Below are 57671 nucleotides of genomic sequence, written 5' to 3'. Positions count from 1 at the left end.
TCAATAGAATGCGCTTGTGCTTGGACCACATTGGAGTGTAGAAAGGCGCCATGTATGATACGCACCTCGCTAATGCATGTAATTTTGTATAACGAAGCTAAAATTATGGATGTAGATTGAAGAAAGCAATTTTTATCTTTTAAATTAATAAATCAATAAATCAATTGAAGTAGGGGATTGTGAAAATACCCAGAGAAATAGATATTCCACCAGGCATCTAATTTCAACTTGGCTAAATAGTCTGAAAATAAAAAAAGCCCCAATCTTTCGATCAGGGCTTTTAAAATCTGGAGCGGGAAACGAGACTCGAACTCGCGACCCCAACCTTGGCAAGGTTGTGCTCTACCAACTGAGCTATTCCCGCAGGGTCGAATAATTTTTTACTATTAAAAAACTAAACAAAAAAGAATATGGAGCGGGAAACGAGACTCGAACTCGCGACCCCAACCTTGGCAAGGTTGTGCTCTACCAACTGAGCTATTCCCGCATGCCGTGTATAATACAGCATGCAAAAACAGGGTCAATAACTTTATGAAAAATCTTGCACCGTTTGCATAAAATAAAATCAATTCAGCCAATTCAGCGCTATAAATCGACAAAAATTATGCAAAATTTTGTTAAAACAGAGCCTTGGCAACCTTTAACTCTCCTTGAGCACAGTAAAACTCATGACAGAACAGAGTATACTGAATAGAATTTGGATCATTTGTAATTGCGGAGAAAGGCCATGAGTATTGAACAAGTCTTAAGAGAGCGTCTGGCTACCCTGTCTCCATCTCATCTTGAGGTGGTAAATGAGTCTTCTGGTCACGGTGGCTATTACCCGGGTAAGGAATCACACTTTAAAGCGGTGATTGTGAGTGAAGCTTTTGCAGGCCTGCGTCAGGTACAGCGTCATCAGAAAGTCTATGCCGCAGTAGGCGATTTACTGAGCCCGGAAAAAATCCATGCATTAGCAATCCATGCTTTTGTTCCAGAAGAGTGGAGCGGTCAGGATACGACCAGTCCTGAATGTGCACATGCCCCAAAAAACTAAGAGGAACATATGGAAACCCAATTATTAGTCAAAATTATCCATATGTCAGCGGCCAGTCTGGCAATTATCGCGATTCTGGCACGTGCATTTACCTTGTTTGTTGGTACACAGGGTAATTTACCTAATCCGGTCGCACGCAAGCTATTTGTTGCCTTGCAGCATCTGGCACTTGCCGTAATTGCTTTGACGGGTGTCATTTCGCTAGTGATAAAAAACTTTGAAGTACAACCCTGGTTCTATGCCAAGGTCATTTTATTTCTGGTACTGGTTTCATCTTTGATGAAAGCCTATAAAAAAGATGACTCTGTCCTGTTGGTTCAACGTCGTGCTGGCCTGGTTATTGCAATTATTTCATTAGCTGCAATTATGGCACTGGTGATTATCAAGCCAACTTTTGGCTAGAAAATAACATCATTTTGTTTGGCTAAATTTAAAATAGATTGATAAAAATAATAGGGGGTTTTAATGCGTACACGTGTGGTGTTTAACCAAAAAGGGGGCGTGGGGAAGTCGAGTATTGCTGTAAATCTGGCAGCAATCAGTGCACATCAGGGGCATAAAACCCTGCTCATTGACCTCGATCCACAGGCCAATTCCAGCCAGTATCTGCTTGGTGATGATGCAACCTATTCGGGAGACAAGCCTGCATTAGAACCCAATATTGAAAACTATTTTGATGAAGTGCTGGGCAGCCAGCAGAACAAGGGTCTGATTGGCAATGCCATCGGCTCAATTCTAAAAACCCGCACTAAAGGCCTGGAAAGCTATGTGCACCAGTCACCGTTTAAACATCTGGATGTGATTCCAGCCAGCCCAAGTCTCGGCACACTGGCACATGCACTGGAATCCAAACATAAGATCTATAAACTACGTGATGCCTTACAACAGTTAACGGGTCAGTATGAGCGGGTGTTTATTGATACGCCGCCGGCTTTTAATTTCTTTACCTTATCAGCTTTAATTGCGGCAGATCGGGTACTGATTCCCTTTGACTGTGATGTATTTTCCAAACGTGCCCTGCATACCCTGATTGAAAATGTCATCGAAACCCAGGACGACCATAATAACCGTCTGGAAATTGAAGGGATTGTGGTTAATCAATTTCAGGCTCAGGCCAAACTGCCACGTGAGGTGGTGCAACAGCTGAAAGATGAGGGCTTGCCAGTATTGGAAAATATGTTGCCGCCATCGGTGATCATGAAAGAATCTCATCAGAAAAATCAACCCTTAATTCATCTGGCTACTGATCATAAATTGACTCAGGCCTATCAATCGTTGTTCAATGAGATTGAGCAAAAATAAGATTGATGATTCCAGCATGAAACTCATGAAATTCAGTCTTGGCATCGTGGGCCTGGCCTTGTTAAGTGCCTGTGCTACGATCGTCAAGCCGACCTATGTGTCGCCCACCCAATATCAGTCCTATGACTGCGGTCAGCTGCAAGGTGAATATAACCGTATCCAGCAGTATATCGACAATGGTGTACAAGCGCCGAAACGAACGGGTGTTGGCGTAGGCGTCGGTATGGGTGGCGGCTGGGGTAGCCATAGTGGTTGGGGCATTGGGCCGAGCATTTCAGTGAATATGGGGCAGTCCTCTAATACCAAGAAGACCGAACTGGCACGTGTTTTAGGTGAGCAGGAAGCGATTGTTCAGGCAGCGCGCTATAAGAGCTGCCCATTGATCATTCGCCAGGCTGCACCAAAAATATAATGATGAAGATAAAAAATAAAAATGCTGACTGAGGTCGGCATTTTTTAGCATCGCATTCCGGAAAGGGACATTATTTTGCATATAAAACTAGCTGGAATGACTGCTCGGAACAAATTTATGAGAATTTTCATCTTGTTATATATTGAGCAGATTCGTTAATGTTGCGCCATTCTTTGCGGTAAGTTTGCGTATGATCGAAAACTGGCTATTTATTCTGGCTGTAATTACAGTATTGATGATTCCGGGCCCAGGCAATGCACTGGTTGCCAGTGCGGCACATCAACATGGTCAGGCCAGAACCAGTTTATATATACCTGCTATTCTGCTGGGTTACTTCTATGCCATTAATGTCTGGGCCTTGCTGATACATCTTGCTGTCCCGATCTGGCCGAATTTTCAGGGCATGCTGCATATACTGAGCACAATTACTGTAGGCTGGATGACCTTCAGACTGTTTAAAGCCAAACAGCTAGAGCAGCATAATCATAAGCACCCGATGATCCGGCCTTGGCAGATGTTTACTGCGACTTTAAAAAATCCTAAAGCGGCTTTGTTTGCTTCCGGTATTTTTCCCATGGCGACCTGGGAAAATCCAACTAATTTCGTACTGGTGTTCGCGATATTTAGTCTGGTGACATTACCAGTGTTTGTCTTCTGGATGGCGTTCGGTCAGGCAATTCTGGCAGGGGAGTCGGAGAAAATAAAAACCGACCTCGTATATAAAGGGTCGGTCCTGTTTTTGCTGCTTTGCCTGATTCCGCTGATCATCAGTATATTTAACTGAGTTCAGCGATCAGGATTTAAGCCATTTTGTTCTTTTTCAGTTTTTGTTGAATAAAACCGAAGATGCCTGGCAATACACTAATAATAATGATGCCGAAGATCAGATAGGTAAAGTTATCTTTAACGATTGGCATATTTCCAAACAGATAACCCAAAATCACAAAAGAGCTGATCCACAAAAAACCACCAATCACGTTATAGCTCAGGAAATATTTATAATTCATGCTGCCAGCACCGGCCACAAAAGGAGCAAAGGTACGGGCGAAAGGCACGAAACGGGCAAAGATAATAGTCTTGCCACCATGTCTGGCAAAAAATTGCTGGGTTGCTAGTAGGTGTTTTTTATTGATAAAGCGCGATTCAACTTCAAACACACGCGGCCCGATGAACTTGCCAATATGATAGTTCAGCGTATCACCCAGTACTGCTGCCACAAATAGGAGCGGAATCAGTACCCACGGATCCATGGCCCCAGTAGATGCTGCAAGTGCCCCCGCAGCAAACAGCAAGCTGTCACCCGGCAGGAAAGGCATGACTACCAGTCCCGTTTCTACAAAGATAATCAGGAAAAGAATGGCATAAATCCACACCCCATAATTGGTGATGAATTCAAGCAGATGGTCATCTACATGTAGGATAAAATCAAGCAGTTCCATGGCGCCAGTACAAGCAAAAGTGTGCCCAAATCCTAACAGTGATTAGGCTTAAAGTCAGCATCAAAAGTGGTCTATTTCCAGTCTCATCATTCTAAAAATAAAATGATGAATCTTATTTTGGTTATTAATAATTAAAAATGAAACTTATAAGATGTGCTCATGTTTTAGCAATCATCTTCGAGTTTTTATCATGTTGAATCCAAATCGTATTATCGCCAATCTTGTTGCTCATCCTGTACTTGAATCCGCAACATTCGTGTCTGCACGTGTCTTAATGGCTTATATTTTTATTGTGGCAGGTTGGGGCAAAATCGCTGGCTATGAAGCAACAGTTGGTTATATGCAAGCTATGGGTGTTCCTGCTGAATTATTACCTGTGACAATTTTGCTGGAGTTGGGTGGTGGTTTAGCGATTTTATTTGGCTTGCAGACTCGTGTTGTGGCAGCACTTTTGGCTGGCTTTAGCTTAGTGACTGCATTTTTATTTCATGGTACGCCTGAGGATGCAGTGAACTTTATGAAAAACTTCGCGATGGCAGGCGGCTTATTGCTATTGGTATTACAGGGTGCAGGTCGCTTCAGTCTTGATCATCTGATTGAGCGCCAATAGTAAAACAACGATCCAATCGAGTGGTCTAAGACCGCTTTTTTTGTGGATACATAACATTAAACTAGCTTTACAGAATTAAGCTTCGTGCAGTGCATTCACTCTGATTAGATAGAATCAGGAATTTAAACCTGTTGTTTAAGGAGTATATTGAATGCAAAAGCAAATTTTAGCTGTATTGATGACGGGACTCGTTGTTAGTGGCGGTGCATGGGCAAAGTCAGATCAGGCCCTCCTTGCTGAAGCTCAAAAAAATAAAGTCAGCATTGCTCAAGCACAAAAAATGCCGGATGAAACTGGTGTGACCTTAACAGGTAAAATTGTGCGTCAAGTTGCACCGCAGAGTGATGATTTTGAACTTCGAGACAGCAGTGGCACGATTATTATTGATGTTGATGATGACCTGTGGAAACCCTTAAAGTTAAAAGCGGGTGATAACGTTCGTGTGCTTGGTGAGGTAGATACTCATCGTCAGAAACCTACCGATATTGATGTGATTAGTATCGAAAAAGTGAAATAACCACATTTAAGGTTCTGCTTCAATCTCATTCAATCTTGAATCCAGGATTGAAGCAGATCTGACAAAAAATTCAGTCTGATCAAGATACAGTGCTAAATATGTATATATTTCAAGCGCCTTGAAACAGTGTGCTTAATGCAGCGAAAAATGATAGAATACGGCGCTTATCTTTCGTTTGCCTTTCTATAGTTGTTTGTCATGACTACCAATACTCAAATCACTGAAGATCGTATCCTGATTTTGGATTTCGGTTCTCAATATAGCCAATTGATTGCACGTCGCGTACGTGAGTCTGGCGTATATTCTGAAATGTTTGCCTATGACATGTCTGAAGAAGACATTCGTGCATTTAATCCAAACGGTATCATCTTGTCAGGTGGTCCTGAGAGCGTTCACGAAGAAGGCAGCCCGCGTGCGCCAGAAGTTGTGTTCAACTTGGGCATTCCTGTATTGGGTATTTGCTACGGTCTGCAAACCATGTCTGCACAACTTGGCGGTAAGGTTGAGCCAGGTACAGTACATGAATTTGGCTATGCAGAAGTAGACATTCAAATCCGTGATGGTCTTATTGGCGATCTTGAAGATTCAGCAGACAAATTGAAAGTCTGGATGAGCCACGGTGACAAAGTGACTCAAATTCCAGAAGGCTTCCAGATTACTGCCAGTACACCAAGCTGTCCGGTCGCAATGGTGTCTGATGAAAAACGCCGTTTCTATGGTATTCAGTTCCACCCGGAAGTCACTCATACTGCCAAAGGTAAAGAGTTACTGTCTAACTTCGTTCACAATATCTGTGGTTGCCGTAGCCTGTGGAACTCTGAAAACATTATCGACCTTCGTGTTGAACAGCTTCGTGAACAGATTGGCGACCAAAAAGTACTGCTCGGTCTTTCAGGCGGTGTGGATTCATCAGTTGTTGCGGCGCTGTTACACCGTGCAATTGGCGACCAATTGACTTGCGTATTCGTGGACAATGGTTTACTTCGTCTAAATGAAGGCGACCAGGTTATGGACATGTTTGCGAAAAACATGGGTATCCGTGTCATTCGTGCTGATGCTGAAGAGCGTTTCTTGACTGCACTTGCGGGTGAAGTTGATCCAGAGAAAAAACGTAAAATCATCGGCCGTGAATTCATCGAAGTATTTGCTGAAGAAGCACGTAAGCTTGATGGTGTAAACTTCCTGGCTCAAGGTACGATTTACCCTGACGTGATCGAATCTGCTGCAAGCAAACAGGGTAAAGCACACGTGATTAAATCACACCACAACGTGGGTGGTTTACCAGAAGATTTAGCATTTGAACTGGTTGAACCAATTCGTGACCTGTTTAAAGATGAAGTACGTAAATTGGGTACCACTTTAGGTCTTCCATTTGAAATGCTTTATCGTCACCCATTCCCAGGTCCGGGTCTAGGTGTCCGTATTCTTGGTGAAGTGAAAAAAGAATATGCTGACATTCTCCGTTTGGCAGATGACATTTTCATGCAAGAACTGCGTGCTAGCGGTTGGTATGACAAAACTGCGCAAGCATTTGCTGTATTCCAGCCAGTTAAATCTGTTGGTGTTGTAGGTGATGGTCGTCGTTATGCGTGGGTCATTGCACTTCGTGCAGTTGAAACTGTTGACTTCATGACAGCTCGTTTTGCTCACCTTCCATACGAGCTTGTAGATAAAATCTCAACTCGTATCATGAACGAAATTGCTGAAGTTTCTCGTGTGGTTTATGACGTATCGTCTAAACCACCAGCAACGATTGAATGGGAGTAATTTCCTTACGGAAATTATTTAATAAAGGGCGCTTAGGCGTCCTTTATTATTGAAATGCAGCAATTAAAATAGCAACAATAATAGCGATAAATGCAGTTATTCCTGAAAATTTTGCCCAGAATGCATTTGTTTGGGCTAACTTAGCGGTTTCAATTTCGCGTTGCTTTGCCTCAGCTGCTTCGAGCTCAGCTTTTTCTAAGGCTTCGACCTCTTTTGTTATTTATTTCGCTTGAACAACTAAACAGTTAGCAATAGCTCTAAATTGTTTTTTGATTTTTACTAAATCTTCAATTTTATCAACTATTTTTTGATAATGAGCTTCTCTATCATTTTTGCTGATAGCAAATTGATTAACTGACTCAGTATTATGTGAAATATCAAATTGACCGATTTCAGTTACGGCATCCATCCAATCAAAAAAGTCTGGAAAATGGTCTGTAACAACTAAATTAAGATCTTGGAAACTGGCTTCGTAAGTTTTTAGTTCTGCTTCAAGTTGTTGAGTTAGTTGATCCAAAGAATCAAAATAGGCACGTAATAAATGTTTATATGCTGAGCGAAGATCATCAATATTTACTAAACATTGATGAGGTGCTTCAGCGGGAAAGAAATTCGATTTGCTCAACACTTTACTGATATGGTAACCAGCATAACGCATTTGATTAATTGCAGCGATAGGAACATCATCAATAATATTTTCGACACGTTTCGCCCATGTTTCGGCATTTTGAAATGCAGCATGGAGTTCATCAAACATGTTTTTTATATCATTGTGTGAATATGGTATGACTGATGATGTCGAAGTTAGAGTATTTGGAGTGACATCCACAATCTGATTCATATTCTTCCTTAAAAAATTGAATAAAAAAGGCATCTTAGATGCCTTTTTTGAAAATGTAAAATTTTTATGCTATAGCTTGCTTTAATATTAATTTGTTTGAGAAACGTCCAGTTTGTAAGCGAACATTTCCTTCAGCTAAGCGTTGAGTAACCTTATGGGCAGCTTCATTACGTACTTGAATATATAACTCTTCTTCAGTCATACGAGCCAATTGGGCTGCTAATTCTTTACGGCGTTGAGCAAGGAGTTTCACTTTATAACCCTTTTTAAAGGTGACAAAAAAAGACTATAACTAGTTCCTAGTTAAGTCTTACATTTGCTTATATTCAATTATAAGCAATTATTTTTAAAAGATTAAATTTAAATATAGATTAATCTATATGTTGCAATTATATACAGCTAGTATTTAAAAGCAATAAATCTATATAAAAAAGTACAATCTTTAAGATGATTGGCAAAACAATCTTTTAGTCATTCTCCAGCCACTTTGATATTTCGGTCATTACTCCAGGAACCTTGCGTTTGCAGCTCTACATTTGGACTAATGAAAGAATCATATTGCTCTACTCGATTCCGTCCGTTGGCCTTGGCCTGATACAGCGCAATATCCGCCTGTTTAATTACGGTATACAGGTCCGTTTCACAGGTTTCCAAGATCGCCGCACCCACTGAAATGGTGAATTTTAAGGATTGAACTTGATCAAGAAATACTTCGGTCTGTTCAATGCGCTGCCTTAAACAATCGGCAATTTTTAGAGCATCATCCAGATGCGTATCAGGAAGCAGGGCAATAAACTCTTCCCCGCCGTAGCGCGCCAGAATATCAGTATTTCGCATTTCACTTTGAGCTGTTTTTGCAATGATTTGCAGTACCTGGTCGCCAATATCATGACCATAGTTATCATTAATCTTTTTAAAATGATCGACGTCAAAGACGATTAATGAACTAGGACTCGGTGTTCCTTCTTCAAGCCTATGTGTTAGATGTTGCTGAGCCAAATATTCAAAAAAGCGGCGATTATTTAATCCTGTTAGGGAATCGGTATGCGCCATATGCTCAAAAGCCTGACGGTTATATTCGTTCAAGGTATGTTGTAAAAATACAATCCGAGATTTAAGCGTTGAATTCCAGCTGATATAAATACTAAAACTTAGCACCGGCAAATAAATCAGAGAAAACAGAACCAGCTGTTGCAGATCGCCTTTAACATTGAAATACACACCAATATAGATCATGAAGGTAATCAGGGCCGAGATGATCAGGGAAGGCCTGAAACGGATATGTACACTTAAATTTGCCAGAACAATAAAGACCAGAGAGGAATATTGATAGATCAGGTTATAAGGACTTTCTGACTGATTTAAATTAAAAAACCAGACCGCACTGGCACCAATAATCGAAGTGGGTAGCAATAGATCAAAGAGTGGTAAATTCCGGCTATGCTGGTACATCCAGACCGTGATCAGGGTCATGACTGAGGTAAAACCCAGTTTGGTTACAAGCAACAGGGTGTGGATGTCACGCAGTACATAAATATCCGCAAGGGTATAGGAAGCATAAGCAAACTGTGCAAACAGATTCACCTGAAGCAGATATCTCAGATGCAGCTTTTTCTGATGAGAATAATAGGCAGATTTTAATGCCTGAGGAATACACACCAGAGGATCTTTAAGCGCCTGCTGAATCAGAAGGCGTGACTCCTTATGATATTCCTGTGGCATTCAGCCTTCCCCATAAAAAATAAAATTTTTTATATATTAAGTTTTGTATAAATTTTATTCTATTCCTTAAAAATTCACTTTAAAAGTAGTCATCTAGAATAAATATTTTCGGTTACAAAAAAGGGAGAGTGAGTACAAAGCAACAAAGGAGATAGGCTGGATTTACTGTCTATACGTTTAAGTCACCTCTATGACTGTTCATAAGTTAATATATTTTTCAGTATAAAAATTCTGTAAATCAGATTGAAACGGTGAACTCATATCTGGACGATACACTTCAATCCGGTTACGTCCACTCTTCTTGGCAGCATAAAGCGCCACATCCGCTTTTTTAATCAGATCATCCAGGTCCTGAGTATGGGACTCTAACTCAGCAATACCAATCGAAACTGTAAATTTCAATACCAGCTCAGGCCGGGCATAGAGATACTGCTGCTGAATCGAATTACGAATGCGCTCGGCAATTACCAAAGCATCCTGCAACTGTGTATCGGACAGCAAAATAATAAACTCCTCACCACCAAAACGTGCCAGTACATCACTATGGCGCATTTCCTTACGCGCTGTATCTGCAATTAACTGTAATACCCGATCCCCGACATCATGCCCATAACTATCATTGATCTGCTTGAAATGGTCCACATCAAACATCAGCAGACAGGTGCTTGAATATCTTGGCCAGTCATGAATACAGTTTTCTGCCAGATTAACAAAATGCCGGCGGTTATAGAGCTGAGTCAGTTCATCAGTATGGGCGAGATTACGCACCATATGGTAGTTCCATTCATCTAATAAAGTACGGATAAATGCACGACGGGTATGCAAGATATTATTCCAGTTAAAATACAGGCTAAACAGCAACACTGGGCTGAACACGACCATAAAGATAAAAGCTTCCGATAACGTCATTAGCTGCGTCATTGCTATCAGGACCAGCAGGCTGATCAGGATTGAACAATATAGTGCAGCCCTAAATTGAACCTTGATGCAGAGATTGGTAATCAGAATAAAAATGGATGCAGCATACAAGTAATTTTCTACATGTAGGCTGGTAGAAGAGAGCAGGAGCAGGATCCATACTCCAGCACAAAGCGTAGTCCCTATCGGCAGGATCAGATCGAGCAAGCGAATGTTCTGGCTGTATTGAAATAACAGTTCACAGACGATCCAGAAAGCTAAGACCAAAATCACCCGAGTAAACCCAGAAACCATCATCAGGTCGGGGATGATAAAGATATCGGCAAAGAAATATAGCAGGAACACCAACTGTGCCAGTAAGTGGATCTGGCGCAGACTATGGTAGTTATGCCGGTACAGATAGTCGTAAAAATGAGGTAGAAATTGCACAGGAATACGGGCGTGCCGATCCACAAGTGCATCTTCTAGCACTTGACGGTTCTTCAGGTCATTCTCGGAAGGTTGCAGTTGTTCCGAAGAATGCCGATTAAGACTCTGCAAGGAAGCCTGCATATTTGCATCCATCCTGCCATCGGCAATCGTCATTTTTCAATCCATTAAAAATTCGCACATATTATGAGCAAACTTTAGGGTCAGGAATCTATGGTCAAACGGATAGATTGCGACGCATGGAGAAGGAAAAAGTAACAAAACATTTTTTCTGCGAAAGGAGAAAGCCAAAACTTAGGTATTATTGAATTAATTATTTGATTTAATTTACAAAAAATTAAATATAAGTCTGTTTCACGTGAAACAATCCGAGATAATTGTTTGTTGCAGTATGTGTAAACCTCACCTTATTAAAATGAAAAATGCTAAAAAAGGTTTGAGTGATCTTTACCTAGTTGCGACCTCGAATTTTAAGGATAGATTCAAGATTTGGAGTACCCATGAAAACAAGAAATCAGATCAAGTACAGATCAGACCGTTGAAGTTAAAGATTGTTGCAAATATGACAAGCACAATCCTGAAAGTAGCACTCTTTTTACCGATCTGAATTGCTATGATCTTTTGACCCAGCCGAGTGAGCCAGAACATGTCGAATAATAATGATATCGAACTTTTCAATTCAGATGATTGTACAAAATACGTCAATCAGTTTATTGCAGAATTTCCATTACGCCGTGCTGAAATTGGTCAGGGAACAGTGATCAAGCGTGCGTTACCAAGCCGGCATAAACGGATGATCGGGGCATGGTGTTTTCTGGATCATGCCGGACCTGCTCATTTCCCGCAAGGGGATGGCCTGGATGTAGGACCACATCCACATATTGGTCTGCAGACTTTTACCTGGATGATTGAAGGTACTATGATGCATCGTGACAGTCTGGGCAGTGCGCAGTTACTACGTCCGCGTCAGGTCAATCTGATGACGGCTGGTTATGGCATTTCCCATTCTGAAGTTGCACCTGAAACAGAAACTAAAATGCATGCCGCACAGCTCTGGATCGCTTTGCCAGATGATATGGTCAATATGGCACCCGCGTTTGATCATTATCCGGAATTGCCTGTGGTTGAGGATCAAGGCATTGAGTTCACGGTACTGGTCGGGGAATATCTTAAGGCAATATCACCAGTGAAGGTACATAGTGAACTGCTCGGGGTGGATCTGTATGCAGCAGACAGTACCCAGGCAGTATTACCGCTTCATCCGAAATTTGAATATGGTTTTCTGGCACTGGAAGGGACGGCCAGTATCAACGCACATGAACTGACTGAAGATAATATGGTGATTCTGGAACCGGGGCTGGATCGGGTAAATATCGAGATTCATGCCGGAAGCCGTGTACTGTTGCTGGGGGGCGAACCTTTTGAAAGCCCGATTTTACTATGGTGGAACTTTGTTGGCCGCACGACTGAAGAATTGAAAATGGCACGTGAGCAATGGATTGCAGAGCATGAACGATTTGGCTCGATTCCTGCCTACGAGGGACCACGACTTGAAGCCCCTGCTTTCCCGGGCCATATGCGTCCTTCAAAATAAATGGATCATCAATAAAATAAGGAAGAAGAAATGGCCATGCTTGCAAGTGCTCGTGTACATAGTCTGGAAACACCATGGCAGGGACAGATCAGTCATGGCAATCACCAATATCTGACAGATAAGCCGGAAGCTTTTGGTGGTCAGGATCGTGGTCCCGCACCTTATGATTTTCTGCTGGCAGGCTTGATTTCCTGCACCATGATTAGCTTGCGTATGTATGCCAGCCATAAAGATCTGGAGCTGGGGGAGTTTCAGGTTGAAGCCGATTTCTTTGCCAATCGGGAAGGGCAGGAATGGATTGAACGACGTTTAAGTTTTCAAAATCCGTTAGATGAAACATTGCGGCTAAAAATTCTGGAAATTTGTCAAAAAACGCCAGTGACCAAAACTTTGCTACGGAGTCTGGAAATTCGAACTACATTACTTTGATCTCGCTATATGTAAAGAAGGCTGATTGAAATGTAATATAATTCGTAAAGCATTTCACCGAAACCAGACACTTTTTGTTATGCTAAAGCGGCAATAACACGACAATAACAAAAGAGTCTAACATGCGTATCCTACACCATCTTGAGCAGTCCCGATCGTTCCGTATTTTATGGGCATTGGAAGAATTGGGGCTAGATTATGAAATCAAGTTCCATAAACGGCTGCCTAACTTTTCTGCCCCTTCAGAGTTGAAGATGATCCATCCATTGGGGAAGGCGCCGATCCTGATTGATGGTGATCAGGTGCTGGTAGAATCTGCGGTAATCTTACAATATTTGCAGGAAACTTATGATGTGGGTATGGAGTTTCAGCCGCTCAATTCTACTACCAAACAGCAGTACCGGTACTGGATGCATTATGCCGAAGGCTCACTGATGCCGTTACTGGTTATGCATCTGGTCATTAATTCCGTTGAGAAGCACACACCATTTTTGCTGCGTCCTATGGCGCGACAGATTACCAGTGGAATTAAAAGTAAATTTGTACAGCCGCGTCTTAAAGATCATATTCAATATCTGGAAGACTACCTGAGCGAGCATGAATATTTTGCCGGTCGATTTAGTTTTGCTGATATTCAGATGAGTTTCCCATTAGATGCCATTCAGACCCGTACGGGTAAACGTTATCCGGCGATTGAAGCCTATCTGGAACGCTTATCTCATCGTCCTGCCTATTTCCGGGCCATGTCCAAAGAAGAAGTATTGAGTTAACAAGCCATTAAAAATAAAGGTGCCAAAAGGCACCTTTTTATGGGGATAAGGTTTCAATCAGTCCGGAAAGCTCAAGCGTTCTTTCGGGAAAATCACTTTAAAAGTAGAGCCCTGATTTTCACGAGAATCAATTTTTAGCTGTGCCTGATGCTGCATCAGTACATGTTTTACAATCGCGAGTCCAAGACCTGTACCGCCAGTACGTCGGCTACGGTCAGAATCGACGCGATAGAACCGTTCAGTCAGACGCGGTACGTGTTTCGGGTCAATCCCGATCCCGGTATCTTCTACCACAAAGTAAGCCGATTCACCATCATCATGCCAGCCCATGGTGACCGTACCGCCTTTTGGCGTGTATTTAATCGCATTGGTGATCAGGTTGCTGAAAGCACTAGCAATTTCCATATCGGAACCAATCAGATCACAATGACTGTCAATATCCAGGTTCAGCGTATGACCATAATCCACGTTATAGGCCTGAGCATCATCAAATAGCTGGTTCATCAGATTGGGCATGTCGATAATCTGATTCTTGGCAATATTTTCGTCATTTTCCAGACGAGACAATAGTAACAAGTCATTGACCAAGGCATTCATACGCCGGGTCTGGGATTGCATCTGGTCAAAGGCGCGTTTCCAGCGTGGACTGATATCTTCCTGATCGGTAAAGGTTTCGATATAGCCGCTGAGCACCGTTAAAGGCGTACGTAACTCATGCGAGATGTTATCGACAAAGTCTTTGCGCATCTGCTCCAGATTATGCATCCGGGTCACATCATAAGCGACCAAGAGACGGCTTTCACCCCCAAAGCGGGTCATCTTGATCTGTACATAATGGTCTTCAAAGATCGAAGATTGCATCTTGAGACCGTCAGGTGCATCATCAATATGATGATAATAATCAACGAAATTTGGCTGAGAGAGTAAACTCAGAATATTACGGCTTTTATCTTCAGCACTGATGCCGAGCAGACGTTCAGCTGCGGGATTCCACCATTCAATCTGCTGATTTTCATCGATCAGTACCACGGCTTCCTGTAGCGCGCCTAGAGAAGACTGGGCACGATCAATCAGCTCGACCATTTCTGCCTGTACAATGCGTTCCTGACGCTGGGCCTGATAGACATTAAAGAGCAGGGCACCCCAGATGCCATTGATCTTGGGTGGTACGTCATAAGGACGATTGGAAATCCAGTCATTGACCAAATATAGGGAACGGATTTGTGTGACAAAGAATGCTACAAAAGCCAGTACGATACAGACCCAGAAATACCCGATCCCGAAACCAATCAGGCTGCCGATCAACAGGAAGAAGGCCAGAAGGCGTAAATCCTGCTTGGCAAAGTCCCATAAGCTATTGGAGCTTGGCAGTTTATGCCCACGGGCCATTTCAGGAACAGGGTAGGGTTTATACATAAAGCAGGATTTACCTAAGTCAAATTAGCCGAGTGCGACATCAATACGGGTCGAAAAGCGATAGCCGGTTCCGCGTACAGTCTGTACAAAACGGTCGGCGCCATATGGCTCTAGTACTTTGCGCAGGCGTCGGATATGCACGTCAATGGTTCGGTCTTCAATATACACATTGCCACCCCATACCTGATCCAGGAGCTGGGCACGGGTATAGGCACGTTCTGGATGGGTCATGAAGAAGGCCAGCAGGCGGTATTCAGTCGGCCCCATATCCAGAATAGTATCATTAAAGCTGACACGCTGGCTTGCAGGATCGAGTAACAGGCCATTGGCTTCAATACTTTTTTCACCATTCAGGCTATTGGTACGGCGCAGTACGGCTTTGATACGGGATACCAGTTCACGGGTAGAAAATGGCTTGGTCATGTAGTCATCTGCACCGGCATCCAGACCTTGAACCTTATGATCTTCTTCGCCTCGTGCAGTGAGCATAATGACTGGAATTTCTAACAGGGTTTCATCGCGTTTCAGGCGACGGCATAAGTCTACACCGCTCACTCCACCGGGCATCATCCAGTCCAGCAGGATCAAGGCTGGACGCTGATCCACAATCATTTGATGAGCCTGTTTGGCATCTTCTGCTTCTAAACAATTGAAGCCAGCCATATCCAGTGCCGTATGGATCATTTCCCGAATTGGAAGCTCATCATCGACGATTAAAATGTAGTCATCTTTCACAGCGCATTTCCTATAAGTCAACGGTGGACCGTTTTATATTTATGACGAGCCTATTACAAAGATTAATTATGACAGTATCATTGCAGAAAGGGATATTTGCCCTGCTTTCGCAAAGATTTGTGACAATTTAAGTGACTTGATAGAGGAAAAATATCTGTAATAACAATTGATTGAAAAATAGAAAATAAATTAAGAAATAATTGCGCTAAATATTATTTCTTATCTGAAAAAGATTCAAAAAGTGCCAAAAATACAATACTGCATGAGGACAGAACCTCCTCCATGGACTGTTTAAAACCGCTCATGACCCAGCGAATGGAAATCTGGGTGACATAACCATTTAAGCCCGTGGATACCAGAGAAATTTCCTGTTCAGAACGGCTCAGGTTCGGCATCATCAGCATGACAAAGGCCTGAATCATGCGGTCAAAACGGCCCATGGTTTCGTGAATGGTAGCCTGATTATGCAGTTCCTGGACCAGCATGGCATCGATATAAATAATCCGGGCCATACGTGGATTATCACGCAATGTAGTGAGCAGGGCAGTCAGACCAGCTTCGATCATCTTTTTAGGATCAGAGGAAGCCTGCATCATGGCTTGCATGACATTTTGCTGCAATTCATCGATCAGTTTTAGAAAAATAGTTTGAAACAGATGCTCACTTTTCTTAAATGATTCATAGAAATAGCGTTCGGTCAGTTTGGCTTCAGTACAGATATCTTTGACGGTTACAGAAAAAAAGCCATGCGTGCCATACGCTTGAATACCCGCTTCAATCAGCTTTTCCCGGCGTGCCTGCTGGCGTTCAGCCATAGACAGTCCCTTAAACTGACGTTCCTTTGTCATCGTTTTTTGTTGTTTTTCCACAGGAATTGCCGAATTGGTCATAGAATGATTAAGCTCATAAGCACCGAAATTTTGAATATCTTACCAATAAATTGCATTTAGACCTATGTTCTTGATCACCAACCTAGATTGTCCTGAACAGATAAGTCATCATGATTGACAATGAGTATTGTCAAAACTATATTGAAGAGAATTGCTGCATGAAGCACGACAGAACAAGAAATACTGTCTGAGCAGGCAGTTTCATCAATAAGGGAAACTTATGAAAAATTTTAATAATAAAGTTGCAGCGATTACCGGTGCAGGTTCGGGTATTGGTCAGCAGTTGGCTGTACTTTTGGCGAAACAAGGCTGTCATCTGGCATTAAGTGATGTGAATGAACAAGGTTTACTTAAAACACTTGAGCTGATTAAAGACACGGGCGTGCGTGCCACCCTCGACAAGGTCAACGTTGCCAATTTGGAAGAAGTCCGTGCGTGGGCTGAAAAAGTCGAGCAGGATCATGGCAGTATCAACATGATCTTCAATAATGCTGGGGTCGCTTTGGGGTCAACAGTGGAAGGCGCATCTTATGACGAACTCGAGTGGATTGTCGGGATCAACTTCTGGGGTGTGGTGTACGGAACCAAAGAATTCTTGCCACGCATTAAAAAGACCGGCGATGGTCATGTGGTGAATATTTCGAGTTTATTTGGACTGACTGCGCAGCCAACCCAGTCTGCCTACAATGCCACCAAGTTTGCGGTGCGTGGTTTTACTGAGTCTTTACGTCAAGAACTGGATATTGAAAATTGTGGTGTAAGCGCGCTCTGCGTGCATCCGGGGGGAATTCGTACCAATATTGCCAATGCCGCAAAAATGAATGACAGCCTCAGGGCTTTAGGGATGAGCCCTGAAAAGTCTGCGCGTAGCTTCAATAAATTATTGCGTTGTCCGCCTGAAGAAGCAGCGCGTCAGATTTTAGAGGCTGTTCAAAAAGACAAACGCCGTTTATTGATTGGTAACGATGCCAAAGCGATCGATTTAATCCAACGTATTTTACCAACGGGGTATCAGAAGGTCACAGCTTTTGCCACTAAGTTAGGTAAATCTAAGAAATCAGCTTAAATTATTAAAAGTTATGAAATTAAAGTCCGCTTCTGCGGACTTTTTATATTTAAATTTAAGAAATGAAAGACTAGCAATAATTTTTCTTTCTCTCCTCCACAGAAAATAAAATAGTAATTCAAACTAATCTTTTTTATAAAGGCTAATCTAAAAGGCTATAGCCGTATTGGGTTGAGTCACTAGATACTGGTTTACTGGACGTTTCAGACCCAGATTTTCACGCAGAGTGCTGCCTTCATATTCAGTCCGGAACAGGCCACGGCGTTGCAGCTCCGGTACAATGAAATTGACGAAGTCATCCAGGCCGGCAGGCGTTGTTGGTGGTAACACATTGAAGCCGCCTGCAGCTTCATTTTCGAACCATTCCTGTAACTGATCGACCACCTGTTCAGGTGTACCAATCAATGTCCAGTGACCATGGGCAAAAGCAATATATTCGTATAACTGACGAATACTAAAGTGATGCTTCGCTGTAATCTCAAGCATCATTTGCTGACGACTGGACTTGATCTCCATATTTTCTCTAGGGAAAGGTGCATCCAGATCATAGTGTGAAAGATCAATATCGCCGGCTAAACCTGAAAGTAAGCCCAGGCCGACATCCGGGTGGATCAGGCTATTGAGCAATGCATATTTTTCTTTAGCTTCCTGTTCGGTCTTGGCGACAAATACCGATACGCCTGGCCTCACTTTTAAGTCACCGCATGACGACCATATTTAGCTAAGCGGCCTTTAACATCACGGTAGAAAGCCTGTGCATCCGTGAAACTTTGTTGGGCTGTGAAAATCACTTCGGTATATTTCGCTGCCAGTTCACGCCCATCTTCAGACTGACCTGCCTGCACATTCACCGAATAGCCTTGTGGTGGACGAGAGACATTCAGTGCGCCTTGGACATTAAAATATTTTCCTTGAGGAAGCGGTTCATGCTGTTTAGCGGCCTCAAAAAAATGACCACTTTCTTTATCGTAGAGGAAGGCATCATCTTCTCAGGAATCTCAGAGTTTCTGCACGACTTCAATAAATTTATCCGCACGTTCATAACGGACTTTGGCATCTGGATGTGGACTAAAACCAAAGTTACGCGCAGTTTCAGCAGAGATAGTCGTCACCACATTCCATGCAGCACGACCCCTACTATATGGTCTAAAGAGGCATATTTACGTGCTAATAGATAGGGTTCTTCATAGGTGGTCGATGCAGTGGCAATAAAGCCAATATTTTTGGTGACTGCTGAAATAGCCGCAAATAAGGTCAAGGGTTCAAACCCAACAACTTTGTCACTATAACCTACATTTTTATTATGCTTAGAAGCGCCATGACTCCAATTAACAGCCAAACCATCGGCAAGAAAATAAGCATCAAACAGGCCACGTTCAGCAGTCTTTGCTAGTTCAATTGCATAATCAAGGCTTAAATGATCTTGGGGCCGGGACGCTGGATGCCGCCAACCAGCTGCATGTTGCGATGTCGTTGGAATGAAGGCACCCAGTTTAATTTGTCGTTGGGCCATGCTGAAATCCTGTATTTCAACAGGTATATAATAAGGAATAATCGAGTTTAAAAATACGATAAAATTAAATCCTTATAATGAATATGGAATAGGCATAAGGACGAGATGTATTTACTTTAAAAATAGATAAGTTTTAAATTTATACATACTTAAGCTACTGTTAAATTAGCGCTTCAATGGTTTTCTTTTTCCAGACAAACTGGTAATACAAGCCTTGCATGATGCACAGGCAGACAAAAGCCAAGGCATACCCATACCAGATGCCTTGCAGCCCCCACCAATGGCTGAATAGATAAGCTGCCGGAACTTCAATTGCGATGATGGCGATAATATTGATAATCATCGGTACGGTCACTGTACCGCTGGCTCGCATAATCGAAGCAAAAATCGCACTGGCGCCAAAGAACAGAATTGACCAAAGCACGATAAATAGCAGCTGTTGACCCAACACCACCACTTGCGGATCAGTAATAAACAGAGCCATCAGATATTTCGAGAACAGATAGGCTAACACCACCAGACTACCGGTAAACAGGATATTCATACTCAGGGCGGTGCGCGTCACTTTATTGAGTAAGTCATTTTCACCAGCACCAATCGCTTGGGCACCAAAAACTGAAGCAGCAATCGCGATGGAAAGTGCTGGGAACTGGATATAATTCAGCACCTGATTTACTGCACCATAAGCTGCTGTAGCTTCCGCACCATAACGGTTGACCAGACCGACAATCACCAAACCTGCAGCTGAAGTAGTAATCATCTGAACACCGGTAGGAATACCCAAGCGCAGAATAATTTTGCTTAAGCCGGGATGATGACGGATATGCTTCAGCAAAGCCCAATCTAGTTTAAGTGGATGTTGTTTATAATTTAAATATAGGGCTAAAAATAACAGGACTGCTATATTACCAAGAATAGTTGCAATAGCAGGCGAGATAATTCCCATTTTCGGGAAACCGAAATAACCGGCAATCAGAACAGGTGTCACTACCAGACCGACTCCAATCGTCAGGGCTGAGGCAAATAAGGCCGTCGTGCTGTCACCCACACCACGCAAAATTGAAGTATAAATAATATAGATAAAAATCAGCGGGCTACCCGCAAGCATCCATTGCACATAAGGCAGAGACAGATGCATCACATCAGGATCGGTTCCAAGCAGTAGCAGGATCTTCTCTGCAAAAATCACCCCAAAAAATGCAATCAGGCTACCGCCAATTAGGGTCATAAACAGGGTAGAACCAATAACACAGCGGACTTTTTCCAGATTTTTTGCTCCCCAAGCCTGTCCTACTAAAACGGTTGAACCTGCGGACAAGCCAATTACAAAAGCCATCAAGCAGAACAGAATTGGGAAAAAAACCGCAACTGCAGCAATGGCATGTACGCCCAGCATTTGCCCCACAAAAATCGTATTAATCGTGCCGGACAAACTTTGCAGGATATTGGTCACAACCAGCGGCAACAGGAAAATAAAAAATGTTTTCCATAGATTTTGCTGCTGAACCAATGCTTGCTGTGCCATAAGACATCCTGTTCTTGATTATTAGAAAGGGAGAAAAAAATAATTATCGGAAATTTGCAGAAAAATAGCCTTAGCTTTTAGGTAACTAAGGCTGAAGCTATGTAAGTCTTTAAATGCTAATCTAAGATATTTGAATCAAACTTTGGAAAGAATTTCGCCCGCTTGCAGCAAGGTTTGTTCTTTTTTGGCAAAACAGAAACGCAGCAAACGTAAATCTTTTGGTGGCTGTTTATAAAATACTGATACTGGAATCGCCACGATCCCATGTTGATGGGCTAGATACTGACACATAGCAACATCCTCTAAATCTGGTCGAATTTCGCTGTAATCCAGATTCTGGAAGTAAGTCCCCTGTGATGATGTCCACTGAAAACGTGAATTCTGAATGGATGAATTAAACAAATCCCGTTTGGCCTGATAGAAGGTCGACAGCTGGGGAATATGCTCAGGATGCTGTTGTAAATATTCGGCCAGTGCCACTTGTACAGGTGTTACACCACAAAAGCTGGCAAATTGGTATACCTGACGGAACAATTTCATTAAGGCCGGGGTAGCTACACAGAAGCCGGTTTTCCAGCCGGTGACATGGAAGGTTTTGCCAAAGGAACCAATCACAAAACTGCGTTCACGTAATTCCGGGAAGGAAAGTGCTGAATAATGTTGTACATCATCAAAGACCAGATGTTCATAAACTTCATCAGAGAGCACCACAATATTGCGTTCACGGATCAGTTCAATCAGCTGTTGCCAATCCGCTTTAGACCAGACACTTCCAGTAGGATTATGCGGGGTATTTACAATAATCATGCGGGTGCGATCATTAATCGCATCCTTGACCTGGTTCCAGTTCACTGAAAAATCCGGATGCTGGAGTGCGAGATGAATCGGTTTAGCACCTAAAACCTGTACCGTCGGCGCATAACTGTCATAACTCGGGTCAAAAATAATGACTTCCTCACCTGCACGTACCACAGCCTGAATTGCGCAGAAGATTGCAATCGTTGCGCCCGGTGTAATGGTAATTTCCTGAGCAGGATCTAGTGATAATTGATCACGCTGTAAATATAAATCAGCGACCAAAGCGCGTAATAACGGTAAGCCATCTCCAGGTGCATACTGGTTAAAACCGGACGTACTTGCCCGTCCTAAAGCTTCAATCAAATCGGGTGGTGCAGGGAAATCGGGAAATCCCTGTGAAAGATTCAATGCCCCGAGTTGCTGAGCAAGGGCAGACATGGTACTGAAAATCGTCACGCCCAAGTCAGGCAGTTTGGACTGGAGATCAAGCATGTCACAACGCTCTTTTGATTGATATAAGCATAAAGTGTAGCAGTAACGATTCTGCTCTGTGAGCACAAATAACAGAAATCATTAGTCATTTTGTCAATAAAACATTAAAAGATTAAAACCTCAATAAAAGAGCTGATGAGCAATAAATTAATGGTTAAATCATGTGAAATAACAAGCATGATGGACGTATAGGGGGCAATTTTCATAAAATCAGCTGCATAATACTTCTTAAAAATAACTATAAGATGCTAAACAATATTCATACCATCCTTGAGACTCTTGGGCTTAATCTGCAAAAACGAGCCCTACATATCCAGTTTTCTAATGAGGTTTTAAATACACAGGTTTTTATTCAGCGCATTGAAGGTCATCATCAGATTAATGAGGGTTTACAGGCAGAACTGATCTGCCTTTCAACCAATGCAAATCTCGCTTTAAAACAATTTATTGGCTGTCAGGTTGCAGTTGATCAAGTGACTGACCGTGGAGAATTATTTCGAACGACAGGTTTGATTACAGCAGCAAGCCAGGGACAAAGCGACGGAGCTTTGACGCTGTATAAACTGACCCTGCAGGATGCAACTTCCTTATGGCATAAACGCCGTAATAGTCGTGTGTTTATGAATAAAAGCGTTCGGGATATTAGTGAAATTTTATTTAAAGAATGGCAGGCTCGCAGCTCCTTATTTGCAGCACGATTGAGCCTGGATGTTTCTGCCTTGTCACGGGACTACGATGTTCGACCTTTTGTGATGCAGTCCAATGAAACGGATTATGAGTTTCTGACCCGCTTATGGCGTAGTGAAGGCGTTAACTGGCTGATCGATGAAAAGGAAATCATGGTCCCCGTTTCAGCTCAGACCATTCAGCCACAAATTCTACGTTTAATTGATGACCAGCCGCATTTTCAGGCTTTAAAGCGCCGTAGTATCCGTTTTCATCGTAGCCATGCCACCGAACCTTTTGATACGATTACTGGTCTATTGGCAGAGCGTTCTTTAAATCCAACCCTAGTACAAACCCAGCGCTGGCAGGCGGATCAGCTGGCTCAGAGTGAAAGTCAGCTATTACTCAGTAGCCATCAGCATAGCGAAATACAGGATAATCAAAGCCTGAATCTTGAAGATGTCTGGACCATTAGCCCGGCCTGGATCAGCGACCTGAATGGAGAAGATCAAACGACTTCAGCCAGTTCTGCTCAACTGGATCAACTCAGCCAGCAGCTACACCAGTCCCATGCCTTGCAGTCCAAATATTTTAAGGCCAGTAGTAGTGTGCGTGATGCACAAGTCGGTTACTGGTTTAAATTACATGATCATCCTGAAATAGATCAACATCCAGCTAATGAGCGTGAATTTTTAATTTTGGGGAAATATTTCTATAACCAGAATAACTTACCGAAAGATATTCTGCTGCAGCTGGATCATTTAATACAGTCCAGCCGCTGGAAAGTATTAGATGATGAGAGACAGAGTAATGAATTGTATTTGGTTCGTCGTCATATTCCAGTCGTACCTGAATATCATCCATTACAGCATCGGCCAATGGCCCATCCACAGCGGGCGAAAGTAGTCGGACCTGAGGGTGAAAGTATTTACGTGGATGAATGGGGGCGGGTCAAAGTTCGTTTCCTGTTTACCCGCAGTGATGACCATCAACATGATGGTGGCGCTGGTGCCAATGATAATGATAGTGACTCGGCTTGGGTAGATGTGTTGACACCGTGGGCAGGTGAAGGCTATGGGGCAAGATTCCATCCACGTATCGGGGAAATCGTCGTCATTGATTTCTTTGAGGGAGATGTCGACCGGCCATTTGTGGTGGGTCGTATTCATGAAGCTGAACGGCATCAGACGATGTTTGATGTCAAAGGCAAACTGCCATTAACCAAAAAACTGAGCGGTATCCGCTCTCAGGAAGTAAATGGGGAAGGTTTTAACCAGCTTCGGTTTGATGATACGACCGGACAGATTAGTGTACAGCTACAAAGTAGTCATGGGGCTAGCCAACTAAATTTAGGAAATCTAAGTCACCCTAAAGAAGATGAAGTGAGTGATGGGCGTGGTGAAGGGTTTGAGCTTAGGACGGATCAGTGGGGAGCAGTGAGGGCGGGGGCTGGCCTGCTTCTTTCAACACATAAACAGGGAAATGCTAATGCCAACCACTTAAATAGTAGCCCGGCTAAAAGCCAGCTTGAATCAAGTTTAAATAATAGTAAGGCCTTAAGTGACGTTGCTAAAAACCAGCAAACTGATCCTTTAGAGGCACTTGATCATCTGACAAATTTTCTGAACCAAATTGAACAGCAGGATCAAAGTAAGGCTGAAACCTTTAAACAGGCGCTAATGGTACTTTGTGCACCAAATTCAATTGCACTTTCAACGAATGAAGATTTGCACTTATTGGCTGATAAACAGATTAACCACAGTGCCGCGGATAGCATCAATTTTTCAACCCAGAAATCTTTAATTGCCCATGCTCAGGACAGGATTAGCCTGTTTGCAGCGCAAAAAGGATTCAGAGCCATTGCGGCAAAAGGCAAAATTGAGCTTCAAGCACAAGATGATGCAATTGAAGCTATTGCTCGCAAACAAATCAAAATTATTTCGACTGAAGATCAGATTGAAATTATAAGTCCTAAAGAAATTGTACTGACTGCGGGTGGATCTCAGTTAAAGATTAATGGACAGGGGGTATTTAGTACTACAAGTGGGAAGTTTGAGTGTAAAGCTGGGAAGCATAGTTTTATGAGGGGAGCAAACGTAACGTATGAAGTACCTCAGCTTCCCAACAAGCCTTTATATAGCAACAGACTGGATGTATATGATTTATTTTGGCAATCTGACTTCAGTGCATTAACTTATAAAGCTTTTATTCCAGAGACAAATTCATATATATCAGGTCAGCTTGATGAGCATGGTCGTACTAAAAAAATGACTACAGCAGATCCTTCTAAGATTGAAGTTTTAGTAGGCCTTAATGATGATTGGGGATTAAATGTTCAGGGCTATGATGTAGAAGATTTAATAGAACATAATAATAACTAGGATATAAAAACAAAAATGGTGAATAAGTCTTTAGCAACCATACAAATTTTAGATTTATTGGGTAACCCAATTTCTAAAGTTCGATATGAAGTTAAAAATAGTAAAACAGGCCAACACGTAGTGCGTGGCTTTACCAACTCTAAAGGATGCCTATACGAGATTCAAAGAGATAAAGGAACAGTTTTAGATATTTACGTCAAAAGCCTTTTTGGCATAGGTATGAAAAAAGTTCAGACATTTACAATGTCGAAAGATCGTATGCTTGTCACGGTAACTAGCCCTAAAATTCTATTGGATTTAAAAACAGTTGATAATAATGGAAGTCAGGGGAGTTATAAGCGTAAAACACATACTGTTAAAAAGGGTGAAACTTTATCATCTATTGCGCATAAATATCAGACCACAGTTCGAGCACTTGAAAGGCTGAATAGAATAAAAGATGCTAATAGAATTAGTATAGGCCAAGTAATTAAGCTACCAGTTAATACACCTGCAACAGGGAATAATATTAGTACGAATAAAAAAACGAGTGCTCAATCACTAGAAAAAAGTAAAACAGAAGATAAAAAAGTTGATAAGGGCGTTGCTACTACGGCAGATATGGGCATTGCTGCTACATTTGAAGAATACCAAAGGAAAGCGGTAGAAAAACTTAATGAATGGTATGAAGAAGGGAAAAAAGCACTTTCAGAATCGGTAAAAATTGATATTACAGAAGACCGTAGCCAAGAGAGTGGAACACCTAAAACCAATACCACAAATTTTTGTGAAAATAATCCTGAGTGTATATCAAAAGGTCAAAGTGAATTAATTAGAGAAGTTAATATCAGATTAGCTGGATTTGGAGGTGCATTACCTACAGATGAGTTTACTCCTTTAACTGCGCAATGTATTAAACAGTTTCAAAGAGATTATATGGGGGTGCCAGAAACTGGAAAAATATGCGGCAGTGTTTTAGTTGCTTTAGATAAGTTTTATTATGAATATCCAATTGCTAATGTTATGGCTAAAGCCAGTTGCCCTTGTGGAGAATGTTCAGGCTATGGTAGGAATAGAAGAAATACAAAGTCAGGCTTTAATACTGCCAATGAATATCCAGGATTACATAGGTCATTAATATGGATATTAAAAGTTTTAAATTTCTATTTAAAAAATGAATTTAAATCTAAAGGCCTTGAAGTGGCTTATATTGAATCTGGTTATAGATGTATAGATGATAATAAGAAAAAAGGCAGAACCACAGTAAATCATATGGGTTTAGCGCTAGATATACACATCAAGAAAAATGGGAAAAGAACTAAGGCTATAGAAGATGTAGAGTTTGTTAGAAAAGAAATTATGGCTGTAAAAATGGGAGCAAGTGAAGAAAGGTCTTCTGATAAAATATATTTAGAGCCAACAAAATTTAAGAGTGGAGCAAATGGAGCAACTACTTGGGTTCATTTTGATGTAACAAGATTCTCGAGTATTTACTTTAATGATGAATACTTTAAAAAAGAGATTAAAGATCTCAATGGGAAGCCAATAGTTGAGATTGCTAAATCACTAAATATAAATTCTATTTTTAATTGTGCAGGAATAATTGTAAATACTTCTAGTATTTCTAAAATAACAGACCAAACTATTGATGATCTTGTAAAAGAGTTAGGGGACGCAATTGCTAGTGGTGAAGGTAGCTATGAAGCTTGGAATGCGGGAGCTCCTGAAGGGAAAAGGGTCAAATATGGAAAAATGAATGACTTGCCAGGTACAATTACTGGGAAAACTATTGATGAGCTTTTAGAGGCTGCCATCAAATATAAATGGGATGATAATAGAAGAAGATTTGCAACAGGGAAATATCAAACGATTCCTTCTACTTTAGCGGCAGCTAAAGCAAGACTAAATTTGACTGGTAATGAGTTGTATGATCATGATATGCAAGAAAGAGTCTTTAAGGAACATTTATTAAGAGGTCGTTCATCTATCTATAACCTGATTATTAATGGAAATAAAACTGTAGAACAGGCTATGGTTGATGCTTCTAAAGAGTGGGCTTCAATTGCTTTACCAAAGGGAAAAAAGAATAAATATGGGGTTATTTCTGATGGTAATATTGGTTACCATGAATCTAGAACAAATAAAGCAAATAAACATTCTACTGAGAAAGTTAAAGTTATATTTGAGAAAATACATGCTTATCATTCAAATAAATAGGTTTTAAAAATGCAGTTCAAATTAATTTTATTATTTCTTTCTATTTTAGGATTTTCGAGTTGTACATACCCCAAAGAAAATATATTGATAAGTTCAGATAATGTCTCAAAATGTTATTTTGAAGATGGAAATATTGATTTTTGTTCGAAAGATAAGCTTGAGGTTTATAATAAGCATATTAGAGATTTGCCTAATTTTTCAAATGATAAAATATTATTAATTTTAAATCATAATAGAAATACAGGTAAAGGTGAAAGTAGGGTTGTTAAGCTGATAGTTGTATTAGACCCGTTAGGGAAAAAAGTAATTCCTGTTCCTCAAATGGTAGGTAATTTTGTTGATAGTAAATTAAGAGATATTTATAATGAACCTGCTATTATAAAATACAATAAGAAGGGTAATAAAATTTGTTTGTCAGGAACTACCTATTTTTTAAAAAATAATAATATTAATGTTGAGGATGAGTGTTATAGTTTTGAAAAAGGTCGTATAAATAAAATAGACAATTTGAATTCAAATAATAAAGAATTTTCTAACTTGCCCTATTCATCCGATATTCATTTTAAATGTATAAATAATATTAAATTAAATCAGTGTAATGGTTTAATATTGGTATCTTCGCAAACAATGTTGAATAAGTATAACTTTATTAATCCTCAAGATGGAATGAGTGTGCTCTTGAAAGGAGAAAAAGATTTCTTTTTAATAGTATCTCCGTTTTTTGATGAAGAGGGGGCCAATTTAAGGATTATGAAAGTTAAAGATTTTAGCTTAATTTCAGAAAGATATATATATGCAGGAAAGAATGTAGAGATTGATGATAATTTGAATATAAAATATTTTGAAGGAAATAATAAAAAAGAATTCTCATTCTGAGAATAATTGATTTAAAAAGCCGACTTTCATCGGCTTTTCATTATTACCCTTCCAAAACCTCTTCCAGCAACTCCTCACTTGGTGCAAAGTAATATGCACCATCCATTGGAGTCACGAAGTGGAGCAAGCGGTCATGGATTTCATCGCCAGACGTGCCGAACATACGCTCTAACATGGCATCAATAATGTTTAAATCTTTGGTGTAGGCAATGAAGAACAGGCCTTGGTCACCCCGACCATCACCATAAGGCAGGGAGTGACGTAAAATTTCCATTTCTTCACCTTCCTCGTCTTCAACTACTGTACGAGCAACGTGTGCATTGGCAGGTTTTACATCATCATCGAGCTCAATTGATTCAAGCTTGGTACGACCCATTACTTGCTCTTGAGCATCAACTTTTAGCTTTTTCCATTTTTCCAGATTATGCGCATAACGCTGTGCAAAAATAAATGAACCATCCTGGAAAATACCGGCATCTTCACCGACTAAAGCGACTTCAGCGCGATCATCCGGGAATTGCGGGTTTTCAGTACCATCGATGAAGCCAGTAATATCACGTCCATCAAAATAGCGGAAACAGACACGTTCATCCAGCACTTCAACCTGATCGCGAATTCCTTCAAAGAAAGCCTGACTTAAAGCAAAGCAGATATCGGCACGTGCGCTAGCAATATGAATCAGTACATCTGAAGGAACAACAGGCATATCAAACGAACCTTGAATCGGCTCGAGTTGTTTAAAGCCTACAGGAGCTTGGTCATAAAGTTTTGCCCACAGTTCAGGACCAAAAGCCACGCCTGTTTTAATTTGCGCATTAGGATGTTGAGTAATCAGACGATCACGTGTCGTAAATAATTGTTCTAATTGCTCTTTAAAATCTTCAATGCTGAGATCTTTAAGACGTAAAACAATAAAGCGAGCATGATCTGAAGGTAATGGCAAAATTACAGATTGGGCTGTCATTCATGGCTCCTGTAATAAAAATTCCTGTATTTAATCGCATTATTGTGCCTGAAGCCATACAGGGTGAATAGTATTCAGATTAAATTTTAGCGAGATTTTGATCTGAATATATTTGAAAAGTCATATAATACGCTTCAAGTTTTTCTATCGAGCAGATTCATGTCCTATCAAGTTTGGTTTGCCTACATGCTGGCCTGTTGGGTGATTAGCATTTCCCCAGGTGCGGGCGCCATTGCTTCGATGTCGAGTGGCTTGAATTACGGTTTTCGACATGGTTACTGGAATGCTTTAGGATTGCAGCTGGCTTTACTGGTTCAAATCGCCATTGTCGCTGCCGGCGCTGGAGTATTATTTGCTACGACACCTTGGGCATTTCTGCTGGTGAAATGGTTTGGTGTGGGTTACCTGCTGTATCTGGCATATTTACAGTGGACTGCACCGATGCAGTCGATTGAGATTCAGCATGAGTTAACCCGTAAGTCAGCAGGGAAACTGGTATTGCATGGTTTTCTCGTGAATATGAGTAATCCAAAGGCGATTGTGTTCCTGCTTGCGGTGTTGCCACAGTTTCTGGATCTGTCCAAACCTCAGTGGATTCAGTACGTGATTATGGCAGCAACCATGGTCACCATTGATCTGATTGTGATGGCGGGTTATACCGGATTGGCAGCGAAAGTTTTAAGATTATTAACATCAGCAAAGCAACAAAAAATATTAAATCGCAGCTTTGCCGTGCTGTTTGCCTGCGCTGCGACCTTGCTCAGTTTGGTGCATCAGGCTTAAACGTAAAGGCGCATTACACAAAAATAAAAACAATGTGATGTCGCTAGCTTTTGAATACAAAACATAAAAATATTAAAAAAGGTATTCCTATGTCTGGTCAATTCGACTGCGTGTCTATTATTAAAAAACCAACCATCCACGAATATGGCTGTTGTATCAGTCATTGCATTCAGTTGCCGGATGGTACTCAAAAAACTTTAGGTGTGTTCCTGCCGACAGAACAGCCGATCGTGTTTGAAACTGCTGTAGCAGAACGTCTGGAAATTATTTCCGGTGAATGTCTGGTGCAGATCGGTGAGGATGCGCATTATCAGCGTTATGTACCAGGGCAATCTTTCTATGTACCTAAACATAGTCGGTTTAAACTGTTATGCCGGGAAGTTGTGGATTATGTTTGCCATTTTGAATAGGGGGGTGAGCTTACTCAGGTCGAACTTTTAGCTGTTTCAAAAAATCTTGTTCGGTCATCACAATGATGCCGTGTTGTTGCAACAGGGCAGCAGTGACGCCTTGGCCTTGAATTTTTGTTCCAGTAAATGATCCATCATAAATCAGGTCACTGCCACAAGATGGGCTATTGGCTTTGAGGATGGCATGTGTCACTTGAAATCTTCGGGCAAGATCTAAAGCAGCATAGGCGCCTTGAATAAAAGTCTCTGAAATATCTGTACCATTTATATCGACAACATGAGCGTGGCGTAACAGTACATCGTGACCATTCCCAGATTGAATCTCGGCAGGCGGGCGGGGGATGGCTAAGCCGCCACTGACTTCAGGGCAGAGACTGACATATTGGTCAGGTAGCAGATGTTGCAACAGTTCCTTGAGCAGACAATCCTGTCCATTGTAACGGACTTTATGACCGAGCAAACAGGCACTAATCAAGTAGCGTTTGCTCACTATGACTTAACTTAGTTTTTTAAACTTCTGTACACAGAAGATCAGGGCAAACAGCACAGACATGGTCAGGACAATAGTTAGGCCAGTTGAAGTATTTAGACCGGCACTTGACCAGAGACCAACTGTTACCCCAATCTGAGCAATCACGAAGGCCCAGATCACCATTTGTCTTGGTGAGTTCGCCAGCAAGCGAGCCGTCAGTGCCGGAATGACCAGCAGGGCTCCCATTAGAAGTGAACCTACTGCTCGAAGTGCCAATACGGTGAATAGGGCCAGTAACAACATAAAGATCAGGCGTTGTAATTTGGCATTCACACCTTCGCTGATCGCCATATCAGGATCAATGGCAATTTGGATCTGTGCCTGCCAGCTTTTATAAATCACAGCCAGTGCAACAATAATCACCACAGCAAAAGTGGGTAAATCATTCCAGGAAATCGTCAGCAAATCACCGAACAGATAACTCAGCAGTTCTGGTCTTAAACTCGGTAAATGCTGAATGAACAATAAGCCTGAGCAGAGTAGGGTGGCTGAGCAGAGGGCAAGCAAAGCATCGTTCGGTAAGCGAGGATCATACAGCACCCATAAAATAGCCACCAGCAACAGGGCAATAAAGGTCACACCGATCCACAGCGGTAGACTCATGGCACCAGCAATGGCAACACCCAATAAAGTGCCATGTGCCATGGTATCAGCAAAGAAAGACATACGACGCCACAGCATCAGACAGCCCAGCGGAGCAGTCAGAAATACCAATAGTGTTCCCATGATCCATGCAGGTAAAAGCAGTTGTAACCAGTCCATCATGGCTTAAGCTTCCGGCTCGGGGTGAATATGCGGTCGTGTATCATGCTGACAGGGTGTTGCAGAGTCGCCATGGGCACAGTGATCATGATGATGCTGGTAGAACACCCGATTGGTGCCAAAGATCGCCTGATATTCTGGATGTTGCTGCACACTTTCCGGTAATCCGCTACAGCAAATATGTTTATTCAAACAAACTACACGATGCGTACCTTGCATCACCCATTGCAGGTCATGTGAGACCATTAAAATGGCACAGCCATATTTTCCTGGCAGGCTACGCACATATTCATACAGTTCGGCTTCGGATTGGATATCCAGACCTTGCATGGGTTCGTCTAGAACCAGGATATCCGGCTGGCGTAGTAAAGCGCGTGCTAATAATACACGTTGACGCTCACCGCCAGAAAGCTGTTGAACTTTGGAATTTTCCAGCTTGGCAATACCGGTATCACGGATGATTTCAGCTTTAATAGCTGAAGGACATTTCTCGAGTGCCAACAGATCTTTTACCCGTAGCGGCAAGCTATGTGAAGGATTGAATTTTTGTGGCACATAAGAAAATTTCAGCTTACGCGCCGTATTAATCTCACCGGATTGCGGTTTCACAATTCCGAGCATAACTTTAATTAAAGTCGACTTGCCGGCACCATTTGGACCAATGAGTGTGACAATCTCTTTCTCCTGCAAAGAGAAATCAATGGCTTTTAAGATGTCCCGCTGATCGATATTGACCCAAATTTTAGAAAGTTGAATCAGCGGTACGGGAGTTAGGCTTTGTTGCGACACTGCTGACAGATTCCTGAAATCTCAATGATGCTGTGATGAGCACTAAAATCATCTGAGCTTGCTAATGCGTCGAGCTGATCCAGTAATCCTTGTGCAGATGCTTCTTTTACGGCTTTACATTCGGTACAAATCAGGAAAGCTGCTTGGTGACCTTCACGTGGATGACAGCATGGAATATAGGCATTAATAGAAGTCAGACGGTGAATAAAGCCTTTTTCTAATAAAAAGTCGAGCGTGCGGTATACTGTGGGTGGTGCCGCAGGACGATCACTATTATTTTTAATCTTGGCCAACAGGTCATAGGCGCCCATGGGACCTGAAGCATTTAAAATCAGTTCGAGGACTTCCTTACGCAAGGGCGTAAGTCGCGCACCAGTTGCTGCACACAGGCTTTCCGCTTCAGCCAGGCGTTGTTCCACGTTCGGATGATCGTGTACGCCGTGCAATGCGTTGTGGTGTTCGTGCGAACAGGAACCCATAGTTCACCTCAAGTGCGAAACTGAAATTAAAAGAATTTTAAATCTTATCATGAAGCGTTGTCAGTTTCGATTAGGCATAGGTATTTTTGCAAATTTGTTATATTATAACACTTAGTGTTTTTACCGCGATTTTCTCCCATGTCCCGTTTCTTTGCGTTCTGTGCCCTGGCTTTATTGAGTACCTTAAGTTGGTCACAAAGTCTGGTGGTATCTACGCATCCGATTTACCTGATTGCCAAAAAAATTACCCAAGGGGTAGAACAGCCAACCTTATTATTGGCCAATCAGACTGGACATGATGTCAGCCTGACCCCGGCACACCGTAAAACCATTCAGGATGCGGGGCTGGTGATCTGGCTGGGACAGGCCCATGAAGCGCCTTTAGCAAAAGTACTCGAAGAAAGTAATAAAAGTATCGCAATTCTGGATTCCAGCATTATTAATCCTTTGCCAATGCGTAATCCGCGTGCTGAAGCCTTAAAAAATACGGTTGATACACATGTCTGGCTGGACCCAAATAATGCAGTTCGCATCGGTTTCTTTATTGCTGCGCTGCGTTCACAGCAAATGCCACAGTACCGTGAAACTTACTGGAAAAATGCACGTGCTTTTGCACAAAATATGCTAACGACAGCACAACGTTATAGTTCAACTTCTAAGCCACGCCCCTATTGGTCATATCATGATGCCTATCAATATCTAGAGCGTCCGCTAAACCTGAAGTTTATGGGTGCACTCACCGATGATCCGCATGTGTCACCAACAGTTGCACAGATCAAGTACCTGCAGGATACCCGCGTACAGACCAAAATGTGTCTGCTGGCTGAGGGACATGCCAATGCCAATCAGTACAGAAAACTGAACCCGGTAGTTTTCCAGCATGTAGACGAAAGCATGAGTGGGGCAGGGGACTTTATCCAAGGCTGGCAACAATTAGCTGATCAAACGAACAAATGTGTGCTAAATTCTCGATAATGATTAAAAAGTGATCGAGTTTTGCTTAGTTTAGAAACGATTGAACCATCGAATTTTTCGAAGCTAAGCTCGGGAAAAGATTGCATGTTAAGGGGTGTAACTCTATAATGCCTGCGATTAAAAATAATCATCAGCTAAACTTGTCAAGCATGATTGCTGTGAGTGAATAAATAATGAGCCGAACTAGTCGCTTGATTGACCGACGATTAGCGAAAGCTTTAGTCATCTTGCAAGCAGTAATGATACCCGTTTCAGCGTTGTTAGGTTGGGTTCTGAAGGACACAACCGCAGCCTTGAGTGCAGCCTTGGGTGCATTCGTATGTTGGCTGGCGACCTGCTACTTTAGCTGGCAGTCGTTTCGTGCTGCGGGCGCGCGAGCTTCCAAACAAGTTCTATCGAACATGTATAGGGGCATGCTCGGTAAGTTTGCAATTGTGATTGTTGGATTCATTTTGATTTTAAGCAATGTCAAGCCGTTATCCCCGGTTGCATTGTTTTGTGGTTTTATACTCGTTCAAGCCATGTCGTGGGTCGCTCCGTTTTGGGTGTCACGTCTACAAAGACGAGTTTAAGCGCAGCAAAAATTGAAAAGTTTTTTCAGAAATAAGCGAGATATCAAGCAGCACGCGATATTCGTAAGTTTCATTAGTTTTTGACATTGACCAGGTGTGATTTATGGCTGCTGAAGAACATGCCCTTACTTCGACCGAGTACATCAAGCACCACTTGACCAACATGACCTATGGCAAAATGCCGGACGGTACATGGAAATTGGCCGAGAATGGTGCTGAAGCTCAACAGATGGGGTTCACTGCTATTCACTTGGATTCAATGGGTTGGTCAATCGGCCTTGGTATTCTTTTCTGTTTCATGTTCTGGATCGTAGCGAAAGCTGCAAACTCTGGTGTTCCTACCAAGTTCCAGTCTGCAATCGAAATGATTATCGAGTTTGTTGACTCAAGTGTACGCGATACTTTCCATGGAAAATCGCGTTTGATCGCTCCACTAGCGCTAACCATCTTCGTGTGGATTTTCCTCATGAACTTGATGGACTTGATCCCTGTTGACTGGATTCCTTATATCGCTCAACACGTGATTGGTAGCCTTCTTGGTATTGATCCGCACCACGTTTACTTCAAGATCGTTCCATCTACTGACCCTAACATTACCCTTGGTATGTCATTGTCTGTATTTGCGCTTATCTTGTTTTACAGTATTCGTGAGAAAGGCATTGGCGGTTTCGTTGGTGAGCTTGCACTTAACCCATTTAACCCAAGTAACCCAGTTGCAAAAGCGTTACTCATTCCAGTGAACTTGATTCTTGAATTGGTAACCTTCCTTGCACGTCCAGTTTCATTGGCTCTACGACTGTTCGGTAACATGTATGCGGGTGAGTTAATCTTCATTCTTATCGCGTTATTACCGTTCTGGATCCAGTGGGCGTTATCTGTGCCTTGGGCGATCTTCCACATTCTTGTTATTACGCTACAGGCATTCATTTTCATGATGCTGACTATCGTATACTTGAGCATGGCAAGCGAAAAGCATTAATGGTATTGCCTAACTGTCACGGGATGGTTGGGCACAATTTTTTAACTTAATTTGGTATAAAACCTAACCTCTGAGGAATTATCATGGAACTCACTTTAGGTCTAGTTGCAATTGCATCTGCTATCTTGATCGCTTTCGGTGCTTTAGGTACTGCGATTGGTTTTGGTCTTTTAGGCGGCCGTTTCCTTGAAGCTGTAGCTCGTCAACCAGAATTGGCTCCACAACTTCAAACTCGTATGTTCTTAATCGCGGGTCTTCTTGATGCTGTGCCTATGATCGGTGTTGGTATTGGCTTGTTCTTCATCTTCGCTAATCCATTTGTAGGTTAATCAGCTTAATTCCGAAATTCACTATTTGAGGAATTTGCAATGAATATCAACCTCACATTGTTTGGCCAAGCGATTGCGTTTGCGATTTTCGTCGCATTCTGCATGAAGTTTGTATGGCCACCACTAATCAATGCGATTAGTGAACGTCAGCGTAAAATCGCTGATGGCTTAAATGCTGCTGAAAAAGCGAAGGCTGACCTTGCAGATGCGCAAGCACAAGTGAAAGCTGAACTGGACGCGGCAAAAGCACAAGCGGCTCAATTGATCGAACAAGCGAACCGTCGTGCAGCGCAATTGGTAGAAGAAGCTCGTACTCAAGCGTCAGCTGAAGGTGAGCGTATTCGTCAACAGGCTAAAGAAGCTGTTGATACTGAAATCAATTCTGCTCGCGAAGAATTACGTCAACAAGTGGCTGCTCTTGCAGTTGCTGGCGCTGAGAAAATTCTTAGCCAGCAAGTTGACGCAGAAGCTCACAATGCCATGCTGACTCAGCTGGCTGCTAAACTTTAAGAGAGGCGGATTATGGCTGAACTCTTGACGTTGGCACGCCCTTACGCTAAAGCAGCATTTGCTTACGCTTCTGAGCAAGGTACAGCTGACTCTTGGTCAACTGCACTTGAATTGCTCAGTGCTGCGGTGCAAGACGAAGCATTTTCAGCTTATCTAAATCGCCCTGAGTTGACACCTGCTGAGCAGGTGACACTTTTTGCTAAAGTTTTAGGCGAAGACCAAACGCCTGCAGTGTCAAACTTTTTGACAATGCTTGCTGAAAACGCACGTTTGGCTTTGCTTCCTGAAATTGCTGCAGAATATGAACAGCTCAAATCACAGAATAACAATACTGTGGATGTTGTGATTGAATCAGCATTCCCATTGACTTCTGTACAGGAACAACTCCTTACTCACGCATTAGAGAAAAAATTCGAAGCGGCGGTAAATGTTTCTATAGATGTTAAACCAGAGCTTATTGCTGGTGTGGTTATTCGTGCAGGCGACCAAGTGATAGATGATTCTGCGCTTAATAAGCTTGAAAAAATGCGTACTCGTCTTCTTGCTTAAGAAATAAGAAGACTGAACTTTAAAAAGATTGAGGTATAGCGCAATGCAACAACTGAATCCATCCGAGATCAGTGCGCTCATTAAACAGCGTATCGGCGATCTGGACACCAGCGCGACCGCTAAAAACGAAGGTACCATTGTTATGGTATCCGACGGTATTGTGCGTATTCACGGCCTTGCTGATGCAATGTACGGTGAAATGATCGAATTCGACGGCGGCTTATACGGTATGGCACTGAACCTAGAACAGGATTCAGTGGGCGTCGTTGTTTTAGGTAACTACTTAAACCTTCAAGAAGGTCAAAAAGCGCGTTGCACAGGTCGTGTATTAGAAGTTCCGGTTGGTCCAGAACTTTTAGGCCGTGTAGTAGATGCTTTGGGTAACCCGATTGATGGTAAAGGCCCAATTGATGCAAAATTAACTGATGCTGTTGAAAAAGTAGCACCAGGCGTAATTTGGCGTCAATCAGTGGATCAACCTGTACAAACTGGTTATAAATCAGTAGATACCATGATCCCTGTAGGCCGTGGTCAACGTGAGTTGATCATTGGTGACCGTCAAACTGGTAAAACAGCTATGGCGATCGATGCGATCATCGCTCAGAAAAACTCTGGCATTAAATGTGTATACGTAGCAATTGGTCAAAAACAATCGACTATCGCTAACGTTGTGCGCAAGCTAGAAGAAACTGGCGCTATGGCGTATACAACTGTTGTAGCAGCAGCGGCAGCGGATCCAGCAGCAATGCTTTTCCTTGCTCCGTACTCAGGCTGTACAATGGGCGAATACTTCCGTGACCGCGGTGAAGATGCTCTGATCATCTATGATGACTTGTCTAAACAAGCTGTAGCATATCGTCAAATTTCATTGCTTCTTCGTCGTCCACCAGGTCGTGAAGCTTACCCAGGTGACGTGTTCTATCTACATTCACGTCTACTTGAACGTGCTTCTCGTGTATCTGCTGACTACGTTGAGAAATTCACTAACGGTGAAGTTAAAGGCCAAACTGGTTCATTAACTGCATTGCCGATTATTGAAACTCAAGCGGGTGACGTATCTGCATTCGTACCAACCAACGTAATTTCGATTACTGACGGTCAGATCTTCCTTGAAACATCATTGTTCAACGCGGGTATTCGTCCTGCTGTGAACGCGGGTATCTCTGTATCTCGTGTTGGTGGTTCTGCGCAGACTAAAGTCATCAAGAAATTGTCTGGTGGTATCCGTACTGCACTTGCACAGTACCGTGAATTGGCAGCGTTTGCTCAGTTCGCTTCTGACCTTGACGAAGCAACTCGTAAACAGCTTGAACACGGTCAACGCGTAACTGAGCTTATGAAGCAAAAACAATATGCTCCATACTCAATCGCTGACCAAGCTGTATCAGTTTATGCATCTAACGAAGGCTATATGGCTGACGTAGAAGTGAAGAAAATCGTAGACTTTGATGCTGCGTTAATTGCTTACTTCCGTTCAGAACATGCTGCAGTTATGCAAAAAGTTGACGAGACTGGTGCTTGGGACAAAGATATCGAAGCTGAATTCAAAGCGGGTATTGAAAAGTTCAAAGCGACTCAAACTTACTAATATAGCAACTTGCTAATTAGTGTTGGTTTGGTTCACGGAATCAACCTTCGAGGGCTCGAAAGGGCCTTCGAATACTAGGTTAAGCGTATGGCAAATTTAAAAGAAATTCGCGCCAAAGTAGCTAGTATCAAAAGCACGCAGAAAATTACTCGCGCGATGCAGATGGTAGCAGCTTCTAAGATGCGTCGTGCGCAAGAGCGCATGGCTCAAGGCCGTCCGTATGCCGAAAATATGCACCGTGTAATTGCTCACTTGGTTCAAGCGAATCCTGAATACAAACACCGTTATATGGTTGAACGTCCTGTAAAGCGCGTTGGCTATATCATCGTGTCATCAGATCGCGGACTTGCTGGTGGTTTGAACATTAACTTGTTCAAGAAAGTGGTAAAACACGTTCAACAGCAACAAGAGCAGTCAATTGAAGTTCAATTTGCTTTGATTGGTCAAAAAGCGGTTTCGTTTTTTAAAAACTACGGCGGTAAAGTACTTGGTGCGACCACTCAAGTGGGTGACACTCCAAGTCTTGAACAGTTATCTGGTTCTGTACAGGTGATGTTAGACGCTTACGATAAAGGCGAGTTAGATCGTATTTATCTAGTATCTAACGGCTTTGTCAACGCCATGACTCAAAACCAAAAGATCGAACAGCTTGTTCCTTTAGCAGCTGCTGAAGAAGACAAGACGCTTAACCGTCAATACGGTTGGGACTACATCTACGAGCCTGAAGCTGAAGAGCTTTTAAATGGCTTGTTGGTTCGTTACATCGAGTCTGTGGTGTATCAAGGTGTGATCGAAAACATCGCGTGTGAGCAGTCTGCTCGTATGGTTGCAATGAAAGCTGCAACAGACAACGCTGGTGATTTGATCAAGAACCTGCAACTTATTTATAACAAGCTGCGTCAAGCCGCGATTACTCAGGAAATTTCTGAGATCGTTGGTGGTGCCGCTGCCGTTTAACATATATTAGTTTGAATTGAGGAGACAGCAATGAGTAGCGGTCGTATCATTCAGATCATCGGCGCGGTTATCGACGTCGAGTTTGAACGTAACAGCGTTCCTAAGATCTATGACGCTCTCCAAGTTGACGGTACTGAAACTACATTAGAAGTTCAGCAACAACTTGGTGATGGCGTAGTTCGTACTATTGCAATGGGTTCTACTGAAGGCCTTAAGCGTGGTTTGAACGTAACTAACACTAACGCTCCGATTTCTGTACCAGTAGGTACAGCGACTCTAGGTCGTATCATGGACGTTCTTGGTCGCCCAATCGACGAAGCTGGTCCAGTTGCAACTGAAGAGCGTTTACCAATTCACCGTCAAGCGCCTTCTTATGCAGAACAAGCGGCTTCTACTGACCTTCTAGAAACTGGTATTAAAGTCATTGACTTACTATGCCCGTTCGCGAAAGGTGGTAAAGTTGGTCTGTTCGGTGGTGCCGGTGTTGGTAAAACTGTAAACATGATGGAGTTGATCAACAACATCGCGAAAGCGCACTCAGGTTTATCTGTGTTCGCTGGTGTTGGTGAGCGTACTCGTGAAGGTAACGACTTCTATCACGAGATGAAAGACTCTAACGTTCTAGACAAAGTAGCAATGGTCTACGGTCAGATGAACGAGCCACCAGGTAACCGTCTACGTGTAGCGTTGACTGGTCTGACTATGGCTGAGTACTTCCGTGATCAAAAAGACGAAAACGGTAAAGGCCGTGACGTACTATTGTTCGTTGACAACATCTATCGTTATACACTAGCGGGTACTGAAGTATCAGCACTTCTAGGTCGTATGCCATCTGCAGTAGGTTACCAACCAACACTTGCAGAAGAGATGGGTGTTCTTCAAGAACGTATTACATCGACTAAGTCTGGTTCTATTACGTCAATCCAAGCGGTATACGTACCTGCCGATGACTTAACAGATCCATCGCCTGCAACTACGTTCGCTCACTTGGACGCAACTGTTGTATTGAGCCGTGACATCGCTTCTCAAGGTATTTACCCTGCGATCGATCCACTTGACTCTACTTCACGTCAGTTAGATCCACTTGTAGTTGGCCAAGAACACTACGAAATTGCTCGTTCAGTTCAAAACGTTCTTCAACGTTATAAAGAATTGAAAGACATTATCGCAATTCTTGGTATGGACGAATTGTCAGAAGAAGACAAACTTATCGTGTATCGCGCACGTAAGATCCAACGTTTCTTCTCTCAACCGTTCCACGTAGCTGAAGTGTTTACTGGTGCTCCTGGTAAACTTGTACCGCTTAAAGAAACGATTCGTGGCTTTAAAGGTCTTCTAGCTGGTGAATACGATCACATCCCAGAACAAGCGTTCTATATGGTTGGTGGTATTGACGAAGTGATTGCTAAAGCTGAGAAACTTTAATTAGTTCCCTAATTTAGGAGATTCTCATGGCGACTATGCAATGTGACGTTGTAAGTGTTCAAGAGTCTTTGTACTCAGGCACTGTAACTATGCTAATTGCTAAAGGTGCTGGCGGCGAGTTAGGTATTATGCCTGGTCACGCTCCGCTGGTAACTTTGCTCCAACCTGGCGCGATCCGCGTTATTTTGGAAAACGGTACAGAAGAATTAATCTATGTATCTGGTGGTGTTCTAGAAGTTCAACCGCATGTTGTTACGGTTCTTGCTGATACAGCAGTCCGTGCAGAAAACTTGGATGAAGCGGCAATTATTGAAGCGCGTAAACACGCTGAACAATTGCTAGCAAATCAAAAGGGCGATTTGGACGCTGCTGCTGCTTTGGCTGCTCTTGCAGAAACTGCTGCTCAGCTGGAAACGATCCGAAAAATCAAAAACCGCGCAATGTAATTGCTGGTTTGAGATTGAAGAAACCACCCGAAAGGGTGGTTTTTTATGCCCAATTTTCTTGAAAGTTTGCACCTTTTGAATTTGGTTTAATTGTGGGTTTCTTAATATTTATAGTTAGTGGAATAGGGAAGTCATTGCCAATGATGACAGCTTCGCCAGGTTGTAAGCTTGGAAGGAAGTCAGAAGCTGCTTTATCAATTTCACCACATGCTCTTTCTACAATCTCACGATCTCGATCGTTTGTGAGACGATGAACAATTAAAGTTCCAAGTTGGCTAAGAACACCTTCCGTAATATCTCGAGGTCTTTGAGTTGCTAAGCAGATATTTAAACCAAATTTTCGACCTTCTTTTGCAATAAGCTCAAAAGCATCAAGTTTTGCTAAGGTATCTTCATTACCAATTGTTTTTCCTATGAAGTTATGTGCTTCATCTAGGAAAATAACTAGTGGTTTCTCTATAAAAGATAATTCTCGTGCTTTATTTAATAGTAATCGACCAATGACATTAGAAATAACTTCTCGAGCCTTAAATTCGAAACCAATTGCACTCATATCTATTCGTAAAAGTTTTTTACTAGAGTCGCTATAGAAAATATTCAATTCATCTAAAAGAGATGAATTTTGGTTTTGTTCGAAAACAAATCTAAAAGTATGTGAATTAATTAGACCGTTAATTCGAGTTAGTAATGATAAGCAGTGATTAAAATTGAAATCGTCTGCTATATAATTTGTACCTCTTAAGGTTACATACTCTTCTTTGATTTGTGCACATAATTTTGTGGGGTCAAAAGGGGTATGGGGTATTTCTAACAAGTACCGATCGCGAATTGATCTTATGGCAATCTTATAATTTTCTTCAGGTTGTCCAATTTTTATGAAAACTCCATTTTGAATCATTTCAGAATGCAGAGAATTCTGTTCAAGAAGCTTAACGAGCCTTAGACTTCTAATAGCTTCTCTAAACTTTGGACCTTGGGATTTTCCTGCTGGTTCGAACAAAGCTATAAAATCACTTTCTTCAAAGCAATCAGGTGGTATTTTTATGGCAGTAGAGCTTTCGGCAGGATTAGTTGGACTACCTAAGTGAACATTAGTTACTGAATTATCCTCAAATTTACTATATTCACCAGTTGGGTCTAATAAGATGATTTTGGAGTTAAATCTTAAACATTCTTCTAAGATTCGAGCTGTCGTATAGCTTTTTCCTCCGCCCGTTGCACCTAAAATACCTAAATGACGTCCAAATAGTTTTTCCGGTGTTATAGAAATTCCACAACTGTCATTTAAAATTGATCCAATATGTAAATTTATATTTGGATCTCCTTTTTGCATTTTCTGAGGAATTTTTGCAATAAATTCATGCGGTGCTGAATAAATTAAATCATTTATACTTGGATAGTAATCCACACCTGCTGATACTCTTAGATCATCCATTTGGATTGTTCCAAGAAGTTGTACACGGCCTACGATATCCAAATTTGACTTCGCTAAATCATCTTTCTTTATTTCTATGATACGTCCTAAAACTAAGTTGACTTGGCTTTCAATAATAACAAATTCACCAACTTCACCTTTGCCATAACGATTTCCACCAAAATATGTAGGTTCATGATTGTCATTGATGTATTTGAATTGAATACTGCTAGCATTAATTGAATTTACTTTTCCAAACATCAGTTCAGGTTGTAAAATTCCATTAAACATGATGACCTCCAAATGCTTTTTGGAGATTCTCGTAAAGATTTTCAGCAGGTGATAATGCTGTTAAATCAGGAATAATTTCTGATAGTTTTCCAAAATCACTATTTATAAAGATTATTTCATCATTTTTTCGAGTGTCTGCAACATGTTTTAATCTCTCCCAATACGGTGAAGTGGAGTTGGCATCTTTTAGAAAGTCATTTTTTAGAGTTGGTGTGCAAATAATAACTTTAAGATGTGGATTTGAATAAATGGCAGAAAGGATAGGTTCAGATAGATGATCGTCGTTAAAGCCAAATCCAACAATAATTAAACACGTATTAGGCTCTCGTAGCGCATGGTTAAATCTAGAGATTAGTTCTAGGTGTGGCTGTACATATGATTGCTGGTATTTACCTTTAGCTGGAAAAATCATACAACTTTGTTCAGCTTCTACCTTATCAACCTGTTGGACTGGGTAGCCATTTTCTCTTTTCCAATTAACAGATCCATGCAACTTGTATAGCTGAAACACGCCTTCAAGATATTGAGGATTGTTTAAGTTTATTGTCGGACTTCTTTTGATGATATCTAGATCAAAGAACTTCGGATCATATATACGAGGAAATGAAAAAGAAAAACCATCTATAACAGTAATCCCTAATTTACTAGCAGCTGTTTCAAAACATGTATCGTAGTTTGTTGTAAATAACTTAATACGAGGGTCTTTTGATTTTCTTCGGGACAATTTCCTAATAAATTCACGATGTTTAGTCAATTGTTCTTGTTCATTCGTAATAAATTGGCAGGCTTCTAAAATCTTTTTTTTACAACTTAGGACAAATTCTCTTGTTGATATGCAGTCGTCTTCTTTTGTGATTTGAATAAAAGATTCACAATGGGAAAGACATTCTTCAATATTTTTATATTTTTCTTCAACTACATAAGTATCATACTTACTCTCGCTAAAAGCTTTATTACTTAGTTCATGCATGTCATCTTTGGTGCATCGCTCCCATAAATTCCACATCGATGGACCATTTATAGGTGAACCTAAAGAAGTACCACTACCTGCAAGTACCATAATATTAGGCATTTGAAGTGCTGTTTTAAGTTTTATTTTAAGATCACTTAAGTCATTAGCTTGTTGATCAGCCTCATCGTCCTTGTGAGGGATAAATTTTTCATTAGGTGTACTTCTATAAAATTTGATACTCATTTATATATTCTTTTAAAATCATTGTTTTTATTATGGTTTTTTTCGTATTAAAAAAATAGTCATATTCTAGATTTAATTAAAAATTTTCTATTTCCTAGAATCTTTACCTTAAATATGTCATAAAAATTTTCATTCAAACTTGATAACTCTTAACTTTTAGAAGTTGCTCAAATTTCCTTTTGTACCACTCGATATAACTTTTACCCTTTCTCGGTAATGTTTTGAACCAATCTGTAAACATTCCCTGAACATAAAAAAATCAATGCTAAGTTAAGTGACTACCCCAGATGCAAGCTTGTTTGAATTGATTTAAAGAGGTCGAAAACAAGCAAAACTTATAATTGAAAAAGGGAAAGTCATGGCATATCAATCTATTAACCCATTTACCAATCAAAAATTGAAAGAATATCCGCCACATACAGATGAGCATATACAAAATGCGCTGGATCAGGCAGAACAAATTCTCAAGTCAGACTGGCCCCAACAGATTGATCACCGTATTGAAGTGCTGAGGAAGGTCGCGCAAAAATTACGTGAACAAAAAACCGAACTGGCTAAGCTCATGACGCTGGATATGGGTAAACTGATTAAACAGAGTGAAGGCGAAATCGAATCTTGCGCCAAAATTGCCGAATACTTTGCTGATCATGCCAAAGAGTTTCTAGCTCCGGTGTCTTATGAAACGGAACTCGGCGAAGCATGGGTAGAGCATCATCCTCTAGGTATTGTGATGGCCGTTGAACCATGGAACTTTCCGTTCTATCAATTGATGCGTGTCTTTGCCCCAAACTGCGCAATTGGCAATCCGGTCCTAGCCAAACATGCTGGTATTGTGCCGCAATGTGCTGAAGCCTTTGAAAAGCTGGTGCTGGAAGCAGGTGCACCAAGAGGTGTCTGGATTAACCTGTTTATCAGTTCTGATCAGGTTCAAGAGATTATTGCTGATCCGCGTGTACAGGGTGTAGCCTTGACGGGTTCAGAAGGTGCCGGAAGTGCCGTAGCAGAACAGGCCGGTAAATACATTAAAAAATCCACCTTGGAACTTGGTGGTAATGATGTCTTTATTGTGCTAGATGATGCTGATCTGGAAAAAGCCATTAAAATTGGCTGTCAGGCCCGGGTAAATAACTCAGGCCAAGTCTGCACTGCGGCCAAACGTTTTATTTTGCATGAAAAAATCGCTGATGAATTTAAAGCAGGTATGCTGAAAGCTTTTCAGGAACTGAAAATTGGTGACCCACTCGACCCTGAAACGACACTGGCACCCTTATCATCAGCTGACGCTCTGGAAAAACTGACCAAACAGGTTGATAAGGCGGTAGCGCATGGTGCTACTGTGCTGACAGGTGGTAAACCCATTGAGCATGCAGGTAACTTTTATGAGCCGACAATTCTGGAAAATATCAGCCGTGATAATCCGGCCTGGTATGAAGAATTCTTTGGGCCGGTTGCCCAGATTTATGTCGCGAAGGATGAAGATGAAATTGTTTCGATTGCCAACGATTCGCACTATGGTTTGGGCGGTGTGATTCATTCTCAAGATATCGAGCGTGCCAAAAAACTGGCTTCACGAGTTGAAACCGGCATGATCTGGATTAACTGGTTTACTGATACCGCACCAGAGCTGCCATTCGGTGGTATCAAAAACTCTGGTTATGGGCATGAGTTATCGATCGACGGTTTCAGAGAATTCACCCAAAAACGTTTAGTCGTCGTGAAAAGCTCTAAAGAATAATGACTTTTCTGTCCTATTCTTCCAGTAAAGAAGCGGCTTTTTAGACCGCTTCTTCTATTAATCTATATTTAATAGTAATAAACCAGTCTGGTGACTGGTTTATCAAGGAGCCTGGGTCATCTATAAAACTGAGATCAACTTTCCTGTTCTGCTGCCTGGGATGGTTTCTCAGGAATCATCATTGCGGCCAGCTTGATCATTTCAGACTGGATATTTCCCATCTGTTTTTCCAGCTTCTGGAAATCCACTTGGCTGAAATCCATCTGGCCATTCAGGAAAGGAGATGCCAATGCTTGCTGGTTGGCATTCATCAGGTTGCTACGTACCTGATCAACTTCCTGACTTTTCAAGTTTAAGCCACTTAAAGTCTGGTTAAAGCTTTTTAATTGCTGTTGCAATTGCATTGCGGCGCTCTGCAATTGAGAAGTATCTTTTTCACTGACCGCAGTTTCCAGTTCAGTCTGGGTTTGCTTCAGCTGAGTCACGTAATCACCCGCCTTTAACTGCAAATCGGCCACATCACGTACGATGTAGAACATATTGCCACTTTTAAGGTCTGCAGAAGATTGCTGCACTTCAGTATTTTCTGATACTGCTGTCTGTTCTTCTGCTACATCCTGTTGCTCCGGTTTTTCAGTATATGAAGCAGGGGCAGAAACCTGATCACATCCCAGCAAACTCAATGCACCTGCAAAAAGGGCAAAAGGTAGTACGCTATTTTGGAGAATTTGCTTAAATTTCATTGGGGTGCTCATTATTTACTGCTTACAGGCATTAATATAGGGATGAAATTTGTAGAAAATACGGAGAGTTGCAAATGAATAACAAAAAAGGCCTCGCTATAGATATTCAAGCATAAAAAAGAGCGCCAAAGCGCTCTTTTTTCACCGAGGAGAGCAGGGTTTAAGCTGCAATAATTTTAATGACCTTATCGTTAACGACATTCATCAGAATATAGTCGCCATTCACTTTAATCCATTGCTGATTTCTACCTGGCTTGTTGAGTCGTTTATATTTGCTGTGATCCACTTTATAGATTTTGCTTTGGTATTGGCTCGGAACTTTTTGACCTACTCGCCAATCACGTGATGGATCAACTTTTTTATAACCCTGTTTATGCTGTTGAGCTGGGTGTTTGTTCTGCTGATGGTGCTGAGGAGCATGATGCTGTTGTTGAGCATGCGACTTGCTATATTGATGGTGATCCTGAGGCGCAGCCATGGCAGGAATAGCAACCAGTGCAGTTGAGATCGATAAAACAATTGCTTTAACCAGCGTTTTCATACTTTACCTTTCATTATGGCGGTGTGTTTGTGTATGAGCTCATGATAGGCTGGCAGAGGTGTTTGAAATTGAAGAGAGTGTAGTGTAAATATTAAAATCTAGAAGGAAAATAGAAGAAGTAAATTGAATGATTTTATTAGGGTCTGTTGACATTTACTGTTCATAATTAACCCTATAAAGGTAGCCATAAAAATATACAGGCTAAAGCAACAGAACTTTGATAATTTCTTTTGAGCTTGTCATATCGAGTAGCTATTCCTCTAAATTGCTTTAATCTACAAAACATATTTTCAACTAAATGCCTGATTTTATATAAATACCAGTCCATATGGTCATTGTTCGATTGGCTATTCGTTTTCTTTGGTATATTCGCTTTAGTCCCTGTTTTCCTAATCTGTTCACGCAGTGGTTCTGAATCATAGCCTTTATCTGCGCATACCACTTTTGTCTCTTTTAAATCTAATGTTGATATTAAATCAGGCGCAACTTTAACATCATATGTGGTTCCATCGGTAATCATGAAATCAATAGGATTGCCATGTGAATCAACAATCAAATGTATTTTTGAGGAGTTTCCTCCTACACTTTTAGAAATAGATTGATTCGCTATACCGGCAGAATGTTGATGAGCACGTACATGAGAGCCATCAATAAAAATCCACTCCATATCGGGGCATGAGGCTAGTAATTTGAATAATCTAAGTAACTTACCGCTGCTTGACCAACGATTAAAACGTTTGAAAATAAAGTTTGAATGACCAAAATAGGAAGGAATATCTCGCCACGGACAGCCTGTTCTAATTCTATAGAGAATAGCTTCAATAAAATTGCGTAAATTTGAGTTGTGGTGAATGGATAAATTACGCAGAATAACTTTCAACTTTTGCCAGTGTTGATCTGTCAGCATGGTACGAGGCATAGCGAATAGTAAAATTGGGTTTGGCGATTTGATTTTACTACTTCGCTATTTTTTTAAGCTAAAAGTGTCAACACACCCTAATATACATATCTTTTTTTAATTAAAAAATATAAGCATCTCTAACCATGAGAGATGCTTATATTACTATTGCAAATTATTTAGCCAATTCGGCATTAATTGCATCGATGATACGTGGATCATCTGCAGTAATATCCGGTGCAAAGCGAGCCACTACTTCACCATTTTTATTGACCAGGAATTTTTCAAAATTCCATAGCACTTCAGGTGGCTGGTTTGGAGTCAGGCCGTAATCAACCAGATCTTTCCACCATGGGCCTTCACCGGTACGTTCAGGAATCGCTTGGGTTAAAGCAGCATATAAAGGATGTTTTGCTTCTCCAACGACCGGGATCTTGGCAAATAGCGGAAAATCGACCTGATAGTTTACTGAACAGAATTCCTGGATTTCCTTCTCGCTGCCTGGCTCCTGTGCCAGGAAATCATTTGATGGGAAACCTAGAATCTCCAGACCTTCGGCTTTTTTCTCGTTATACAGCTTTTGCAAGCCTTCATATTGTGGAGTCAGGCCACATTTAGATGCCACATTGACGATGAGCAAAACTTTGCCCTGATACTGATTGAGAGTGAATTCTGCACCCTGAATGCTTAATACTGGAATGTCGTAGACTGAAGTGCTCATATGAAGTCCTGTTTTTGATGTGTTTATCCTGTCGAATGTTGTAACGGGTATTCCGGCTGAGTACAAGTAAAAACATGTAGGGCAGTCGGGTAAATTTAAATCCATGCATTAATTTTATGTGAAAAATCAATTATGCTTGTGCTACACAATAACGGCGTTGAATTGAAAGCTGCTGGCTTGGACTTGCAGACAATGCTGAACCCTACACTTTATGGATGAGTATATGACACAGCAACACAAGGTAGTGTGGTGGGCATTTTTACTGCCATTGACTGCGGTACTGATCTGGTCACTGAATATTGTCGTGACCCGCTATGTGACCGACTTTATCTCGCCGGTGAGCATCAGTTTTTATCGCTGGTTTTTTGCCTTTCTGATTCTAACCCCGTTTATTTTGCCGCGGGTGATTCGTGAGCGTGCCCTGATTGTGCCGCATCTGAAACAGCTGGCAGTGCTGAGTGCCTTTGGTCTGGTGCTGTATCAGGGACTGGCTTATACCGCTGCACATTACACCACCGCCACCAATATGGGCATTATTAATGCCTTTATTCCGATTTTTACCATTTTTGTGTCGATGCTGATTCTGCGCGATATTCCGAATCGCTACGCCATTATTGGCAGTCTGTTGTCCTTTGCCGGGCTGATCTATGTGATGGGGCAGGGCAATCCTTGGGGCCTGCTGCATGCCGGCGGCCAATGGGGCGATCTGCTGATGATTATCGCCGTGTTTTTCTATGCCTTTTATGGGGTTTTTCTGAAAAAATGGCAGCTGCAGATTCCGTTAATGCTGAGCCTGTATGTGCAGATTCTGTTTGCGCTGCTGTATCACCTGCCGTTTGTGACCTGGTTGGGTCTTGATGCCATCAATATGACCAATGCCGGCAGCGTTATCTACGCCAGTATTTTCCCTTCATTAATTGCCCCTTTGGTGTGGATGATGGCGATTCAGCGTCTGGGACCGACCCGCACCAGTATCTTTATGAACCTGATGCCGGTGTTTACCGCTTTAATTGCCTTTGTCTGGTTAAAAGAGGCCTGGACCATTTATCACAGTATTGGTGGGGCGATTATTCTGTTCGGAATTGTGCTGGCCCAGAAAAAAACTGTGGCGCCAGTGCTCCTGAAAGCCAAATAGTTGCCCAAAAAACGAACAAACAAACTTAATTTTTTGCTTGAATGATCTCGTGAATAAAGGCAAATAGACTTTAGTCGAGAAGAGTAGCTTTAGCTTCTTTAAAAAGCACTTTAAAAAGAGCAAGATAATTTGAATTTTTTTCAAATAATGATTGATTAATCATAGGTTTAAGCTGTTTTTTAAGAGCTAAAATATATTTGTTTTTTTTAAACTGTTCGCCCATAATACGCTCCATCGCAGATCAGCGACTGTTGCTGAAATGCCCAGAGATTTCGATACCCTCTGGATGTGATAATACACATCCTTTTTTATGCTCAACCATCCCTATATGGTTGAGCTTTTTTTTGTCTTAAAACTTTGGTCGGCTTGAAAAGAAAAATGACTGAGCAAAGGCTCAGTCACGAATAATTTCACCTGTTACGGCATCAATAATCCGGCTTGGTTTCTGGCTCAGTCCCAGATCGCCATTCAGATAATTCAGATCCTGGTCAAAATAACGCATCGCATCTTGCAGGGAACGTGCAGGTTCTAAGCCGGCAGGATTGGCGCTGGTCGAAACGATATAGCCCCCAAAAGCCTGACATAAAGCCATACATAAAGGATGGGTGGTAACACGTACCGCAACTTTAGGATGATTGCCTTTAATCCAGGCCGGAATATCTTCACTGGCAGGTAATAGCCAGGTGGTGGCACGTTCGGATACGCTGCGGTTGGTCCATGAAGCAATAATACGTTCGCGGATTTCTGGTGTCAGTGCTTCTAGTAAATGTTCTACTTGGGAAATATGTCCAGCAAGAAGAATCACACCTTTTTCAATTGGACGCTGTTTCAGTTGCAGAATCTGGTGAAATGCCTGTTCGTTGTGAGGGTCACAGCCCAAACCCCAGACAGCCTCTGTAGGGTATGCCAAGACTTGTCCTTGTTTCAGGAATGTCGCTGCTTCGGCAACAGAGGTGGTGATCATGTATATACCTTTTAAAAACAACAAAGGGCTATTGTGAACCTTATTTGCCTGTACGACAACGTAGAAACATACCGGCTTGCTGTGTACTGAAACCGAGTAATTCCAGTTCCATCAACTGTGCTGTGATTGTGGAAACATCCTGGCTGAGTTGAATGCTAATCTGATCTAGGCCTTGTCCAATCCAGTCGAGCTGGTTGTAGAGCGGAATCAGGTGTGCTGGAATCTCGATCAATTCGGTTTCACTATTTTCTGCTTTATAAATTTGTTCAGCTGCCTGCCATTGGGTGGCTAATGCCAGATCTTCAACCACCTGGTGTGGATGATCAATCAGAATTGCACCTTCGCGGATGAGCTGGTGACAGCCTTTGTGGTTTTCACTGTAGATATGTCCAGGAATCGCAAACACGGTTTTTCCTTGTTCGGCAGCCAGTTTAGCAGTGATGAGTGAGCCACTTTTCAGTGCAGCTTCAGCCACAATAACACCCAGACTCAGTCCACTGACAATACGGTTACGCCGTGGAAAATGATGTTGCAGAGGTGGAGTACCGGGCAAAAATTCTGTAATCACCGTGCCGCCTTGGGCAATGATCTGTTCTTTTAATGGCTGATTTGTCGCCGGATAGGTTTGATCCAGACCCGTGCCCATCACTGCAATAGTACGATGCTGCTGCAGCGCTGCCCGATGTGCCGCTTCATCAATGCCTTGTGCCAGTCCACTATTGATATAAAAACCTTGTTCACTTAAGTAATACGCAAAATCATAAGCCATCTGACGGCCGTGATTGCTCGGTTTGCGGCTGCCCACAATTGCCACTTGTGCCTGTAATAAACTGTCGGCCTTGCCCTGACCAAATAAAATCGGCGGTTTATCGGTGTAGTGACTCAGTTGCTGCGGATAATCCGCTTCATTATGTAATAAAATAAAGTCGCAAGTTTTCTGGATCTGCTCCAGACAAAACTGAAACTCGCGCTGGGAATCTTTGCAATTGAAATCCTGAAGCCGCTGGATATGATTTTTATGAACGCCTAGTTTTAGCCAGGTCTCGACTTGATCCGGCTGAACAGCATCAGCAAGATTTTCATAATATTCAGATAAGCGATAGAAACTGGTGAGGGAATGCTGGACTACATACCATAAGCGAATGTTGTCCAGTTGAGTCGTAGATAACGAATTCAACATATTGAGACCTATCTTGCGTCTTCTTATTCTTATAATGAGTAATGAGGTTAAGATGATGCTGAATCACAGCATCATCTTAAAGTTCTTGTAAATTATTCGTCCAGCAGCGGTGGCTGAATGGTAGCGCCCACTTTGATTGGCAATTCACTGTCTAGAACATAGGCATAGCTGAACTGATCAAACGTTTTGAAGACCATGACATTACCAATACGTTCGCCCGGGAGCTGTACACGTTCTTTGGTTTTTGGATCAGTCACGACTTCACCTTGCTGATTCACACTAAACACATGACCAGACTGAACACCATGTGCTATGCCGCGGTCAATGGTGACAACACTATGACGCGCAGCTGTACCAATTGAACCCAATACACGAATGATCTGACCACCTGAAATGTTGTTTTCCGCATTTACTGGATAGAACAGGGTAGGCAGCATTGGATCATATTCTGGTAGTACCCGGTCACCACGACGGACTTCAGCATTATAGCTATCGGTCAGTTCCAGTGTGGTGATATCACCTTCACCGCGGACTGCGATACCAGAAGCAACCTGTTGCAGTTCTAGGGCAGCGGTGTATTTTTTACCATTGGCATCAGTCAGTATATAAGGTTCAGCTTCGCGGTATACCGCATAACGTTGACCTACTTCCAGGCCATTCCCACGTGCATAAACTTTCTGACCTTTACCGGCCAGTACACGTTGATCAGCCGTACCCAGAATATAAGGAGTGCCTTCAATAGAGTCTGCTGCCATAATTGTATAGCGCTCTAGCCATTGCTGGATATGGGCTAAAGGAATAACAGGAATGGTATTGTTGAGCGATTCAATACGTACCTGAGGCTGTAACTTATTCGTGCCAAGGTAGCGATTGATGATACCGGTACAGCCATCACCTTCATCTTTACCAATGATTGGTCGGCCCTGGTAATCGCACATCAGCAGACGGTCACCTGGAAAAATCCAGTGTGGATTTTTCACATGCTTATTACCTGCCCAGATTTCTGGCCAGCGTACCGGATTTTTAAGAAAACGCTTGGAAATATCCCATAATGTGTCACCTTTTTTTACCACATAGACATTCGGTGCTGATGCTTTCAGGCTTGGTGGATTGACATTACGAGCTGGTGCTGCATGTGTAGTTGAAATTGTCCCCATACCAACACCCACACAAACTGCAAGTGCGAGCATTTGATTTTTAATCCCCAAGGCACTAAAAGATGGCATGCCCTTCAAAACCTTTTTCATTATCATAATTCCTAAAATTATGTATGTAAGTTGCGTTATAATAACGATCTTACACACAATTTTTTAATGAAGCATTCCTTCATTTGGTTTTTTGATCAATGGCATAATTGAGGACGCAGTATGGCCTTATTACCTATTTTAAGTTTCCCGGATCCCCGTCTTCGTACCATTGCACAACCAGTCGAAGAGGTTACTGATGAAATTCGTCAGCTCGCTGCAGATATGTTTGAAACCATGTATGAAGCGCCCGGCATCGGTTTAGCCGCGACACAAGTCGATCGTCATATTCAGCTGATTGTGATGGACCTGTCTGAAGATAAAGATCAACCCATGGTGTTCATTAACCCCAAAATTACACCATTGACTGAAGAAACACAGCCATACGAAGAGGGCTGTCTATCAGTACCTCAAATATACGATAAAGTTGAGCGTCCGTCACGTGTAAAAATTCAAGCAATTAATCTTGAAGGTCAAGCATTTGAGGTTGAGGCAGATGGCCTGTTGGCTGTGTGTATCCAGCATGAAATGGACCACTTAAATGGTAAACTTTTCGTGGATTATTTATCACCTTTGAAGCGCCAGCGTGCCCGTGAAAAAATTGAAAAGGCAGCACGTCAGCGTGATAAAGCCAAAGTTGCAGTGAAACGCTAAGTATTTTGTCGTATTCATGCATTGATTATTGCCCAGTTTTTACTGGGCTTTGCTATAATTAACGGTGACAAATTTTTATTTGCCCTTCTCCTATGGTGACACGTGGCGGGTTGCTACTTTCTCTGGCAGCCGTATTTTTACAGATCGCTGTATTCCTGCAGCCTTTGCTGCCGAAGCAATATCAGGTTGCTCCGGTCTGTGAAACCATTACGCGTGCACTTTTGTTGCCTTTATCACATGAGCATCACGCTGCTCATTCTCATCATGCTGACCACAGTATTCAGACTGCGTCTGTAGAAGGTGCCCATGACCATCATGATGCCAATCATCAATGTCAGTACTGTACCGTCTACGGCAATCTGGTTCTGCCACCTGAACTGGATCTAAAAGAAGTACTGGATCGAATCCAGGTTCGACTGATTGCATTTAAACAAGCATTCAGTCATGTCTGGTTTGTTCTGCAACAACTCTTTCTGCTACCACAGGGCAGGGCACCACCACTGTTTGCATAAATCCACGTTGTTTTTGCCTGGGTCTTAATTGACTTAGGCCGTGTTCAATTTATGTATTCAGTGAGATAGAAATGGCTCAGCCTAAATTTTCTTTACAGCCACTTGTGGCTGCGATTTGTGTTGCTTGTTATTCTTCAATGGTGCTGGCAAATGAAACCATGCCAGTACAGACCATGGCTCCAATTGTGGTGACTTCTGCTACAGGTAATGATGCTAATGGTCTGATTGTGCGTGCAGATCCGAAACAGCCGATTCAACCCATTCCTGCCAGTGATGGTGCTGATTATCTGCAAAGTATTGTGGGCTTTAGCTCGGTTAATAGTGGGGCTGGTACCAATGGTGATGTCACTTTCCGCGGTATGTTCGGTTCGCGTATTAAAATCTTGACCGATGGCACAGAAAATCTAGGTGCCTGCCCAAGCCGGATGGATTCACCAACCTCTTATATTTCGCCAGAAAGCTATGACCGTATTTCGGTGATTAAAGGACCACAAACGGTTCAGTATGCCAATACCGGCTCAGCAGCTACCGTGATTTTTGAACGTAGCCCGGAACAGTTTGATGGAGATCATCACTATCGTGGTCAGGCCAGTATTTTGATGGGTTCCTTCGGGCGTCTTGATCATAATGTCGAAGTTGCAGCAGGTGATGAGCAGAAATATATTCGTCTCAATACCAACCGCTCGGTAGCCAACAGCTATCAGGATGGTAATGGCAATACTGTGCCATCAGACTGGGAACGCTGGAATGCTGATCTGGCTTTAGGCTGGACACCCGATGAAAACACCTGGGTAGAACTGACCGGTGGTAAGGCCGATGGTGAAGCAGTGTATGCTGGTCGTATGATGGATGGTTCACAGTTTGCCCGTGAAAGCTTAGGTCTACGTGTAGAAAAGAAAAATGTGACAGATGTAATCAAAAAAATTGAAGCACAGGTCAACTACAATTTTAATGACCACGTGATGGATAATTTTAGTTTACGTGATGTTGCTGAACCCGATAAAGCAATGACGGTTACACGCCGTACTTTAAATGGGCGCTTAGCGGTAACAAATGAATGGGAAAACATCCAGCTTATAACAGGGGTGGATTCACAACTTAATAAACATGCCGGGGGGATGTATCATTCGACTATGCCAATGATGAACTCACCTGTTACGACAGATATGGAGTTTCAGTCGATTGGTGGTTTTGGTGAGTTGAGCTATGACTTGGGTGGAGATAATAAGTTAGTTAGTGGTCTGCGTATCGATCAGGTTAGCATTGATGCTGTTAAACGTAGCCTTGAGCGTACAGAAACCTTACCGAGTGCTTTTATTCGTTTTGAAAATACCCATCCTGACCATGATGACGGCAAAACGTATATAGGATTAGGTTATGTAGAACGTGTACCTGATTATTGGGAATTATTCAAAACAGACCTCAACGGGCAAGCACCATCGACCTTTAAGGACTTAAAAAATGAAAAAACTTTACAGCTTGATCTCGGTTATCAACATCATCATGGTGCATTGAACTCTTGGGTGTCTGCATATACAGGTCTAATTCAGGATTATATTTTAATTAATTATGATGCTGACAAAAAAACAGGACATGGGATCAATGCAGCTGATTCTAAAAATGTTGATGCTGTCATTGCCGGTGCAGAAGCAGGTATTGGTTATCAATTTACTGACGCCATTCAAGCCGATGTGAGCGCAATGTATGCTTGGGGTGAAAACACGACCAATAATACGCCGTTGCCACAAATTGCACCTTTAGAGGGGCGCGTTAATCTTCGTTATATCCAAGATCGTTATACCTTGGGTGCTTACTGGCGCATTGTTGATGGTCAAAGTCGTATTAGCGAACGTGAGGGTAATATTGTTGGCTACGACAACAAGAAGAGTGCAGGTTTCGGTACATTGTCTTTAAACGGTACTTATAATTTATCCGAGGGTGTTGATCTATCAGTTGGCATCGATAATGTATTGGATCGTACATATACCGAACACTTAAATAAAATGGGTGCATCTGGTACAGGCTTACCAACTGATGAACAATTTAATAATATTGGACGTAATTACTGGGCACGAATCAGTATGAAGTTCTAATTTGATTAGATTAAGTACAAAAAGCAGGGCAGAAGTCCTGCTTTTTGCTTTTGTAATTTAATAAAACTTATAAAAATTATGTATTTAAGCATTTTAATCATTTCCAAATAAAATAATGAACATTTTTATTTAAATATTTTTTATATATAAAACAGATATTTATAAATATTGTGGTTTATAAAATAAACACACGTTTCAAATGTTTTAAAAAAGGTGTTGCAAGCCCTCTGAAATGCTGTAGAATGCACATCCATCGGCGGTGATGAAGATTAAAACTTCTGATAAAACAGTAACTTAGTTAAGATTGGTTGAGTTAGGTTTTATTTGATAAGTTTAAAAATAATCTGATTTACTGGTTGACTTTCTAGAGATAGAGAGTAATATAGCCGACCTAGCTTGCTGCTGACGAAGTAGCAAGAAGATCATTAAGAGATTATGAAGAACAACTTGTGTGGATTTTTACTGGTTGATTGATCGAAATTATTTTCATTGATTGATGGTAGAAATTACTCGAAGTTTATTTGAGAAATTGATGTCAGAAAATTGATGAGCCAGATTTGGTGTTTTGAATAAAGCACTATTGATTTTAAACTGAAGAGTTTGATCATGGCTCAGATTGAACGCTGGCGGCAGGCTTAACACATGCAAGTCGAGCGGGGAAGGTTGCTTCGGTAACTGACCTAGCGGCGGACGGGTGAGTAATGCTTAGGAATCTGCCTATTAGTGGGGGACAACGTTCCGAAAGGAACGCTAATACCGCATACGTCCTACGGGAGAAAGCAGGGGATCTTCGGACCTTGCGCTAATAGATGAGCCTAAGTCGGATTAGCTAGTTGGTGGGGTAAAGGCCTACCAAGGCGACGATCTGTAGCGGGTCTGAGAGGATGATCCGCCACACTGGGACTGAGACACGGCCCAGACTCCTACGGGAGGCAGCAGTGGGGAATATTGGACAATGGGCG

General features: G+C 41.9%; 60 protein-coding genes, 2 tRNA genes and 1 rRNA gene. 33 read left to right on the top strand and 30 right to left on the bottom strand.

Annotated elements, in window-relative coordinates; genetic code table 11:
• Positions 1 to 288: 288 nt before the first annotated feature.
• Both F899_RS00840 and F899_RS00835 read right to left on the bottom strand, forming a co-directional pair.
• Positions 289 to 364, bottom strand: a tRNA-Gly gene (locus tag F899_RS00840).
• A 47-nt stretch (positions 365 to 411) separates the two neighbouring features.
• Positions 412 to 487: transfer RNA gene (locus F899_RS00835), tRNA-Gly, on the bottom strand.
• 240 nt (positions 488 to 727) lie between these two features.
• Between F899_RS00835 and F899_RS00830 the strand changes: the two genes are divergently transcribed.
• The 5 genes from F899_RS00830 to F899_RS00810 all read left to right on the top strand — a co-directional run bounded on the left by F899_RS00830 (position 728) and on the right by F899_RS00810 (position 3534).
• Positions 728 to 1036, top strand: a complete 309-nt coding sequence (locus tag F899_RS00830; RefSeq protein ID WP_004814186.1) for a BolA family protein — start codon at positions 728 to 730, stop codon at positions 1034 to 1036.
• Positions 1037 to 1045: 9 nt separating this feature from the next.
• A complete protein-coding gene (locus tag F899_RS00825) occupies positions 1046 to 1438 on the top strand; it encodes a SirB2 family protein (RefSeq protein WP_004895347.1) in 393 nt (130 codons plus the stop codon).
• Between the two features lie 63 nt (positions 1439 to 1501).
• On the top strand, positions 1502 to 2338 hold the full coding sequence (locus tag F899_RS00820; protein ID WP_004895345.1) for a ParA family protein: 837 nt from the start codon (positions 1502 to 1504) through the stop codon (positions 2336 to 2338).
• A gap of 16 nt (positions 2339 to 2354) precedes the next feature.
• Positions 2355 to 2750: a hypothetical protein gene (locus F899_RS00815; protein ID WP_004895343.1), complete on the top strand. Its 396-nt coding sequence runs from the start codon at positions 2355 to 2357 to the stop codon at positions 2748 to 2750.
• Between the two features lie 190 nt (positions 2751 to 2940).
• Positions 2941 to 3534, top strand: a complete 594-nt coding sequence (locus F899_RS00810) for a LysE family translocator (protein WP_004895341.1) — start codon at positions 2941 to 2943, stop codon at positions 3532 to 3534.
• Positions 3535 to 3550: 16 nt separating this feature from the next.
• On the opposite strand, the gene F899_RS00805 is transcribed toward F899_RS00810, so the two are convergent.
• A complete protein-coding gene (locus F899_RS00805) occupies positions 3551 to 4189 on the bottom strand; it encodes a DedA family protein (RefSeq protein WP_004895339.1) in 639 nt (212 codons plus the stop codon).
• A gap of 190 nt (positions 4190 to 4379) precedes the next feature.
• Between F899_RS00805 and F899_RS00800 the strand changes: the two genes are divergently transcribed.
• The 3 genes from F899_RS00800 (at position 4380) to guaA (ending at position 7083) form a co-directional block, all read left to right on the top strand.
• Positions 4380 to 4799, top strand: a complete 420-nt coding sequence (locus tag F899_RS00800; RefSeq protein ID WP_004895338.1) for a DoxX family protein — start codon at positions 4380 to 4382, stop codon at positions 4797 to 4799.
• 151 nt (positions 4800 to 4950) lie between these two features.
• Positions 4951 to 5316, top strand: a complete 366-nt coding sequence (locus tag F899_RS00795) for a NirD/YgiW/YdeI family stress tolerance protein (protein ID WP_004895336.1) — start codon at positions 4951 to 4953, stop codon at positions 5314 to 5316.
• Positions 5317 to 5514: 198 nt separating this feature from the next.
• Positions 5515 to 7083, top strand: coding sequence for a glutamine-hydrolyzing GMP synthase (gene guaA / locus F899_RS00790; protein ID WP_004895334.1), 1569 nt, complete (start codon positions 5515 to 5517; stop codon positions 7081 to 7083).
• Positions 7084 to 7303: 220 nt separating this feature from the next.
• On the opposite strand, the gene F899_RS00785 is transcribed toward guaA, so the two are convergent.
• The 4 genes from F899_RS00785 to F899_RS00770 all read right to left on the bottom strand — a co-directional run bounded on the left by F899_RS00785 (position 7304) and on the right by F899_RS00770 (position 11149).
• Complete coding sequence (locus tag F899_RS00785; protein WP_004895333.1) at positions 7304 to 7924, bottom strand: hypothetical protein; 621 nt, start codon at positions 7922 to 7924, stop codon at positions 7304 to 7306.
• A 64-nt stretch (positions 7925 to 7988) separates the two neighbouring features.
• Positions 7989 to 8177: a hypothetical protein gene (locus F899_RS00780; RefSeq protein ID WP_004895331.1), complete on the bottom strand. Its 189-nt coding sequence runs from the start codon at positions 8175 to 8177 to the stop codon at positions 7989 to 7991.
• A gap of 218 nt (positions 8178 to 8395) precedes the next feature.
• Entirely contained in the window at positions 8396 to 9646 is a 1251-nt protein-coding gene (locus tag F899_RS00775) for a GGDEF domain-containing protein (protein WP_005220324.1), read from the bottom strand.
• A gap of 198 nt (positions 9647 to 9844) precedes the next feature.
• The gene (locus F899_RS00770) at positions 9845 to 11149 is read right to left on the bottom strand and encodes a GGDEF domain-containing protein (protein WP_005220322.1); all 1305 of its coding nucleotides are present in this window, start codon (positions 11147 to 11149) and stop codon (positions 9845 to 9847) included.
• Positions 11150 to 11639: 490 nt separating this feature from the next.
• Between F899_RS00770 and F899_RS00760 the strand changes: the two genes are divergently transcribed.
• The 3 genes from F899_RS00760 to F899_RS00750 all read left to right on the top strand — a co-directional run bounded on the left by F899_RS00760 (position 11640) and on the right by F899_RS00750 (position 13786).
• Positions 11640 to 12587 carry a pirin family protein gene (locus F899_RS00760; protein ID WP_005220320.1) on the top strand — a complete coding sequence of 316 codons (948 nt, stop codon included), beginning with the start codon at positions 11640 to 11642 and terminating at the stop codon, positions 12585 to 12587.
• Positions 12588 to 12617: 30 nt separating this feature from the next.
• Complete coding sequence (locus F899_RS00755) at positions 12618 to 13016, top strand: OsmC family protein (protein WP_005220317.1); 399 nt, start codon at positions 12618 to 12620, stop codon at positions 13014 to 13016.
• Positions 13017 to 13138: 122 nt separating this feature from the next.
• Positions 13139 to 13786, top strand: a complete 648-nt coding sequence (locus tag F899_RS00750) for a glutathione S-transferase (protein WP_005220314.1) — start codon at positions 13139 to 13141, stop codon at positions 13784 to 13786.
• 57 nt (positions 13787 to 13843) lie between these two features.
• Here the strand turns inward: F899_RS00750 and phoR are convergent, their stop codons facing one another.
• The 3 genes from phoR to F899_RS00735 form a co-directional block, all read right to left on the bottom strand.
• Positions 13844 to 15202: a phosphate regulon sensor histidine kinase PhoR gene (gene phoR / locus F899_RS00745; RefSeq protein WP_005220312.1), complete on the bottom strand. Its 1359-nt coding sequence runs from the start codon at positions 15200 to 15202 to the stop codon at positions 13844 to 13846.
• A 24-nt stretch (positions 15203 to 15226) separates the two neighbouring features.
• Entirely contained in the window at positions 15227 to 15937 is a 711-nt protein-coding gene (gene phoB / locus F899_RS00740) for a phosphate regulon transcriptional regulator PhoB (protein WP_005220310.1), read from the bottom strand.
• A gap of 212 nt (positions 15938 to 16149) precedes the next feature.
• Complete coding sequence (locus F899_RS00735) at positions 16150 to 16827, bottom strand: TetR/AcrR family transcriptional regulator (protein ID WP_005220308.1); 678 nt, start codon at positions 16825 to 16827, stop codon at positions 16150 to 16152.
• Between the two features lie 220 nt (positions 16828 to 17047).
• Here F899_RS00735 and F899_RS00730 point away from each other — a divergent pair, with 220 nt between their 5' ends.
• Positions 17048 to 17893, top strand: coding sequence for an SDR family NAD(P)-dependent oxidoreductase (locus F899_RS00730; RefSeq protein WP_005220306.1), 846 nt, complete (start codon positions 17048 to 17050; stop codon positions 17891 to 17893).
• Positions 17894 to 18040: 147 nt separating this feature from the next.
• Here the strand turns inward: F899_RS00730 and F899_RS15760 are convergent, their stop codons facing one another.
• The 5 genes from F899_RS15760 to F899_RS00715 form a co-directional block, all read right to left on the bottom strand.
• Complete coding sequence (locus F899_RS15760) at positions 18041 to 18583, bottom strand: LLM class oxidoreductase (RefSeq protein ID WP_005220305.1); 543 nt, start codon at positions 18581 to 18583, stop codon at positions 18041 to 18043.
• Between the two features lie 2 nt (positions 18584 to 18585).
• Positions 18586 to 18744, bottom strand: a complete 159-nt coding sequence (locus tag F899_RS15755) for an LLM class flavin-dependent oxidoreductase (protein WP_004814218.1) — start codon at positions 18742 to 18744, stop codon at positions 18586 to 18588.
• A 257-nt stretch (positions 18745 to 19001) separates the two neighbouring features.
• Positions 19002 to 19406 (bottom strand): LLM class flavin-dependent oxidoreductase, encoded by a 405-nt coding sequence (locus F899_RS15750; protein ID WP_005220300.1) that lies wholly within the window; start codon positions 19404 to 19406, stop codon positions 19002 to 19004.
• Between the two features lie 160 nt (positions 19407 to 19566).
• On the bottom strand, positions 19567 to 20931 hold the full coding sequence (locus F899_RS00720) for an MATE family efflux transporter (RefSeq protein ID WP_005220298.1): 1365 nt from the start codon (positions 20929 to 20931) through the stop codon (positions 19567 to 19569).
• A 135-nt stretch (positions 20932 to 21066) separates the two neighbouring features.
• Complete coding sequence (locus F899_RS00715) at positions 21067 to 22221, bottom strand: methionine aminotransferase (RefSeq protein ID WP_005220296.1); 1155 nt, start codon at positions 22219 to 22221, stop codon at positions 21067 to 21069.
• 245 nt (positions 22222 to 22466) lie between these two features.
• On the opposite strand from F899_RS00715, the gene F899_RS00710 reads away from it, so the two are divergent.
• From F899_RS00710 to F899_RS00700, 3 genes are read left to right on the top strand one after another with little or no spacing between them, the layout of a single operon-like run.
• Complete coding sequence (locus F899_RS00710) at positions 22467 to 25268, top strand: type VI secretion system Vgr family protein (protein ID WP_005220293.1); 2802 nt, start codon at positions 22467 to 22469, stop codon at positions 25266 to 25268.
• Positions 25269 to 25283: 15 nt separating this feature from the next.
• Positions 25284 to 27464, top strand: coding sequence for a LysM peptidoglycan-binding domain-containing protein (locus tag F899_RS00705; protein ID WP_005220291.1), 2181 nt, complete (start codon positions 25284 to 25286; stop codon positions 27462 to 27464).
• Between the two features lie 9 nt (positions 27465 to 27473).
• Positions 27474 to 28340 (top strand): hypothetical protein, encoded by an 867-nt coding sequence (locus F899_RS00700; protein WP_005220289.1) that lies wholly within the window; start codon positions 27474 to 27476, stop codon positions 28338 to 28340.
• 43 nt (positions 28341 to 28383) lie between these two features.
• Here F899_RS00700 and F899_RS00695 read toward each other — a convergent pair whose 3' ends face one another.
• Complete coding sequence (locus F899_RS00695) at positions 28384 to 29304, bottom strand: Dyp-type peroxidase (protein WP_005220287.1); 921 nt, start codon at positions 29302 to 29304, stop codon at positions 28384 to 28386.
• A gap of 159 nt (positions 29305 to 29463) precedes the next feature.
• Here F899_RS00695 and F899_RS00690 point away from each other — a divergent pair, with 159 nt between their 5' ends.
• Both F899_RS00690 and F899_RS00685 read left to right on the top strand, forming a co-directional pair.
• The gene (locus F899_RS00690; RefSeq protein WP_005220285.1) at positions 29464 to 30087 is read left to right on the top strand and encodes a LysE family transporter; all 624 of its coding nucleotides are present in this window, start codon (positions 29464 to 29466) and stop codon (positions 30085 to 30087) included.
• An 89-nt stretch (positions 30088 to 30176) separates the two neighbouring features.
• A complete protein-coding gene (locus F899_RS00685) occupies positions 30177 to 30497 on the top strand; it encodes a pyrimidine/purine nucleoside phosphorylase (protein ID WP_004895307.1) in 321 nt (106 codons plus the stop codon).
• Positions 30498 to 30507: 10 nt separating this feature from the next.
• Here F899_RS00685 and F899_RS00680 read toward each other — a convergent pair whose 3' ends face one another.
• The 4 genes from F899_RS00680 to F899_RS00665 are packed head-to-tail and all read right to left on the bottom strand — an operon-like array spanning position 30508 to position 33059.
• Positions 30508 to 30990 carry a 2-thiouracil desulfurase family protein gene (locus tag F899_RS00680; protein ID WP_034433806.1) on the bottom strand — a complete coding sequence of 161 codons (483 nt, stop codon included), beginning with the start codon at positions 30988 to 30990 and terminating at the stop codon, positions 30508 to 30510.
• Between the two features lie 3 nt (positions 30991 to 30993).
• Positions 30994 to 31794: a zinc ABC transporter permease subunit ZnuB gene (gene znuB / locus F899_RS00675; RefSeq protein ID WP_005220281.1), complete on the bottom strand. Its 801-nt coding sequence runs from the start codon at positions 31792 to 31794 to the stop codon at positions 30994 to 30996.
• 3 nt (positions 31795 to 31797) lie between these two features.
• Positions 31798 to 32580: a zinc ABC transporter ATP-binding protein ZnuC gene (gene znuC / locus F899_RS00670; protein ID WP_005220279.1), complete on the bottom strand. Its 783-nt coding sequence runs from the start codon at positions 32578 to 32580 to the stop codon at positions 31798 to 31800.
• Positions 32562 to 33059, bottom strand: coding sequence for a transcriptional repressor (locus tag F899_RS00665; protein WP_004814242.1), 498 nt, complete (start codon positions 33057 to 33059; stop codon positions 32562 to 32564). Before F899_RS00665 ends, znuC begins: the two co-directional genes overlap by 19 nt.
• A gap of 138 nt (positions 33060 to 33197) precedes the next feature.
• On the opposite strand from F899_RS00665, the gene F899_RS00660 reads away from it, so the two are divergent.
• From F899_RS00660 to F899_RS00615, 10 genes are all read left to right on the top strand, one after another.
• Entirely contained in the window at positions 33198 to 34034 is an 837-nt protein-coding gene (locus F899_RS00660) for a metal ABC transporter solute-binding protein, Zn/Mn family (RefSeq protein ID WP_005220276.1), read from the top strand.
• A 173-nt stretch (positions 34035 to 34207) separates the two neighbouring features.
• Complete coding sequence (locus tag F899_RS00655; protein WP_004814246.1) at positions 34208 to 34606, top strand: ATP synthase subunit I; 399 nt, start codon at positions 34208 to 34210, stop codon at positions 34604 to 34606.
• Between the two features lie 103 nt (positions 34607 to 34709).
• Positions 34710 to 35585 carry a F0F1 ATP synthase subunit A gene (gene atpB / locus F899_RS00650; protein WP_004814247.1) on the top strand — a complete coding sequence of 292 codons (876 nt, stop codon included), beginning with the start codon at positions 34710 to 34712 and terminating at the stop codon, positions 35583 to 35585.
• A gap of 83 nt (positions 35586 to 35668) precedes the next feature.
• Entirely contained in the window at positions 35669 to 35914 is a 246-nt protein-coding gene (atpE, locus tag F899_RS00645; protein WP_000424060.1) for a F0F1 ATP synthase subunit C, read from the top strand.
• A gap of 39 nt (positions 35915 to 35953) precedes the next feature.
• On the top strand, positions 35954 to 36424 hold the full coding sequence (locus F899_RS00640; RefSeq protein ID WP_004814248.1) for a F0F1 ATP synthase subunit B: 471 nt from the start codon (positions 35954 to 35956) through the stop codon (positions 36422 to 36424).
• A 12-nt stretch (positions 36425 to 36436) separates the two neighbouring features.
• Positions 36437 to 36973 (top strand): F0F1 ATP synthase subunit delta, encoded by a 537-nt coding sequence (locus tag F899_RS00635; RefSeq protein ID WP_004895298.1) that lies wholly within the window; start codon positions 36437 to 36439, stop codon positions 36971 to 36973.
• Between the two features lie 43 nt (positions 36974 to 37016).
• Positions 37017 to 38561 (top strand): F0F1 ATP synthase subunit alpha, encoded by a 1545-nt coding sequence (atpA, locus tag F899_RS00630; protein WP_004895295.1) that lies wholly within the window; start codon positions 37017 to 37019, stop codon positions 38559 to 38561.
• Positions 38562 to 38648: 87 nt separating this feature from the next.
• Positions 38649 to 39518 (top strand): F0F1 ATP synthase subunit gamma, encoded by an 870-nt coding sequence (gene atpG, locus F899_RS00625; protein ID WP_004814251.1) that lies wholly within the window; start codon positions 38649 to 38651, stop codon positions 39516 to 39518.
• Positions 39519 to 39548: 30 nt separating this feature from the next.
• Entirely contained in the window at positions 39549 to 40943 is a 1395-nt protein-coding gene (gene atpD, locus F899_RS00620) for a F0F1 ATP synthase subunit beta (RefSeq protein ID WP_004895294.1), read from the top strand.
• Positions 40944 to 40969: 26 nt separating this feature from the next.
• Positions 40970 to 41389, top strand: a complete 420-nt coding sequence (locus F899_RS00615; RefSeq protein ID WP_004814254.1) for a F0F1 ATP synthase subunit epsilon — start codon at positions 40970 to 40972, stop codon at positions 41387 to 41389.
• A gap of 43 nt (positions 41390 to 41432) precedes the next feature.
• Here F899_RS00615 and F899_RS00610 read toward each other — a convergent pair whose 3' ends face one another.
• Entirely contained in the window at positions 41433 to 43094 is a 1662-nt protein-coding gene (locus F899_RS00610) for an ATP-binding protein (RefSeq protein ID WP_004895293.1), read from the bottom strand.
• Positions 43087 to 44289 (bottom strand): SIR2 family protein, encoded by a 1203-nt coding sequence (locus F899_RS00605; RefSeq protein WP_004895292.1) that lies wholly within the window; start codon positions 44287 to 44289, stop codon positions 43087 to 43089. Before F899_RS00605 ends, F899_RS00610 begins: the two co-directional genes overlap by 8 nt.
• A gap of 358 nt (positions 44290 to 44647) precedes the next feature.
• On the opposite strand from F899_RS00605, the gene F899_RS00600 reads away from it, so the two are divergent.
• Positions 44648 to 46024 (top strand): NAD-dependent succinate-semialdehyde dehydrogenase, encoded by a 1377-nt coding sequence (locus tag F899_RS00600; protein ID WP_005220271.1) that lies wholly within the window; start codon positions 44648 to 44650, stop codon positions 46022 to 46024.
• A gap of 134 nt (positions 46025 to 46158) precedes the next feature.
• On the opposite strand, the gene F899_RS00595 is transcribed toward F899_RS00600, so the two are convergent.
• The 4 genes from F899_RS00595 to F899_RS00580 form a co-directional block, all read right to left on the bottom strand.
• Positions 46159 to 46767: a hypothetical protein gene (locus F899_RS00595; RefSeq protein WP_005220269.1), complete on the bottom strand. Its 609-nt coding sequence runs from the start codon at positions 46765 to 46767 to the stop codon at positions 46159 to 46161.
• A 160-nt stretch (positions 46768 to 46927) separates the two neighbouring features.
• Positions 46928 to 47308, bottom strand: a complete 381-nt coding sequence (locus F899_RS00590) for an RcnB family protein (protein WP_005220267.1) — start codon at positions 47306 to 47308, stop codon at positions 46928 to 46930.
• Positions 47309 to 47480: 172 nt separating this feature from the next.
• Positions 47481 to 48227, bottom strand: a complete 747-nt coding sequence (locus F899_RS00585; protein WP_005220265.1) for an IS5-like element ISAba31 family transposase — start codon at positions 48225 to 48227, stop codon at positions 47481 to 47483.
• A gap of 154 nt (positions 48228 to 48381) precedes the next feature.
• The gene (locus F899_RS00580) at positions 48382 to 48927 is read right to left on the bottom strand and encodes a glutathione peroxidase (RefSeq protein ID WP_004814265.1); all 546 of its coding nucleotides are present in this window, start codon (positions 48925 to 48927) and stop codon (positions 48382 to 48384) included.
• Positions 48928 to 49150: 223 nt separating this feature from the next.
• On the opposite strand from F899_RS00580, the gene F899_RS00575 reads away from it, so the two are divergent.
• A complete protein-coding gene (locus F899_RS00575) occupies positions 49151 to 50062 on the top strand; it encodes a DMT family transporter (RefSeq protein ID WP_005220263.1) in 912 nt (303 codons plus the stop codon).
• 70 nt (positions 50063 to 50132) lie between these two features.
• On the opposite strand, the gene F899_RS15745 is transcribed toward F899_RS00575, so the two are convergent.
• The 4 genes from F899_RS15745 to F899_RS00555 all read right to left on the bottom strand — a co-directional run bounded on the left by F899_RS15745 (position 50133) and on the right by F899_RS00555 (position 53453).
• Positions 50133 to 50285 (bottom strand): hypothetical protein, encoded by a 153-nt coding sequence (locus F899_RS15745; protein ID WP_005220261.1) that lies wholly within the window; start codon positions 50283 to 50285, stop codon positions 50133 to 50135.
• A gap of 171 nt (positions 50286 to 50456) precedes the next feature.
• Positions 50457 to 51026, bottom strand: a complete 570-nt coding sequence (locus tag F899_RS00565; RefSeq protein WP_005220259.1) for an L-threonylcarbamoyladenylate synthase type 1 TsaC — start codon at positions 51024 to 51026, stop codon at positions 50457 to 50459.
• 40 nt (positions 51027 to 51066) lie between these two features.
• The gene (gene dprA / locus F899_RS00560; protein ID WP_004895280.1) at positions 51067 to 52206 is read right to left on the bottom strand and encodes a DNA-processing protein DprA; all 1140 of its coding nucleotides are present in this window, start codon (positions 52204 to 52206) and stop codon (positions 51067 to 51069) included.
• A 92-nt stretch (positions 52207 to 52298) separates the two neighbouring features.
• Positions 52299 to 53453, bottom strand: coding sequence for a LysM peptidoglycan-binding domain-containing protein (locus tag F899_RS00555; protein ID WP_004895279.1), 1155 nt, complete (start codon positions 53451 to 53453; stop codon positions 52299 to 52301).
• 120 nt (positions 53454 to 53573) lie between these two features.
• Between F899_RS00555 and def the strand changes: the two genes are divergently transcribed.
• From def to F899_RS00535, 4 genes are all read left to right on the top strand, one after another.
• The gene (def, locus tag F899_RS00550; RefSeq protein ID WP_005220256.1) at positions 53574 to 54104 is read left to right on the top strand and encodes a peptide deformylase; all 531 of its coding nucleotides are present in this window, start codon (positions 53574 to 53576) and stop codon (positions 54102 to 54104) included.
• A gap of 92 nt (positions 54105 to 54196) precedes the next feature.
• Complete coding sequence (locus F899_RS00545) at positions 54197 to 54616, top strand: DUF2946 family protein (RefSeq protein ID WP_004895276.1); 420 nt, start codon at positions 54197 to 54199, stop codon at positions 54614 to 54616.
• A 71-nt stretch (positions 54617 to 54687) separates the two neighbouring features.
• The gene (locus tag F899_RS00540; protein ID WP_004895274.1) at positions 54688 to 56709 is read left to right on the top strand and encodes a TonB-dependent copper receptor; all 2022 of its coding nucleotides are present in this window, start codon (positions 54688 to 54690) and stop codon (positions 56707 to 56709) included.
• A gap of 588 nt (positions 56710 to 57297) precedes the next feature.
• Positions 57298 to 57671, top strand: a 16S ribosomal RNA gene (locus F899_RS00535); the annotation flags it as partial.

The organism is Acinetobacter sp. CIP 101934, from assembly GCF_000369585.1.
Taxonomy (GTDB): domain Bacteria; phylum Pseudomonadota; class Gammaproteobacteria; order Pseudomonadales; family Moraxellaceae; genus Acinetobacter; species Acinetobacter schindleri.
This window is presented reverse-complemented; position numbering and strand designations above follow the sequence as displayed.

Coding starts and splice junctions, on each gene's coding strand:
- F899_RS00830 (WP_004814186.1), top strand. CDS start 728: ATGAGTATTGAACAAGTCTTAAGAGAGCGTCTGGCTACCCTGTCTCCA.
- F899_RS00825 (WP_004895347.1), top strand. CDS start 1,046: ATGGAAACCCAATTATTAGTCAAAATTATCCATATGTCAGCGGCCAGT.
- F899_RS00820 (WP_004895345.1), top strand. CDS start 1,502: ATGCGTACACGTGTGGTGTTTAACCAAAAAGGGGGCGTGGGGAAGTCG.
- F899_RS00815 (WP_004895343.1), top strand. CDS start 2,355: ATGAAACTCATGAAATTCAGTCTTGGCATCGTGGGCCTGGCCTTGTTA.
- F899_RS00810 (WP_004895341.1), top strand. CDS start 2,941: ATGATCGAAAACTGGCTATTTATTCTGGCTGTAATTACAGTATTGATG.
- F899_RS00805 (WP_004895339.1), bottom strand. CDS start 4,189: ATGGAACTGCTTGATTTTATCCTACATGTAGATGACCATCTGCTTGAA.
- F899_RS00800 (WP_004895338.1), top strand. CDS start 4,380: ATGTTGAATCCAAATCGTATTATCGCCAATCTTGTTGCTCATCCTGTA.
- F899_RS00795 (WP_004895336.1), top strand. CDS start 4,951: ATGCAAAAGCAAATTTTAGCTGTATTGATGACGGGACTCGTTGTTAGT.
- guaA (WP_004895334.1), top strand. CDS start 5,515: ATGACTACCAATACTCAAATCACTGAAGATCGTATCCTGATTTTGGAT.
- F899_RS00785 (WP_004895333.1), bottom strand. CDS start 7,924: ATGAATCAGATTGTGGATGTCACTCCAAATACTCTAACTTCGACATCA.
- F899_RS00775 (WP_005220324.1), bottom strand. CDS start 9,646: ATGCCACAGGAATATCATAAGGAGTCACGCCTTCTGATTCAGCAGGCG.
- F899_RS00770 (WP_005220322.1), bottom strand. CDS start 11,149: ATGACGATTGCCGATGGCAGGATGGATGCAAATATGCAGGCTTCCTTG.
- F899_RS00760 (WP_005220320.1), top strand. CDS start 11,640: ATGTCGAATAATAATGATATCGAACTTTTCAATTCAGATGATTGTACA.
- F899_RS00755 (WP_005220317.1), top strand. CDS start 12,618: ATGGCCATGCTTGCAAGTGCTCGTGTACATAGTCTGGAAACACCATGG.
- F899_RS00750 (WP_005220314.1), top strand. CDS start 13,139: ATGCGTATCCTACACCATCTTGAGCAGTCCCGATCGTTCCGTATTTTA.
- phoR (WP_005220312.1), bottom strand. CDS start 15,202: ATGTATAAACCCTACCCTGTTCCTGAAATGGCCCGTGGGCATAAACTG.
- F899_RS00735 (WP_005220308.1), bottom strand. CDS start 16,827: ATGACCAATTCGGCAATTCCTGTGGAAAAACAACAAAAAACGATGACA.
- F899_RS00730 (WP_005220306.1), top strand. CDS start 17,048: ATGAAAAATTTTAATAATAAAGTTGCAGCGATTACCGGTGCAGGTTCG.
- F899_RS15750 (WP_005220300.1), bottom strand. CDS start 19,406: ATGGCCCAACGACAAATTAAACTGGGTGCCTTCATTCCAACGACATCG.
- F899_RS00720 (WP_005220298.1), bottom strand. CDS start 20,931: ATGGCACAGCAAGCATTGGTTCAGCAGCAAAATCTATGGAAAACATTT.
- F899_RS00715 (WP_005220296.1), bottom strand. CDS start 22,221: ATGCTTGATCTCCAGTCCAAACTGCCTGACTTGGGCGTGACGATTTTC.
- F899_RS00710 (WP_005220293.1), top strand. CDS start 22,467: ATGCTAAACAATATTCATACCATCCTTGAGACTCTTGGGCTTAATCTG.
- F899_RS00705 (WP_005220291.1), top strand. CDS start 25,284: ATGGTGAATAAGTCTTTAGCAACCATACAAATTTTAGATTTATTGGGT.
- F899_RS00700 (WP_005220289.1), top strand. CDS start 27,474: ATGCAGTTCAAATTAATTTTATTATTTCTTTCTATTTTAGGATTTTCG.
- F899_RS00695 (WP_005220287.1), bottom strand. CDS start 29,304: ATGACAGCCCAATCTGTAATTTTGCCATTACCTTCAGATCATGCTCGC.
- F899_RS00690 (WP_005220285.1), top strand. CDS start 29,464: ATGTCCTATCAAGTTTGGTTTGCCTACATGCTGGCCTGTTGGGTGATT.
- F899_RS00685 (WP_004895307.1), top strand. CDS start 30,177: ATGTCTGGTCAATTCGACTGCGTGTCTATTATTAAAAAACCAACCATC.
- znuB (WP_005220281.1), bottom strand. CDS start 31,794: ATGATGGACTGGTTACAACTGCTTTTACCTGCATGGATCATGGGAACA.
- F899_RS00665 (WP_004814242.1), bottom strand. CDS start 33,059: ATGGGTTCCTGTTCGCACGAACACCACAACGCATTGCACGGCGTACAC.
- F899_RS00660 (WP_005220276.1), top strand. CDS start 33,198: ATGTCCCGTTTCTTTGCGTTCTGTGCCCTGGCTTTATTGAGTACCTTA.
- F899_RS00655 (WP_004814246.1), top strand. CDS start 34,208: ATGAGCCGAACTAGTCGCTTGATTGACCGACGATTAGCGAAAGCTTTA.
- atpB (WP_004814247.1), top strand. CDS start 34,710: ATGGCTGCTGAAGAACATGCCCTTACTTCGACCGAGTACATCAAGCAC.
- atpE (WP_000424060.1), top strand. CDS start 35,669: ATGGAACTCACTTTAGGTCTAGTTGCAATTGCATCTGCTATCTTGATC.
- F899_RS00640 (WP_004814248.1), top strand. CDS start 35,954: ATGAATATCAACCTCACATTGTTTGGCCAAGCGATTGCGTTTGCGATT.
- F899_RS00635 (WP_004895298.1), top strand. CDS start 36,437: ATGGCTGAACTCTTGACGTTGGCACGCCCTTACGCTAAAGCAGCATTT.
- atpA (WP_004895295.1), top strand. CDS start 37,017: ATGCAACAACTGAATCCATCCGAGATCAGTGCGCTCATTAAACAGCGT.
- atpG (WP_004814251.1), top strand. CDS start 38,649: ATGGCAAATTTAAAAGAAATTCGCGCCAAAGTAGCTAGTATCAAAAGC.
- atpD (WP_004895294.1), top strand. CDS start 39,549: ATGAGTAGCGGTCGTATCATTCAGATCATCGGCGCGGTTATCGACGTC.
- F899_RS00615 (WP_004814254.1), top strand. CDS start 40,970: ATGGCGACTATGCAATGTGACGTTGTAAGTGTTCAAGAGTCTTTGTAC.
- F899_RS00610 (WP_004895293.1), bottom strand. CDS start 43,094: ATGTTTAATGGAATTTTACAACCTGAACTGATGTTTGGAAAAGTAAAT.
- F899_RS00605 (WP_004895292.1), bottom strand. CDS start 44,289: ATGAGTATCAAATTTTATAGAAGTACACCTAATGAAAAATTTATCCCT.
- F899_RS00600 (WP_005220271.1), top strand. CDS start 44,648: ATGGCATATCAATCTATTAACCCATTTACCAATCAAAAATTGAAAGAA.
- F899_RS00595 (WP_005220269.1), bottom strand. CDS start 46,767: ATGAAATTTAAGCAAATTCTCCAAAATAGCGTACTACCTTTTGCCCTT.
- F899_RS00590 (WP_005220267.1), bottom strand. CDS start 47,308: ATGAAAACGCTGGTTAAAGCAATTGTTTTATCGATCTCAACTGCACTG.
- F899_RS00585 (WP_005220265.1), bottom strand. CDS start 48,227: ATGCCTCGTACCATGCTGACAGATCAACACTGGCAAAAGTTGAAAGTT.
- F899_RS00580 (WP_004814265.1), bottom strand. CDS start 48,927: ATGAGCACTTCAGTCTACGACATTCCAGTATTAAGCATTCAGGGTGCA.
- F899_RS00575 (WP_005220263.1), top strand. CDS start 49,151: ATGACACAGCAACACAAGGTAGTGTGGTGGGCATTTTTACTGCCATTG.
- F899_RS15745 (WP_005220261.1), bottom strand. CDS start 50,285: ATGGGCGAACAGTTTAAAAAAAACAAATATATTTTAGCTCTTAAAAAA.
- F899_RS00565 (WP_005220259.1), bottom strand. CDS start 51,026: ATGATCACCACCTCTGTTGCCGAAGCAGCGACATTCCTGAAACAAGGA.
- dprA (WP_004895280.1), bottom strand. CDS start 52,206: ATGTTGAATTCGTTATCTACGACTCAACTGGACAACATTCGCTTATGG.
- F899_RS00555 (WP_004895279.1), bottom strand. CDS start 53,453: ATGAAAAAGGTTTTGAAGGGCATGCCATCTTTTAGTGCCTTGGGGATT.
- def (WP_005220256.1), top strand. CDS start 53,574: ATGGCCTTATTACCTATTTTAAGTTTCCCGGATCCCCGTCTTCGTACC.
- F899_RS00545 (WP_004895276.1), top strand. CDS start 54,197: ATGGTGACACGTGGCGGGTTGCTACTTTCTCTGGCAGCCGTATTTTTA.
- F899_RS00540 (WP_004895274.1), top strand. CDS start 54,688: ATGGCTCAGCCTAAATTTTCTTTACAGCCACTTGTGGCTGCGATTTGT.